This window comes from Polaromonas sp. (genome assembly GCF_012927455.1).
GTDB lineage: Bacteria > Pseudomonadota > Gammaproteobacteria > Burkholderiales > Burkholderiaceae_C > Polaromonas.
Window position 1 is genome coordinate 56,498 of sequence record NZ_JABBPE010000021.1, and the last position, 57,671, is coordinate 114,168.

A 57,671-nucleotide genomic window follows, 5' to 3' on the forward strand; every position below is an offset into this window, starting at 1 on the left:
AGAAGACAATATAAAAGCAGATCAGCTAGTGCGTTTGTAGGACTGATTCGCCTCGCGCGCAAGACCTTGCCGGCCTGCGGGCGCGTCTGCTTTGCTACGCTCTGCTCTGTGACTGGCCTGACTAACAGGCTGCAGCGCGAAATTTTTTGCTACCATTTTTTACCAAATTCTTTGGTTCGATTTGTCCTCCAGCTCTTCACCCATGCCTACCGACTCCCCTCGCGACTCTTTTTCCCGCCGCTATTTTCTGCAAGCAGCGCTGGCCACCGCCAGCGCCACCGCGCTGCCGACGGGGGCACAAGGCCTGCAGGGGCCGGCCTATGAGGTCACCAGCTGGGCCGGCCCGGTGGCGGGCTTTGCGCTGGCAGACAGCACTGGCAAAACCTGGCGCCTGGCTGATCTCAGCGGGCGGGCCGTGTTGCTTAATTTTTGGGCCAGCTGGTGCGAACCCTGCCGTGCCGAAATGCCGACGCTGCAGCAGGTGGCCGACCTGTACGGCCCCGACAAGCTGCTGGTGCTGGCGATCAATTTCAAGGAGCCGGTGGCGCGCGCGCTGCGCTTTGCCCAAAGCACCGGCTTGAGCCTGCCGATACTGCTCGATGCCGATGGGCAGGTGGCGCGCCGCTGGGGTGTGAAGGTCTTTCCCACCACGCTGCTGCTCGACCGCCGTGGCCGTCCGCAGCAGCGCGTGCAGGGCGAAGTCGACTGGACCGGTAGCGCGGCCGAAAAGCTGATTGCCGGCCTGCTCAAATCTTGAGCTGCCAGCGTCTGCCCCGGCCAGCGCCGCTCTCAACGAAATTTTCAACTTGCAGGGATAATTACAGAGCCACTTGCTTGCTACTTGCCACTTTTTCCTAGAAGCCGCATCTCATTTGCTGGTACACCCTTGCAATAACTTCTGGGCGCATTTTTACCTGCGCCCATGCACGTTAGCCTTTCCTCACCGGAGATCTCTTGATGACCACCGTACGCCGTAGTTTTCTGAAAAACAGCGCTGCCACCGCCCTGGCTGCTGCTTTGCCTTCGCTCAATTTCGCCCAGGCGCCCGCACCCGCACCCGCGCGCAGCAACTTTGCACCGCAAAGCGGCGGCTGGCGCACTTTTGACGTGACGACCCGCGTCGACATCGTCAAACCCGACGGCGTCACCAAGGTGTGGTTGCCGATTCCCTCGGTCAACAGCGACTACCAGCATTCGCTGGACAACAGTTTCTTCAGCAACGGCAGCAGCAGGCTGATGCAAGACGGTCAGTACGGCGCCAAGATGCTATATGCCGAATTTAGCGCCGGCGAGGCCAAGCCTTTTGTCGAGCTGACCAGCCGTGTGCAGACGCAGGGCCGCGCGGTCGACTGGTCGCAAAAAACCGCAGAGCCGGAAGCGGCCGACACGCTGCGCTATTTCACCCGGCCCACCCGCTGGATTCCGACCGACGGCATCGTGCGCAAGACCGCGCTGGACGCCACGCGCGGCGCCAAAACCGACGTTGAAAAAACCCAGAAGCTTTACGACTGGATCGTCGCCAACACTTACCGCGACCCCAAGGTGCGCGGCTGCGGCGAAGGCGACATCAAGACCATGCTGGAGACCGGCAATCTGGGCGGCAAATGCGCCGACCTGAACGCGATATTTGTCGGCCTGTGCCGCGCTGTCGGCGTGCCGGCACGCGATGTCTATGGCGTGCGCCTGGTGCCCTCGGCCTTTGGCTACAAGGAACTGTCGGGCAACCCGGCCAGCCTCAAGGGCGCGCAGCACTGCCGCTCCGAGGCCTACCTCAAGGGCTACGGCTGGGTCGCGATGGACCCGGCCGACGTGGCCAAGGTGATGCGTCTGGAGACCGCCGATTGGATCAAGAACGTGATCGATCCGGTGGTGGCACCCGTCAACAAGGCGCTGTTTGGCGGCTGGGAAGGCAACTGGATGGCCTACAACACCGCGCACGATGTGGCCCTGCCGCAATCGAGCGGCGAGCGGCTGGGCTTTTTCATGTACCCGATGGCCGAGAACGCCGGCGGCCGCTTTGACCCCTACGCGCCTGATGATTTCAAGTACCAGATCACGGCGAAAGAGATCCTGGCCTGAGTCGAACCGCGAAAGCATGGTGGCTGCCGCGCCGATGCCGCCGTGATTGAGGCGCCGCACTGAACGAATCGCCCCTTCCGGAAAACCGCGTTGCCGCCTTGGACGCGGCGCGCGGGTTCGCGTTGCTCGGTGTCGCGGTGGTGAACGCACACGCGTTCAACATCGGATTTGCCGGTGGCAACTACGCCTGGGACCGGGCTTTAACCGCGCCTGATCGCGTAGCTGAATTGCTATCCAACCTGGTCTTTGCGCACCGCTCCTTTCCGATGCTCGCGTTTTTGCTGGGAGTCGGGCTTGTCCTGCAAACCCGCACGCTGGCAAGACCCGAGGTGAGCAGTGCCCTTTTTGGGCGGTATATGGCGCTGCTTCTGGTGGGTGTCGCCCATGGCCTGCTGCTGTGGCCTGGTGACATTCTGGCCGCCTACGCCATCATCGTGCTGACACTGGCCCGCTACGCGGTCGCGTGGTCGGGCACCGCAGTCAAGCTTGTGCTGGGTGTGCTTTTCACGGCCACGTTCGCGACAACGACTTATTGGGCGTTTGGCGACCAGAGCCCCCTGCGGTGCGGGCCGGACGCCATGTCTATGGAGGCCTCTTTCGCGCAAGGCAACTGGCTGACGGCGCGCGGGCAAGGTGCGGCCGAGTTTCTGATCAACGGGCTTCTTGGTCACGCGCTGAATCCGGTGTTCTGGGCCCTCGTCTTGCTGGGAGTGTGGTGCGCACGAAGCGCCGCGTTCTGGCAGCATCTTCGCCAGCCGTCGTTTTTTCATCCGGTGGTGCTCGCCAGTGCGGCGGTGCTGGCCTGGTCGACGGCCGCGGAATGGACATTCGGGCGTGCGGGTGCCTGGTCATCACTAGGGTGCCAGGGCGGCGTCGTGTCTCAATTCTTGCTGGCAGAAACCACCACGCCTTTTGTGTGCATTCCCGTCCTGCTGACGCTATTTGCGTGGCTTGCCCAACGTTACCCCCGAGCGCCAGCGTTGATGCGGCTGATGGCGGTCGGCCGTGCGCCGCTCACGATGTTTCTGGGCCAGTCGATTGTTTTTTCGGTTTTGTTCAGTCAGACTTTTCTGGGCTTGCATGGTCACCTGGGGCGCGCGGGCGTGTTGCTGATTGCCTTGCTCACCTTCATGCTGCTGGCAGCGTGGATCGACTATCGCTACCTTGGGCGCGGCCGGGTGCCTCCCGGCGAGCGCCTGTGGCGCGCCATGGCGCGGCGGTTTTCCCGCAGCCGGTGAAGGCTACGGCCACTCGCCGAGGCGCAGCGCACTGTCAAATCGTCGTTGCTGCCCCGTGATCGGGTCCGTGAACGTGATCGACCTGGCCAGCAACTGAAGCGGGTGTTCGAAGTCGTCGGCTGGTGTGACGCTCACCGGCGGGTACATGTGGTCATTCAAAATCGGCAGGCCCAGCGCATTCATGTGCACGCGCAGTTGGTGTTTTTTGCCGGTGACCGGGCTCAGCGCGTAACGTGCCAGCTGGCCGCGGACTTCCAGAATATCGATGTGGGTTTCGCTGTTGGGCGCGCCTGGCACTTCATGCTGCCGAAAAAACGGCTCGCCTTCTTCAATTCGTGTTTGTCGGACGATGGGAAACACCAGATCGCTGCGCCACGGCGCAATCGCCTCGTAGTGTTTACGAATGCTGTGCTGCCTGAACAGAACCTGGTAGGCGTTGCGGTCCGAGGGCCGCACCGAGAACAGCACCAGCCCGGCGGTTTCGCGGTCGATGCGGTGAAGCGGCGTCAGGCTGTCCAGTCCCAGCTGGTTTTTCAAGCGCACCAGCAGGGTTTCCTGCAGGTAGTGGCCGGAGGGCGTGACGGGCAAAAAATGCGGTTTGTCGGCCACGACCAGGTGCTCGTCCTGAAACAGCACGGCGGCTTCAAACGGAATGCGTGTCTCGTCAGCCAGCGCGCGGTAGTAATACAGGCGCATGTGGCCGCGGTAAGTGCGCTGCGGTGTGACAGCGGCGCCAAACTCATCGACCACCAGCCCGGCCGCCATCCGCTCCAGCCAGGTTCGCCGCGAGATGGCGGGGAAGCGCTCGACCAGAAAATCAGTGAAGGTTGGCCAGTTGCCTGCCGGCAGGCCGACGCAGCTCGGGCTCACGCCGTGGCGGGTGGGCAGGCCGCCATAGATCATCGAGCCCCCACGCTGGTCGCTTCGCGTACTGTGCTTCCCCCCGAGGGGGCTGTCCGGCCTTGGGGCGGCCCCGCGATCGGACTGAACTTGCTCACACCCGCCTGAACACCAGGTCCCAGACACCGTGCCCGAGCTTGATGCCGCGGTTTTCAAACTTGGTCAAAGGCCGGTAATCAGGCTTGGGCGCATAAGCACCAGCCGTGTTTTTCAGCAAGGGCTCGGCGCTCAGCACTTCAAGAATCTGCTCGGCATAAGGCTGCCAGTCGGTGGCGCAGTGCAGGTAAGCGCCGGGTTTGAGGCGGGCTGCCAGCTTGGCGATCAGCGGCGGCTGGATGAGCCGGCGTTTGTTGTGTTTTTTCTTGTGCCACGGGTCAGGAAAGAAAATATGCACGCCGTTCAGGCTGGCAGGCGCCAGCATGTGGTCGATCACTTCCACGGCATCGTGCTGCAGGATGCGGATGTTGCTTAGGGCCTGCTCGTCAATGCGCTTGAGCAGCGCGCCGACGCCGGGCGTATGCACCTCGCAGCACAGGAAATTCGTTTCCGCCATCAGTGCCGCAATGCTCGCCGTGGCTTCCCCCATGCCAAAGCCGATCTCCAGAACGGTGGGCGCCGTGCGAGCGTACACGGCGGCCAAGTCGATGGGCGCTGCGGCGTAAGGCAGCAAAAACCTGGGGCCGACATCGGCAAAGGCCTTGGCCTGGCCCAGCGTGGTGCGGCCAGTGCGCCTGACAAAGCTGCGGATGGTGCGCGGATGGCTGACTTCAGCGGGGGCGCCATCGACGGCGGGTGAGGCGGATGGCGTGGGCGGCTGAGGCGGTTTGGAGGTGGGGGTTTCAATCACCTGCCAATTTTAGTGCGGCCAAGCCCGCCGAAATTGAGGCTGCCCCTACCAAGATGGAGATCGACCGCTTTGTATCAGGCGCGGGCGATTGATGTCGAGCCTTGACCTTTCTCACTGGAAAGCGTTTTATCCGCAAGAGAAAAAACCTCGCCTAAATCGTATTGAGAATCATTCTCGTTTATGATGAACTGCTTTCCTTCCCTTGAAACGGTCAAACATGAACGCGATATTCAAACCTTCCAAGCCGGCAGACCACGCATGCCGAGACCTTTGCACCGAGCTCTCGCTTCTTGACGCGGGGCAACGCGGGCTGCAAAGAACCTTGCAGGCCTTGTTCAGGGAAAATTTATTGCCCAGGGCGCATTTGATCGTCGAGGAGGGAATTGCCTGGCTGCCGCTTTGGTCGCAACAAGGCTTGCTGCGTTTTGAAGGCTTGCAGATCGGGGGCATCGGGGACTGCCAGTTATCCGGGTCCATTGCGTATTACAAGACTGGCGAGCGCCCGCTGCCGGTGGCCACGGCCTCGGTGCTGCTGGCTTGCATTGCCGACTCGCTACCCGGGCAGATGCCAGCAGACGACCTGCAACGGCTCATCGGGGAGCTGGACAACAGCCTGGAAAACGACGCGCTGTGCCTGAGCTACCGGCAGAGTTGGGCGCGGCGATTGACGACAGAACTTGGCACGGATGGGCACTGCTTCATCGCGGCGGTGAGAAATTCTGCGCTGAAGAACCCGGCACTGTTGCTGGAGCAATGGGGTACTTTGGGTCACCCATGGCATCCGACGCACAAAGCCAAGCTGGGGCTGACTGCTGACGAAGTCGTCGCCTTCTCGCCGGAATTCCAGCCGGCGCTTGAGGTGCCGCTGGCAGCGATCCGGTCGGACAAGGCGCATGCCGCGTTTTCCGAAGAAGGTGCTGACTATCGCCTATGGTTTGCGCTGACGTTTCCCCTGATGTGGTCCAAGTGGGAAGACCGCCTGAACCAACTGCGGCAAGATCCTCATGCATGGTTGCCGCTGCCGCTGCATCCGTACCAGGCGCAGCAATTGATTCCGCATAAATTCGCAGCAGAAATCGCGGCGGGCGACTTGCTGCTGCTGCCCGGCGTCAGCTTTACCGCGGCGCCCACCATGTCGTTCCGGACCGTGGTACCCGAAGGTTCGGCGGAATTGCCGCATGTGAAATTGCCGGTTTCGCTGCGTTTGACCAGTGTGCAACGCACTGTGTCCCCCAAGTCCGCCGTCATGGGGCCGCGTCTGACGCGGCTGCTCACGACCATCGTCGCGCATGAAAGCGGTTTTGGCGAAACACTGGATATCGTTGGCGAAGACGTCGGGCTGCACTATATCGACCCGGACCGCGATGACGACCGCGCACGGCACTTGTCGGTCCTGTTTCGCGCCAATCCGATGCGCAAATGCACCGAGGCGCTGTTCCCGGTGCCGGTCGGCTCGCTGTTCGCAGACTCGCCTTTTGGCGGACGTCCAATCGTCACAGATTTGGTGGGCCTGTCGTTCGGCGATCACCCCAACGGGGCCCTGGCCTTTTTTGAGCGCTACGCGGCCACGGTGGTGACGGCAACGCTGAGCGCCTACCTGCTGTACGGCATCGCTTTCGAGGCGCATCAGCAAAACAGCTTCATCATGGTCAATCAACGCTACGAACCGGCGCAGCTGCTGGTGCGTGACTTTGGCGACTTGCGGGTACATGCGCCGACATTGCAGCGCGCCGGCCTGGAACTGGTGGCGTATCGCCCCGGATTTACCGTGTTTGAGTCCGCCGAGCCGGTGCGCGACAAGCTGCTGCATGCGGTCATGCTCTGCCACCTGGCGGAACTCGCGCTGCTGCTGTCACGCACTTATAACCATCCGGAGGCCAGCTTCTGGGATATTTTGCGGCGCCAGATCGAGAATGTGTTTGACCGCCTGCGTGCGCGTACCGAGCCGCGACGCTGGGACGCCGAACGCCGTGCGCTGCTGCAAGGCGATTGGCCGGCGAAGTCGTTTCTGCGCATGCGGCTGACCGATTGCTCGGACGACGTGCATGGCCACATGCCCAACCCGCTGAAAATCGCTGCGCTCTGATGGCTAGTTCTGCAACCGGCAGCCGCACCGTGCTGCGCTGGCTGTTTCTTATCCAGCTGGTATCGATGGGCGCCATGGAAATGAGCGCGCCCTTCTGGCCGCTCCATCTGCGGGCGCTTGGAGGGCTGTCGCCGCAGGCGCTGGCCTGGGCGAGCGCCATGGCCTACGCCGGACCGCTGGCCATGGCGATGTGCTTTACCCCCTGGTGGGGCCGTCTGGGGGATCGCACGGGTCATAAGCCGATGCTGTTGCGGGCCTTGCTCGCACTGGCCGTCACCCAGCTATGGATCGGTATGGCCGACGATATCGTGACTCTGCTGGCTGTCCGTCTGGTGCAGGGCGCGCTGGCCGGATTCATCGCCGCGGCGCAGGCCTATGGCGCAGGCCTGGTGGTGGGCGACAAGCGCGGCAGCCTGATGGCCAGGCTACAGGTGGCGACTGCGGTCGGATCGATGGCCGGCCCGCTGGCAGGAGGGTGGCTCTTTGACACGCTCGGATTTCGATTCGTGAATATCGTCGCCGCTGCGGTTTGCCTGGCCTGCGCCATCACTGCCTGGTTGGCGCTGCCAGCCACAGCGCCGCTTTCTCGGGCACACAGCTCAAGCACCGAGCCGAAAAAGCCGTTTGCGCTTGGCGCGGTGTATGGGCTACTGCTCGGAATCGCTTTGGTGCAGACCGGAAAGATGATGCCGCAAGCGTTTTTTGGACTGTTTGTCGAACAGGTTCTTCACACGCCCGGCTGGGTCACCGGCCTGTGCTATGGCGCAACCGCCTTTGGCCTGTGCATCGCCGCGCCATTCTGGGGAAGACGATTTGATGGCCAGCCGTCCGCGACCGTGTTGAGCCAGGTGCAATGGGTGTGCTGGGCGTGCGCGGCAATCGCCCTAGTGCAGGCAACCAGCCACAACCTCTACCTCTTCATCCTGGCCCGAGTGCTGTGGGGTGTTTGCCTGGCCGCGCTGTTGCCGGTGTTTTATGGACTGCTGTCGCGCCAGGCGGATGGGCAGCAGCAAGGCCGCGTGCTGGGCGCAGGAAACAGCGCTGCGAAAGCCGGCGCACTGCTCGGTGCCGGCGGCGGGGGATTGATTCTGGCCTGGATTCCGATCCAGTACGCCTTCTGGCCCGTCGCCCTGGTCTATGCCATCGCCGCCATCGGCCTGCGTTTTATTCGAACAGAAGAAAGTGCGGCGACTAGAGCGCAGCGCGGCGCGTCCGCAATAAACCCAGGTTAGCACCTCTCTTAGCAATCAAAGGAAAAAATGAAACCCAAGCTTCGAAAATTCCCCCTCATCGTTGCAGCCGCTTGTGCTGTTTTAGGACAAGCCGCCCATGCTGAAACCGTTTTACCGGCCGTTGTCGTGACAGAAAAGCTTGAGTCAGGCGGCAGCTACGAGGCGGCGCAATCTTCAGCAGCGACAAAAATAGCCGTGCCACTGCGCGATGTGCCGCAGGCGGTGAATGTGGTGCCCAAAGCGGTAATGCGCGATCAAAACGCCTTGTCGGTGCAGGACGCCTTGCAAAATGTGCCGGGATTGGGGTTCAGCGTCGGCGATGGCCAGCGCGACCAGGTGACGATTCGTGGCTTTTCGGCCATCAATGATCAATTTGTCGACGGTGTGCGTGACGACGCTTTGTACTTCCGTGACCTGTCGAACATTGAAAGAATCGAAGTGCTCAAGGGGCCGTCCTCAGTGCTGTATGGGCGCGGCTCGGCCGGCGGCCTGATTAACCGCGTGACAAAGAAGCCTCGAGCAGAACCGGCGCTGGAAATCGGCGCGACGCTGGGATCAGCAGGACAAAAGCGCGGCGAATTCGATCTCGGCACCGCCAGTTCCGACAAGGAGACATTGTTTCGCCTGACCGGCGCGCTGGAAGATTCGACAAGCTTTCGCAACCAGTATTTCCTGGAACGGCAGGTGATTGCGCCGTCCGTCACTTTCAAGCTGCGCCCGCAAACCACCCTGACGCTGCAGGCCGACTATTTAAAAGACAAGCGCCTGGCCGACCAGGGTGTGCCGAGTTTTCGCGGCCGCCCGGTCGATGTTCCGATTGAAACGTATTTCGGCGCGGCCAATGGGCGGGACCGCGCGTTCGTCCAATCCGAAGTCGCCAGCGGCACCATCACGCTGGACCACGCATTCAACGCCGGGTTAAAACTGCACTCGGTGCTGCGCGGCTACGACTATTCACTGGATCGCAATTACACGACGATCGGTAAAGTGACGACCACCGCAAATCCGACAGTGACCATCGCGCAGACGCGCCGCCTGCGCGATGAGCAGGGCTACTACTTCCAAAACGAACTATCGCAAAAGGCGCAATGGGGCGATACGCAGCACCAATTGCTTTACGGCCTGGAGTTGGGGCGGCAGAACAAGAGCGAGCAGCTAGCGTCGCGCAACAACGTCGCGACTTACAACTTGTTCAATCCCGTCCTCGCCAACTTGGCACCGCTTCCCGCGACTATCGTTCCAAGCGCCGACAACCAGAACCGTGTGAATATTGCTGCGCTGTACTTGCAGGACCTTGTGACGCTGAGTCCGCAATGGAAAGTGCTGGGCGGCTTGCGTTATGACAAGCTCGAACAAACGCGGGACGACCGCACCGCGCGCAACGTCGACATGCAGCGCACCGACAACACGCTGTCGCCGCGAATTGGCGCGGTCTACCAGCCGACAGAACAGGTTTCTGTCTATGCGGGTTACAGCCGGTCGTTCCAGCCGCTCTCCGATTCATTCGTGTTTCGTGCCAACAGCGACCAGTTAAAACCAACGCAGACCGAGAACAAGGAAGTCGGCGTCAAGCTCGATATCGGCGCCAAGGCGAGCTTGAGCGCGGCGGTGTTCGACATGTCTCAAACGAACATCCAGGTGGCCGATCCGGCCAATCCGAATTTTTCCATCCCGGTGGGTAAGCAGCGCACGCGCGGACTCGAACTGGCGTTCGCTGGCGAGGTCGCGCCGCAGTGGGAAATCATCAGCGGCTATTCCTATATGAAGGGCAGCATCACCGAATCGACCGAGCTTACTTCGGCTGGCACGCCGTTCCAGGGCAATACGGCCGCGCTGACGCCGCGGCACAGCCTGAATCTTTGGCTCAAGCGCAAGTTCAACGAGCGGTATTACGTCGCGGCAGGTGGGCGAGCGGAATCTTCGCGGTACGCATCTCCCGACAACCTGACCGTATTGCCGGGTTACGGCGTGATCAATCTGGGTGCCGGCTATGAGGAAAAAAAGTTCGACGTCGCCGTCACGCTGAAAAACCTCTTGAACCGGAAATATTTCGCTGCCGCGCACAGCGGTGCCAACGACTACAACATGCCGGGCGAGCCGCGTTCGCTGCTTGTCAGCGCGCGGTACCGGTTTTAAGCACGGATGCATTTTCCGGGCACCCGCCACCAAAAACCATTTTCAAATCGCATGCTTGGCGGTCGAACACGGTCGCTGCTGCGACAGCTCCATTTGTGGACCGGACTCTGCTTTGGCACGCTGTTCGTGCTTTCCGGGCTGACCGGAAGCGCCATTGTGTGGCTGCCCGAAATCGACAGCATGCTCAACCCGGGCCTGTTTCGGGTTGCCCCGGCGCCTGGGGTCAACCCGGATGCCTCTGCATCGATAACGCCGGCAAGGGTGCAGCAAGTTTTTGAGCGCCTGGCTGTTGATCCGCGCTACGGACAACCGACACAGATAACGCTTGCGGCGCGGGCTGATGAAACGGTCATTGCCTGGTATCGCAACGGGCCGTCAAAACAGGCTTCGCCGCTTCTGCTGCAAACCTCTCGCCAAGTAATGCTCAACCCTGGGACGCTGCAGATTGCCGGTGAGCGGAACTGGGGCGACATCGGGATGTCGCGGCGCCTCCTGATGCCGACGCTGTTTCATTTGCATCGCTACTTGCTGGCAGGCGAAATTGGCAAGACGGTGATCGGCATTTCCGGGCTGATGCTGCTGATCACTTCAAGCGCCGGTGCCCTGTTGTGGTGGCCCAAACCCCAGAGCAAGGCGCTGCGCCAGGCGATCACGATTTCCCATGGCGGATCGTGGCCGCGCTTTTTCCATAGCTCTCACCGGGTGGCCGGTTTTTTTGCCGCGCCGGTGCTGGTCATGCTTGGATTTTCCGGCTGGTATTTCAATCTGCCGAAGTGGGTGACGCCCATCGTCAGCAGCGTGGCGACCGTGTCGGCGTCGGCCAAGCTGATCAACCAGATGCCTGTCAGTGGCGCACCGCTTTCGCCTGGACAGGCCATGCAGGCCGCTCAAGCGCTTTACCCGAATGCGCGGATCTCACGCATCGCACTGCCGGCCACGCCTTCCATGCCGTATGAAATCAGGCTGCGGCAACCCGGTGAAATACGCCAGGGCGACGGCGCAACGCGCATCACGATTGACGCGTACACGGGAAGCATCTTGCAGGTGCGAGACCCCTTGCGAGCGCCCGGCGGCGACATCTTTCTCAATTGGCTGTTCCCGCTTCACAGCGGTGAGGCGTTTGGAAACGCCGGCAAGATTTTTATCAGCGTCTTTGGCTTTTTACCGCTGTTTTTTTTGCTGACAGGGTTGGCCGTCTGGATGAAACGAAAGAAAAGGCCCGCCCGTGTAAATGAAAATAATTGTCATCGCAGCTGAAAGCGGTGTGCGTCCACGAGTCGTTGCCGATGCAGCAATTTGTCAGGTCTGGTACCGGTTGGCCCAAAGCGGCACGGCTTGCTGCAGCCACTCGGCCGGTGTGCGGGCGCTGATCTGGCCCGGCAGCTCCAGCGTCTGGCCGGCCTGCTCAAGCAATGCCAGCGGGTCGCGCGTGTCAAGTGCCCGCGCGCCGTTTTGCTTGGACAGCTTTTCGCCGTCGGCGCCCAGTACCAGCGGCGTGTGCAGGTAGCGCGGCGTTGGCAAGCCAAGCGCGCGCTGCAGCAAAATTTGCCGCGCCGTGTTGTCGGCCAGGTCTTCGCCGCGCACGATGTCGGTGATGCCCTGGGCCGCATCGTCGACCACCATGGCGAGCTGGTAGGCCCAGAGGCCGTCGGCGCGCTTGAGCACAAAGTCGCCTACGTCCCGGCTGACGTTCTGCGTTTGCCGGCCCAGTCGGCGGTCTTGCCAGAGTAGTTCGTTAGCTATAAATTTAATAGCTGCTTGCGCCCGTCCTGATTGGGCTAGAGCACTATTTGATTGGTATTTATCGGTCTGCAGGCGCCACGCGCGCGCCGGCTTACCGTTCAGGCCGCCGCGACAGCTGCCGGGATACACCAGTTCGCCATGGCGTTGCTGCGGCTGACCGCGCTGTGCCAGCGCGCGTGCGATGTCTTGCCGGCTGCAGCCGCAGGGGTAGGCCAGCCCTTGCGCAATCAATTGATCCAGCGCGTTTTGATAAAGAGCGCCGCGCCGCGACTGGTAGAGCGGCGGTTCGTCGGGTAAGAGGCTACAGGCCGCGAGCTGCGCAAGAATGGTTTCGTCGGCGCCCGCCACGCAGCGTGGCATATCGACGTCTTCAATCCGGACCAGCCAGCGGCCACCGTGCGCGCGCGCATCCAGCCAGCTGGCCAGTGCCGCAACCAGTGAGCCCGCATGCAATGGGCCGGTTGGGGAGGGCGCGAACCTGCCTTTATAACCAGACAGATAACAAGCCATAAGCAGGAAGGAACGGTGCTGGGGCTAACACGGCCGCAGCGCCGGGCCGCCCCCAAGCAAGGCCAGCCCCCGAGGGGCTGGAGCCTGCGGCTCCAATCGTGCTTGAGCACGATTGGACAGGCGACAGAGGCGAAGCGTCTCGCGAGCCGCGGCCTGCAAGGCCTCGCGCAATACACGCAGTGAAAAGCGTGGGGGCTAACAAATTTCCAGGGCCATTTCCAGACCCGACACAAAGCCGTCTTCAACCCGATGCCCGAGGCACCAGTCGCCACAAACGCCCAGGCGTGATTTGGCGTCCCATGCATGGGATTTGCCCAGCGGCTCAATGGTCTGGCTATGGCGCCAGCGGTGCACCACGGCGTGTGGCGGTTCAGCGCGTATGCCGGTGACCTCGGCGAAGGCTTTGAGCAGCTTGCCCTTGACGCGCTCGGCGTCGTCTTCAAGGTGGCGCTGTGACCACTCGGAGCTGGCCTGCACGGTCCAGCGCTCCAGCGGGCTGCGCCCGGGCTTGGACGATTCACGGGCCAGCCAGGCAATGCGGTGGTGCGTGCTGCGCGCCGCATTCCACTGCGGCCCCAGGTGCGCCAGCGTGGGCTGAATCGCCTGGGGAAAGGCCAGCATCAAAGTCCAGCAAGGCGCGACGCTGACGCCGGCCAGCGCCGTCTGCAACGGTTTGCCCTGCTGTGAACTGAGCAGCAAGCCCTGCGCCTGAGCAGCCGGAATGGCCAGAACGACCGCGTCAAAACCCGAGTGAACCCGGCCCGGGCCAGGGCCTTCGATTTGCAGCTGCCAGCGCTGCGGATGCAGCTTGTCGGCTTCGATCTGGACGACTTCGGTTTCCAGCAGCAACCGGCCGGCGTCGGCGAGCGGCCGGGCCCAGTGTTCCACCAGCGCATTCATGCCGGGCGAAGCCACCCAGTGCGCTTCCTTGGGCGGCGGCGATGCGGCGACGACGCGGCCGTGCTCGTCAAGAATGCGCACTGTATTGGCGCTCCACGGGCGCACCAGGGCGGGCGTCAGCGCCAGCGCTTTTGCAAAGCGCGTATCGCGCACGGTGAAGTACTGCGTGCCGTGGTCAAAGCTGCCAAAGTCGCTTTCTCGGGTGGCCATGCGACCGCCTACCCCGTGGCTTTTCTCGAACACCGTGACACGGTGGCCGGCCTGCACCAGCGTGCGCGCGCAGGCGATGCCGGCAATGCCGGCACCGACCACTGCAAAGTGGCGCTGCGCCGATGTTTTTTCAGAAGAAGCAGTGGGGGATTTTTTTGTCATGTCTTGGTACTTTTCCGGTTTGATGAAAGCGTGCTGTTTCTAGGTTGAAAGGTCTTCATCACGGTTTCGTTATGGCTGTTGAGGCATCGACGAAACCATACGCGCACTCTACACGCAGCAGCGGCGTGCCGGCCCCGCAAGCCGCTTTTAAATCGACTGCGCACGCTCGAGCAGCGCTTTTCGGGTCAGCGGATTGTCCAGTTGCTGCAGCCACCACGTCAGGGCGCGGCCCTCGGTGTTGCCCGGGCTGGCACGGCGCCAGGCATAGCTCATGGGGATTGGCCGGCCTGGCCGCTGCATCTGCTTTGCCACCAGGCGGCCGCTGTCAATGTGCGGCCGCGCAAGGTATTCTGGCAAAAAGCCGCCGCCCAGCCCGCGCAGTTGCGCGTCGAGTTTTTCCTGCATGCCCGGCACCGTCAGGACGTCCTGGCCGCCCAGCAGGCCGACTGTCATGCCGCGGCCGCGCTGCACCGAGTCGGCGACCGCCACGGCGCGGTAGGCCATGATCAGCGCGTCCGGCACCGGCTCGTCGGCTTGCGCCAGCGGATGGTGCGGTGCCACGGCGTAGATGAAATGAACGGTGCCCAGCAGTTTGCTGTGCACCGATTTGTCAAGCGCCGGCTGCGCGGCGACGCCGATGGCCAGATCGGCCTGGCCGGAGGTGAGGGCCTCCAGCGTGCCCGACAAGGACTCTTCGCGAATGCGCAGGCGGGTCGGCGGGTCGAGCGCAAAAAAGGCCTCGCACAGCTCAAGCACCGTGGTGCGCGAAATCACGCTGTCGACGGCCAGCGTGAGCTGTGGCTCCCAGCCTGTGGCCACGCGCTTGACACGGTTGGCAATGGCATCAAGCTCGACCAGCAGGCGGTCGCCTTCGCGCAGCAACTCCTTGCCGGCCTCGGTCAACCGGGCCTGGCGCGACGAGCGGTCAAACAGCAGCACGTCAAGGGCGTCTTCGAGTCGGCGGATTCGATAGGTCAGGGCGCTGGGCACCAGGCCGAGCTCGCGCGCGGCCGCTGCCATGCTGCCGGCGCGGTGCACCGCGCCAATCAGCCCAATGCTCTCGGGCGTCAGCGCATCGCGGACGCTATGGTTTTGCGTTGGCATAAATATCGTTCAAATAATTTGAATGATGCCATCAAATAAACGCAATCCTCACGGCCGGATCGAAAGTTACATTGAGGCCTTCCAACCCGGCTTGAAAGGACCTCCGAATGCTGACCAAACGATCTTCCACTGAACGCGGCTATGCTGACCACGGCTGGCTTAAATCCTTTCATACCTTTTCCTTCGCCGGCTATTACGACCCGGCGCACATGGGCTTTGGCAACCTGCGCGTCATCAATGAAGACAGCATTGCCGCAGGCAAGGGTTTTGGCACACACAGCCATCAGGACATGGAAATCATCAGCTATGTGCTGAGCGGCGAGCTGGCACACAAAGACAGCATGGGCAATGTCAAAGGCATTCCGCCCGGCGATGTGCAGCGCATGAGTGCCGGCACTGGTGTGCAGCACAGCGAGTTCAATCACGCCGAGGGCCAGACCACGCATTTTCTGCAGATCTGGATTGAACCCAACGTCGTTGGCGTTGCCCCGAGCTACCAGCAAAAAACTTTCGCTGACGCTGAAAAGCGTGGCACGCTGCGTCTGCTGGCGTCGCCGGACGGCGCGCAGGGCTCGGTCGTGATTCATGCCGATGCAAAAATGTATGCGGGCCTGTTTGACGGGACGGAAAGCGCCACGCTGGCGCTTGATGCACGGCGCAATAGTTACGTGCACCTGGTTGGCGGCCAGCTTGAAGTCAACGGGCAGCTTCTGCACGCCGGGGATGCGCTTGCGCTGCAGTCTGAAAGCCAGTTGCTGCTGGCCAAGGGCGAAGCGGCCGAGGTGCTGGTATTTGATCTGGCGCCTTGAGTCGGCGCCGTGTTTCCTATAGCGAATGCAAACACCATGCAATAGTGCATAGTGCGTGCTGACTCTTTCTTAACTCTCTATTTTTTTCTCAACTTTTTACAAGGACTCACCGATGTTCACATCCCTTCAAAATCCCCTGTCGCTGATTGGCCGTGTGCTGCTGGCATTGCTGTTTATTCCGGCCGGTTTCGGCAAAATAGGCGGCTTTGCCGGCACGGTCGGCTACATCGCATCGAAGGGCGTGCCGCTTCCTGAACTGGCTGCAGCGGCGGCCATTGGTGTCGAGGTGGGCCTTGGCCTGCTGCTGCTGGTGGGCCTGCAGGCGCGCTGGGCGGCGCTCGGAATGGCTTTTTTCACCGTGGTGATCACCTTCATCTTCCATAATTTCTGGGCTGTGGATCCCGCTATGGCGATGCAGCAGCAGCAAGCCTTCTTCAAAAACATTGCGGTCGTGGGTGGCCTGCTGACCGTCGCTGCCTGGGGCCCAGGCGCCTGGAGTTTTGACGGCAAGCGCGGCGCGTGATGCGGCGTCATCAGGAAGCCTGAAAAAATGACTAGCGTTGCGGTGATTTACCACTCCGGCTACGGGCATACCCAGCGCATGGCGCAATCGGTGGCGGAGGGAGCCGGTGCCGACCTCATCGCCATCGATGCCGATGGCAACCTGCCCGAAGGCGGCTGGGACATGCTGGATGCCGCCGACGCAATCATCATGGGATCGCCCACCTACATGGGCTCGGTCAGCTGGCAATTCAAAAAGTTTGCCGACGCATCTTCCAGGCCGTGGTTCAAACAGGCCTGGAAAGACAAACTCTTTGCCGGCTTCACCAACAGCGCCGCCCTCAATGGCGACAAACTGTCAACGCTGAATTATTTTTTCACCCTGGCCATGCAGCATGGCGGGTTGTGGGTAAGTCAGGGGGTGATGCCCAGCAACAGCAAGGCTGCGCAGCGCAACGATGTGAATTATCTGGGTTCGTACAGCGGCGCCATGGCGCAGTCACCCTCGGATGCCGGCGCCAATGACATGTCGCCGGGGGACCTGGAAACGGCGCGTAATTTCGGCAAGCGGGTGGCCGATATGGCGAGCCGGTTTCAGCGCTAAAAGGCATTAAGGCATTAGCATTGGCGCGTTTCAAGGGCAAGCCTCATGACTATTCAACTCAAGCTGAAGGGACATGAAAAAAACCTGGGCGCTGGCTTTCTGGTCACTCGCCTGCTGCCTTCGGCACAACTCCAATCTATAGGGCCGTTTGTATTTTTCGATCATTTCGGCCCTCTTATGATCCAACCCGGTGCCAGCCATGATGTGCGGCCGCACCCGCACATCGGGCTAGCGACGGTAACCTACTTGTTTGACGGCGCTGTTCTGCACCGCGACAGCCTCGGTTCGGTCCAGCGGATTGAACCCGGTGCCATCAACTGGATGACGGCCGGGCGCGGCATTGTGCATTCCGAGCGCGCGCCTGATGACCTGAAGGAAAAGGCTTATCTTCAACATGGTTTGCAGCTATGGGCCGCCCTGCCCGCAGCGCACGAAGAGACGGCGCCCGAGTTTACGCACACGCCTGCAGCCAGCATTCCCGTGATGTCGCAGGGCGGCTTTGAAGTGCGGGTGCTGATTGGCGAGGCCTTTGGAAAGGCATCGCCGGTCAAGACATTTTCAAAAACCGTTTACCTGGACATCACACTTGCGGCCGGTTCGCACATGGAGTTACCGCCCCTCGCCGATGAACTGGCCCTTTACCTGGTGGACGGTCAGCTGCAAGTTGATGGGGAAGTGCTTGCAGCGCGCACCCTGGCTGTTCTGATGCCCGGCGCGCCGATACTGATCAGCGCCAGCACAGCCGCGCGATTGATGGTTATAGGCGGCGACAAACTCGGTGGGCCGCATTTTATCTGGTGGAATTTTGTGTCCAGCCGCAGGGAACGCATGCTTCAAGCGGGCGATGACTGGGCAGCCCGGAAGATGGACCAAGTCGCGGGTGACGCCGAATTCATTCCTCTGCCGGAACGCAGGCCACAGCCTGCAGAAGCGCACGCGCCTGATCTTTGACCTGCGCTAAACGATCTTTAAATATCACGCGCCAGCCGCACTCCACTGAATTGCCACTGCGCATCGGGTGGAAAGAAGTTGCGGTAGCTGGCGCGCATGTGGCTGCGCGGCGTGGCGCAGGAACCGCCGCGCAGCACGAACTGGTTACACATGAACTTGCCGTTGTATTCGCCGACCAGCCCTTCCCACGGTTTGTAGCCAGGGTAGGGGTTGTAGTTGGACTGGGTCCATTCCCACAGGTCGCCCAGCATTTGCGCCGGCACGCCATGGTCGGCTTCTTGCTGCGGCAGCGGGTGGAAGGCGGCATTTTCGACGAAGTTTCCTGACTGCGACGCAGCCGCCGGCAAGGCGCGGGCAGCCAGCTCCCATTCAAACTCGGTGGGCAAGCGCGCACCGGCCCAGCGCGCAAAAGCGTCGGCCTCAAAATAGCTCAGATGGCACGCCGGCGTGTTCGGGTCCAGGTCCACCAGCCCATGCAGCGTGAAGTTTCGGTACTCGCCGGACTGCTCCTTCCAGTAAAGCGGCAAGGGCGTCTGTCCGGGCTGGCCGCTCTGGTGGTGGCGCACGACCCAGTCCCAGCCCATGGACAACCATAGTTCGGGCCGCTGGTAGCCGCCGTCGGCCATGAAGGCCAGTATCTCGCCGTTGGTCACCAGCCGGCTGGCCACCTCGAACGGGGCGACGTACACGGCGTGGCGCGGCGTCTCGTTGTCAAACGCAAAATCGCCATCCTGCGCGGCGTCGAAGCCATGGCCCACCAACCCGCCGCCGTAGCCGTGCCAGCGCACCGGCTGCGGATGAATGCCGGCCAGCGGCCAGCGCCTGGCGTAAGCGGGGTGCTGCGGATTGAAGGACAAGGCATGCTTGATGTCGGTCAGAAGGAGTTCTTGGTGTTGTTGCTCATGCTGCAGGCCCAGTGCTATCAGCTGCGTCAGCTCGGCAAGGCGCGCTTTTTTCGTTGCTGCAATCACCTTGAGCACGCGCTCATCGACCTGTGTGCGATAAGACAAAACCTCATCGAGCGAGGGCCGGCTGATCAGGCCGCGTTGCGGGCGCGGATATTTGTCGCCCACGCCGTTGTAATAACTGTTGAACAGCACGCGAAAACCGGCGTTGAACGGCTTGAACCCCGGTTCAAACTTTTCGAGCACGAAGGTTTCGAAAAACCAGGTCAGGTGCGCCAAATGCCACTTGGCCGGGCTGGCGTCGGGCATGGACTGCAGCTGGCAATCTTCGGCGCTCAGGGGCTCAATCAGTGCCTCGGTCTGCTTGCGAAGCTGTTGAAAACGCTGAGCCAGCGGCGACAGCGATGCGTCAGCATGAAAGGCGATTTTTTGTGCTGTCATTTAGGGTGTAAAGCAAGTACTTGAAATGTATTAACTTTAGCTTCCCATGCCTGAGGGGTCTCAGCTGTCAGACAAGACGCCGTCAGTCACTGCGCCGCTTTTGCTTTATCGCGTGATCGACCTGGGGAATTGACCGAAGCATCGACGGCCCGGCGCTCGTTAAACACAAAGCATTTGTTATGAAAGTGGGCGTAGCCATTCTGTTCAAGGTATTTCGGAATGCCGCCACCGAGTTGGTAAACATTCGTTACGCCTGCTTCCCGCATGAAGAGGGCGGCTATGGGCCGGCAAATCCGGCAATAAACTGTCTTCGCTGACAAGTCCGACAGGCTGCTGGCGCCGCCTAAAATGGGGCGCATGTTTGTCCATTTAAGAATTCACACCGAGTTTTCAGTCGTTGACGGTACCAACCGCATTGATGAAATCGTGCACGCGGCGGCTGCCGACCAGCAGCCGGCGCTGGCCATCACCGACCTGGGCAACCTGTTCGGCACCATCAAGTTTTACAAGGAATGCCGCGGCGCTGGGGTCAAGCCTTTGATTGGCGCCGATGTCTGGGTCGAAGTGCCGGGCAAGGATGCCGGTGCGCCGGCGGCCCGCTTGCTGCTGCTGGTGCAAAACAACCGGGGCTACCTCAATTTGTGCGAACTGCTGACGCGCGCCTGGACCAAAAACATGGTGCGCGAACAGGCCATCATCAAGCTGCAGTGGCTGGAGGAGCTCAACGATGGCTTGCTGGCCTTGTCGGGGGCGCAAGGGGGCGCCGTCGGTCAGGCCCTGGTGCAGGGCGACGCCGCGCGCGCGCTGGAGTGCGCGCTGCATCTGGCAGGCATTTTCCCGCATCGCTTTTACCTTGAACTGCAGCGTGCCCAGCGCCCGGACGACGAGCGCCACGTGGCTGCCGCCGTGCAGTTGGCGGCGCGCCTGCGCTTGCCGGTGGTGGCCACGCATCCGGTGCAGTTCTTGACCTATGAGGACTACGAGGCGCACGAGGCGCGCGTGTGCATTGCCGAAGGCGAAATTCTGGGCAATGCAAGGCGTGTGCGCAAGTTCACGCGCGAGCAGTATTTCAAGTCGGCGCAGCAGATGGCGCAGCTGTTTGCCGATCTGCCATCGGCGCTGGCCAACACGCTGGAAATTGCCAAGCGCTGCAGCCTGACGCTGGTGCTGGGCAAGCCCATGCTGCCCGATTACCCGACGCCCGAGGTCGATGGCGTGCGCATGCCGATAGACGCCTACTTCCGCCAGTTGTCATTTGAAGGGCTGGAGTCGCGGCTGGCGCATCTGTACCCCAACGCGGCGCTGCGTGAGCAGAAGCGGCCTGGCTACGTGGAGCGGCTGGAGTTTGAGATCAACACGATTTTGAACATGGGTTTTCCGGGCTACTTCCTGATCGTGGGCGACTTCATCAACTGGGCCAAAAACAATGGCTGCCCGGTGGGGCCGGGTCGCGGCTCAGGTGCGGGCTCGCTGGTGGCGTATTCGCTGAAAATTACCGATCTGGATCCGCTGCAGTACAACTTGCTGTTTGAGCGCTTTTTGAACCCGGAACGGGTGTCCATGCCCGACTTCGACATTGACTTTTGTCAGACCAACCGCGACCGCGTGATTGACTACGTGAAAGACAAGTACGGCAAGGAAGCCGTCAGCCAGATCGTGACCTTTGGCACCATGGCAGCGCGCGCGGCGATTCGTGATGTCGGACGCGTGCTTGATTTTCCCTATGGGTTTTGCGACGGCATTTCCAAGCTGATTCCGAACAAGCCCGGCCAGGCCGTCACGCTGCAACTGGTGCCGCCTGATCGCAAGCCAAATGACAAGATGGTTTATGCGCTGGAAGCCGAGCCGATTCTGGCCGAGCGTGAAAGCAAGGAAGAAGACGTGCACACGCTGCTGGAGCTGGCGCGAAAGCTTGAAGGCCTGACGCGCAACGTCGGCATGCATGCCGGCGGTGTGCTGATTGCGCCCGGCAAGCTGACTGATTTTTGTCCACTTTACCTGCAACCCGGCAGTGGTTCGGCAGTCAGCCAGTTTGACAAGAACGACGTGGAGGCAATTGGCCTGGTCAAGTTCGACTTTTTGGGCCTGGCCACACTGACCATTCTGGAAATAGCCCGGGAGTTCATCATCCAGCGCCATCCCGCGCAAAAAGACTTCAGCTTCGAGAATCTGCCGCTGGACGACAAGCGGGTGTATGCCTTGTTTGCCCGGGGCGAGACCGAAGCGGTGTTTCAGTTTGAAAGTATCGGCATGCAGCGCATGCTTAAAGACGCCAAACCCGATCGGCTGGAAGACCTGATCGCGATGAATGCGCTGTACCGCCCCGGCCCGATGGACCTGATTCCGACCTACATCGCGCGCAAGCAGGGCAAGGAAGTGCCCGAATACCCAGACCCGCGTGTCCAACCGATGCTGGAGGAGACCTACGGCATCATGGTCTACCAGGAGCAGGTGATGCAGACGGCGCAGATCCTGGGCGGTTACTCGCTGGGCGGCGCCGACATGCTGCGCCGCGCCATGGGTAAAAAAGACGAGAAAGAAATGGCCCAGCATCGGGAGATCTTTCGCAAGGGCGCCGGCATCAATGGCCTGAGCCAGGAAAAAGCCGACGAGGTTTTTGACCTGATGGAAAAGTTTGCGGGTTACGGTTTCAACAAGTCGCACTCTGCCGCTTATGCGCTGCTGGCCTACCACACCGCCTGGCTCAAGGTGCACTACCCAGCCGAGTTTTTTGCGGCCAACATGACGGTGGAGATGGGCGACACCGACAAGCTGAAAATCCTGTTTGGTGACGCGCAGAAAATGGGGCTGAGCTTTGAAGTGCCCGATATCAACCGCGGCAACTACCGCTTCGAGCCAATCGGCAACGCCAGCGTGCGCTATGGTCTGGGCGCCATCAAGGGCACCGGCCAGCAAGCCATCGCGGCCATCGTGGCGGCGCGCCAGGACGGCGGCCCCTTCACCTCGCTGTACGACTTTTGCGTGCGGGTGGACCGCAGCCGGCTTAACAAGCGCACCGTCGATGCACTGATCAAAGGCGGCGCCTTTGACAACCTGCACCTGAACCGCGCTGAACTGCTGGCCTCGGTGGACCGCGCCTTCGAGTTTGCCGTCGCCACCGAAGCCAATGCCAACCAGGGCGGGCTGTTCGACATGTCGGACTCGCACGCGGCCAGCACGCAGGAACCGGCGCTGGTCGCCGCCGTGCCGTTTGGCGTGAAGGCGCGCCTGGTGCTGGAAAAAACAGCCATCGGTTTTTACCTGTCGGGCCACCTGTTTGACGAGGTCGAGGCCGAAGTGCGGCAGTTCGCCAGGCGCAAACTTGCCGACCTGATTGATTCACGCGAGCAGCAGTTGCTGGCGGCCATCGTCACCGACCTGCGCGTCATCAATGGCAACCGCGGCAAGCTGATCCTCTTCAAGCTCGACGACAAGACCGATGTGCTGGAAGCCTCGGTCGATGAAGCCACGTTCAACACCCACCGCAATTTGCTGAAAGACGACGAGCTGGTGATTGTGCAAGGCACGCTGCAGGGCGCGTCGGAGCGCTTTGGGCGGCGCTTCAAGGTCACGCAGGTGTGGGATCTGGAGACCGCGCGCTGCAAGTTTGGCAGATACCTGCGGGTGGCCGTCAATGGATCGGTGCCCGACATTTCGCGCATGGTGAAAGACTTTCCGCCGCGCCGCGAAATGTCCGAGCAGGGCGAGTTGGTACGCGGCTTGCCAGTGCGCCTGAGTTTGCAGCGGAAGACTGGGAAAGCCGGGCCAGGCGGTCAAGCCAATGAAGACGGCGCCAGCGCCGAGTTGCACCTCGGTGACGCCGCCAGGTTCTTCCCGACCGATGCAGCGCTGGCCAGCTGGATGGCACAGGCCGACAAAGGGCTTGCCAGCATCGTTTATGAATGAAATATGGCTCTAGCCCAATAGCCACGTGCGCAAGCAGCTATATTAATGATAGCAATCGGCAAGCCGGGCCGACCGGCTTAGTCCCTGGGCCGGATTTCCAGAATCATCGGTGTCGGCACCCGGCCATCGACGTCACGCGGCAAGGTGCCGGTGCGGATGACGGCCTTGATCGCCGCTTCGTCCCAGGCCTTGTCGCCGCTTGACTTGACCAGGCGCTGGCTGACGATGCTGCCGTCTAGCGTGGTGCGCACTTCAATTTCGGCCTTCGGGTTGCCGCTGATGTCGTCGGTGAATATCACGTTGGGCTTGACCGCCGCCCTGACCTTGCCAGCGTAGCCGGCCGAGGGGCCGCTGGATTTTTGCGCGCTGCCCTTGGCCTCGGCACCGCCCGTGGCGCCGGCCAGCCCCGCAATGCGGTCTATGTTTTGCTGGCGCTGCTTTTCTGCTGCGGCCTGCGCCAGCTTTTGCTGCGCCTGCTCTTTGGCGTCCTGCTTTTTCGCCTCAGCCTTTTTGGCGTCTTCTAACACTTTGCGCTGGGCCAGTTCCTCTTTGGCTTGCTGCGCCTTGTCTTTTTCCTTCTCTTTTTCTTTTTCCTTTTTCGCTTGCAGCTCGGCCTTTTGTTTGTCTTGCAGCCTTTGTTCCCGTTCCTGCGCCTGTTCTTCCTCGGCCTCCTTTTGCTGTTTCAGCAGTTTTCGCTTCTTTTCCTGTTCCAGCGCAATGTCCACGTCCGGCGCGGGAGGCGCTACCTTGACTTCGCGTGGCGCGGGGGCGGGCGGTGGGGGCGGTGGTGGTGGCGGCGCAGGCGCGGTCTCAACCAGTCGGGGCGCAGCCTCTTGCGGCAGGCTGGACCACAACTCGGCTTCAAACGAAGATGCGCGGTCGGTGCGTTTCCAGTTGACGCCCCAGGTCAATGCCGCGATGAGCAGCACATGGACCAGCATGGCCAGCGCGAAAGCGCGCGGCGAAGCTGGGTCGCGGGGCGGGCCAAATTCAAGTCGGTCTGAGACGCTGGGCATGGTGTTTTCGGGGCGTCAAGCGGTTCGCTGGGTCATTTGCCGGTTTGCACCGACAGGCCGACGCGTGACACGCCGGCTTTTTGCAGCGTGTCCATGACCTTGACCACGGTTTCATACTTGATGGACTTGTCGGCGCTGATAACGACCGGCACCGCCTCTGCGCTGGCGGCTTTTACGGCCGGTTCCATCTTCACAATGTCGGCTGCCACGTTGCGCACGTTGCTGGCGACCGAGTTGGTCTTGATCTTGATTTGCACCGTCTCATCCTTGCTGATCAAAATCTGCACCGGATTTTGCGGCTGGGTCGGCGCCTTGCCGACCTTGGGCAGGGCGATCATGCTGGGCGTGATGAGCGGCGCCGTCACCATGAAGATGATCAGCAGCACCAGCATGACGTCGATGAACGGCACCATGTTGATTTCACTGATGGTGCGGCGGCCCCGGCCGCGGGAACTGAGTGCTGGCATGTAGTGGCTTCCTTAGCAAGATGGCCGCAGCACAGGCCGCGTTGTGAAAAGCATGGAGGCTTTCTCTACCCACCAGCAGGGGCCGCGGAACCGGCTTTGCCGGGCCGCAGGCGCCGGGCTGCGAGACGCAGCCCTTCTGCGTGCCGTCCAAGCCTGCACTGCAGGCTCGGAGCCGCGGCACACAGCCCCCTCGGGGGGCAGCGCATTACACGAAGTGAAAAGCGTGGGGGCCCACATCTCAATGGCCCGACGGCGACTGCGCGCCCAAGTTGCGCTGCAGGATGTTGGAGAACTCTTCGATAAAAGTTTCCAGCCGGTTCGCGATGCGGTCGATATCGTGCGAGAAGCGGTTGTATGCCACCACAGCAGGAATGGCCGCAAACAGGCCAATAGCCGTGGCCACCAGCGCCTCGGCAATACCGGGCGCCACCGTTGCCAGCGTCACCTGTTCGAGTGCCGCCAGCCCGGTGAAGGCGTGCATGATGCCCCAGACCGTGCCGAACAGGCCCACATAGGGGGACACCGAGCCGACGGTGGCCAGAAAGGACAGGTTGACCTCAATCGCATCGGCTTCGCGCTGGTAACTCGCCCGCATGGCGCGACGGGCGCCGTCCAGCAGCGTGCCGGCATCGGAAATATGGCGTTCGCGCAGTTTTTGATATTCGCGCATGCCGCTGGCAAAAATCCGCTCCATCGAGCCAGAGTGCTTGGCGTTTTGCGCCGCGCCGGCAAACAGGTCGTTCAGGCTGGTGCCTGACCAGAACTCGCGGTCAAATTCGTCGTTGAGCAGCTGGGCCTTTTTGAGCGACACGATCTTCCTGAAAATGGCGGCCCAGCTGGCGATGGAAACACCGACCAGCAGCACGACAACCAGCTGGACGACCCAGCTCGCGTTAAGAATCAGGCTGACGATGGAGAGGTCTTGGTTCATGAGGAATTTTTTAAACAGTCAGGAAGGAAAGCGGGCATACAGAGATGCGGGCATGCGTGTGGGTTTGAGATTGGCGGCATCGACCCAGCCTATTCGTATCGAGCCTTCGCAAAGCAGCCTGTCGGCCTGCCCAGGATTTGGCGTTTGGGTTGTTTGCTCTGTTTTTAATAGCGCCTGCTGCTTGATTATCAAGGACGCCCGGCCGGTCTCGATCAGGCTGGCGGTAACAATCAGTTCATCGTCAAGACGCGCCGGGCGCAGGTAGCGGATGCTGGTTTGCGTCACTACAAACAGGCCACCGGTCTCGTCCTTCAGGCGTTGCTGCGCGATGCCCAGTGATCTGAGCCATTCGGTGCGTGAACGTTCAAAAAATTTCAGGTAGTTGGCGTAAAAAACAATGCCGCCGGCGTCGGTGTCTTCCCAGTAAACCCGAATCGGCCACTGGAAGATTGCCCCCACGCTTGCCACTTCGTGTGCTGCGCTGCCCCCCGAGGGGGCCACTGCGCCTGCGGCCCGGCAAAGCCGGTTCCGCGGCCCCTGCTGGTCTGGAGCGGGCAGTGTGACCCCCGGTTCCTTCCCTGTGCCGGCTTGGTTCATCTGTCGGCTAGCCAAGGACAGACTCCAGTCGCGCCACGGCTTCGCGCAAATGCGCCATCGAGCTGGCCGTTGAAAAACGCACAAACTGCTCGGGCGCGGCGTGGCCGAAATCACGGCCTGGCGTGACGGCCAGGTGGGCGCGCTGCATCAGTTCAAAAGCAAAGTCCCAGCTGCCGCTGACGCCCAGGCGCGCTGCGGCGTCAGTGCAGTCGGCATAGGCGTAAAACGCGCCGTCGGGCATTACCGGCACGCGCAGGCCCAGGCGATTGAGTTCGGGGATGAAGTAGTCGCGCCTGGCCTTGAACTCGGCGCGTCGGCGTTCATACTCCTGCAGGCTGTCGGGCTCAAAGCAGGCCAGCGCGGCGTGTTGGGCCACGGTGCTGGCGCAGATAAACAGGTTTTGCGCAATCCGCTCAATCACCGGCGTCAGCGCTTCGGGCACGACCAGCCAGCCGAGTCGCCAGCCCGTCATGTTGAAGTACTTGCTGAAGCTGTTGACGCTGATGACGCTCTGGCCCAGCTCGCCCGGCATAGCCAGCGCCGAATGCCCGAAATGTTCCTCGTAACTCAGGCCCAGGTAAATTTCATCGATCAGCGTGATGCCGCCTCGGCTATGCACAAATTCATGAATGCGCTGCAACTCTTCAGGCGCAATCGAGGTGCCCGTGGGGTTGGAGGGTGAAGCCAGCAGCACGCCGCGCGTCTGGGCAGTCCAGGCTGCCTTCACTTTCTGGCGGGTCAGCTGAAAACGCTCGTCGGCGGTGGTCGGGATCAGCACGGCGCGCCCTTCGGCAGCGCTGACGAAATGCCGGTTGCACGGATAGCTCGGGTCAGGCATCAGCATCTCGTCCCCCGCCTCTATCAGGGCCAGGCAGGCCAGCTGCAAAGCCGCAGACGCGCCCGCCGTGATGATGATGCGGCCGGGGGCCACCTGCGCGCCAAAGCGCGTGGCGTACCAGTCGCTGATGCGTTCGCGCAAAGCCGGCAGGCCGGTCGCGTCGGTGTACTGCGTCTTGCCTTGCGCGATGGCACGGGTTGCTGCCTGCTGGACCAGCGGCGGCGCCGTGAAGTCGGGCTCGCCAATGTTCAGAAAGATCATGGGCTGGCTGGTATGGGCCACTTCGCGCGCCAGCGCCGCAGCCGCCTTGGCAACCTCCATGACATAGAACGGCTCAATCCGCTGAGCCCGCTGGGCAATTTTCAAGTCAAGCCTTTCCTGCTTCTGGAAGTATTGGGTGTGGCGCCTGCTCAGTCTTGTTCGACTTGTCGGCGGCAACTTCTGCACGGCGCAGCGAAGGCGCCATTTTGTGCAGCACGCCGTTGACGTACTTGTGACCGTCGGTGCCGCCAAAGGCCTTGGCCAGCTCAATGCACTCGTTGATCACGACGCGGTAGGGAACGTCCAGGCAGTGGGTGAATTCGTAAACACCTATCCACAGCACGGCGTGCTCCACCGGTGAAATTTCGGTCATCTTGCGGTCGAGCAAGGGGGTAATGGCGGCGTCAAGTGCTGTTGCGTCTTCAATGCAGCCGCGCAGCAGGGCATCGTAATGGGCCGAATCTGCCTTGTGAAAGCCGACCAGATCGCGAGTGAAGGCATCAATGGAATCGGTCTCGTTTCGGCCCACCAAGTGCTGGTATAGCGCTTGCAGTGCGAATTCACGCGCGCGCGTCCGGGCAGACTTGTCAGCCGCTTTTTTAACGCCGGTGTCGGTCAAGCCGCTGCGGGTTTGCGGCGGTCGGTTAGTTTTGGTGATGGGTTCAGCCATGAGGCGCCGTTCAGGTAGGGGTGAGGAGCCAGCGGCTCAGGAGAGTTGGTTCATCAGGTTGGCCATCTCGACGGCCACGCGCGCGGCATCGCGTCCTTTTTCGTGCTGACGCGCCTGCGCCTGCGCGAGGGTTTCGGTGGTCAGGATCGCGTTGGCTATCGGCAGCTGGTAGTCCAGCGCCAGGCGAGTCACGGCCGCACCGCTTTCATTGGCTACCAGCTCGAAGTGGTAGGTTTCGCCGCGGATGATGCAGCCCAGCGCCACCAGGGCATCGTAGTTTTCGCTCTCGGCCAGCGCTTGCAGCGCGCAAGGCACTTCCAGCGCGCCCGGCACCCGTACGTGCGTGATGTTTTCTTCTTCCACGCCCAGCGCCACAAGCTCTTGCCTGCAGGCTGCGGCCAGGGCGTCGGTCACGCTCTCGTTGTAGCGCGCCTGCACCATGCCAATGGAAAGCTTCTTGCCGTCCAGCTTGTCAGCCGAACCTTTTTCTGCACCGAACACGATAAATTCCCCTTGCTTTGCTTCAAATTAATTGGATAGCCTGATTGAGGGCCGGATGGAAAGCCCTAGTCTTTGCTGATGTAGCCGACGATTTCGAGGCCATAGCCCGTCATGCTGGGCATGCGGCGCGGATTGCCCATGAGATTCATCTTTTGCACGCCGCATTCACGCAAGATTTGTGCGCCTACACCGTAGGTCCGCAAGTCCATGCGGCCGCGCTCAGGCGCCTGGCTGGCGCGGGCCGTGCCCTCAAATTGCGCCAGCAGCTGTGCCGCGCTTTCGCCACAGTTCAGCAGCACCACCACGCCCCGGCCTTCTGCAGCCATATGCTTGAGGCTTTGGTCCAGACTCCACGAATGCATGGGGCGGCCGGTTTCCAGCAGGTCCAGCACCGACAGTGGCTCGTGTACGCGCACGGCCACGGTATCTTCAACGGCCCATTGGCCTTTGACCAGTGCGAGGTGCAGCTCCTGGCTGATTTTGTCCCGGAAGGCCTGGGCCGTGAATTCGCCAAAGGCGGTCTGAAGGGTGCGGCTGCCGACCTTCTCAAGCAGCGACTCGGTGCGGCTGCGGTGCTCAATCAGGTCGGCAATGGTGCCAATTTTCAGGCCGTGCTCAGCCGCAAACACTTGCAAGTCAGGCAGACGGGCCATGGTGCCGTCATCGTTCATGATTTCGCAAATTACCGCTGCTGGCGAGCAACCTGCCATGGCCGCCAGGTCGCAACCCGCTTCGGTATGGCCGGCCCGCATCAACACGCCACCATCGACCGCCTGCAGCGGGAAAATGTGGCCGGGCTGCACCAAGTCGCTGACCTTGGCATTCTTGGCCACGGCAGCCTGCACCGTGCGGGAACGGTCGGCGGCAGAAATGCCGGTTGTCACGCCTTCAGCAGCCTCAATAGAAACCGTAAAAGCGGTTGAATACTGGGCGCCATTGCGCGCGGCCATGGGCGGCAAGCGCAGCAACTGGCAGCGTTCGCGCGTTAGCGTCAGGCAAATCAGGCCACGGCCAAAGCGTGCCATGAAATTGACGGCTTCAGGCGTGACATGGTCGGCGGCCAGCACCAGGTCGCCTTCGTTTTCGCGGTCCTCTTCGTCCACCAGAATGACCATGCGGCCGGCGCGTATGTCGGCAACGATGTCTTCAACCGGGGAAATTACTGTGTTCATGAGCTAGCCTGTTTGGGTGTACTTGTGTTTTGCAGCATGCGTTCGACATAGCGCGCGATCAGGTCAATTTCCAGATTGACCTGAGCGCCTTGGGCCAGTTGGCCAAGCGCCGTGCTTTGAACGGTGTGGGGAATCAGGTTGATGCTGATCTCGCAGCCCGCCGCATTGACAGTGTCGCCCGCCAGATCAGTGACCCGGTTCACCGTCAGGCTCACGCCGTTGACGGTGATGGAGCCTTTATAGGCCAGGTATTTGCCCAACTCTTGCGGCGCGCCAATGCGAAGCTCCCAGCTTTCACCCACCTGGGCGAAATGCGTGACGCTGCCGATGCCGTCTACATGGCCCGACACCATGTGGCCGCCGAGCCGGTCATGGGCACGCAAGGCCTTTTCGAGGTTGATGATGCCGGGCTCAGCCAGGCCGCAGGTTTTGGCTAGAGATTCGACGGAAATATCGATGGAAAACCGGTTGTTGGCAGCGTCCAGCTTGGTCGCTGTCATGCAGGCACCGTTCAGCGCAATGCTGTCGCCTAAAGCCACATCGTTGAGGTAACCCGCAGGCGTTTCGATGGTGAGGCGCTTGCCATGGTCTGAAGAGCTGCCCTGGCTATGGATGGCGACGATGCGCCCCAAGCCGGTAATGATTCCGGTAAACATGACGCTATTTTCGCAGGGAAAACTGGCAGAACCAAGGAGCGGCTTACGAAAGGCCCGAAAAAGGCCGCCAGAACGCCGTGCGAAGGCGGGGCAAGAAGAGCGCTAAAACTGGTCCCGCCCAGCGACGCGGGCAACAATCCGCAAGTCAGCGCCCACCCTGTCTGTGGACTGAAATTGCAGTTCAATCGCGTCTGAAAGCGCCTGCAGTGGCCCGAATGATGCCATGCCATTGCCGGGGCCAAGCAGCTTGGGCGCCAGGTAAAGCAAAAATTCATCGACCAGCCCGGCACGGATCAGCGAGCCATTGAGCTTGCTGCCGGCCTCGATATGCAGTTCATTGATTTCGCGGCGCGCCAGGTCATTCATCATCGCTGCCAAATCCACTTTGCCGTTGGCGTCAGGCAAACAGCTCACGGTGGCGCCCTTGGCCACCAGAGCGGCTTCCCTGGCCGCATCGCGCGTGGCACAGTAAATCCACACCGGCCCCGCCGCCTTGAAGATGTTGGCGCCAGTCGGTGTCTGGAGCAGGCTGTCCACAATGATGCGGTAGGGTTGCCGGGGTGTTTCGACCAGGCGGACGTCCAGCCGGGGATCGTCTTGCAGCAAGGTTCCAATCCCCGTTAGCACCGCACAGGCCCGCGCGCGCCAGGCATGGCCATCGGTTCTGGCTTGCGGCGAGGTGATCCATTGGCTTTGGCCATTGGCCAGCGCGGTGGTGCCGTCCAGCGAGGCCGCGATTTTCATTCGCACCCAGGGCGTTTTGCGGATCATGCGGCTGAAAAAGCCGATGTTGAGTTCGCGCGATTCGGCCGCGCCGGGTCCGACCTCGACTTCGATGCCGGCAGCGCGCAGCTTGGCAAAACCCTGACCCGAAACCAAGGGGTTGGGATCGGCAATCGATGCCACGACCTTTTTTATCCCTGCAGCAATGAGTGCGTCACAGCAGGGTCCGGTGCGGCCGTGGTGGGAGCAGGGTTCTAGGGTGACGTAGGCGGTGCAGTCCAAAACCGAGTTGCCACGGGTGGCAGCGTCACGCAGCGCCATAACTTCAGAATGTAGACCACCTGCATTCTGCGTGAATCCGCAGCCGGCCACCTGACCTTGATGATTGGTGATGACACAGCCAACCCGAGGGTTGGGGTTTGAAACAAGCAGCGCACGGGCAGCGAGCCCAAGCGCCTGTGCCATCAATGGGTTGGGTGATCCCATGCAAGTTTGTATACGCGTTGCTATCTGTTCCAGCATTCGGTCACCAGCGCGCCCGTAGTAAGCGAAGCCGCGCCGCGAGCACCTGTTTGGGTCAAGGTGTAATCGCCGCACTTGTCACCCACTTGCCCGACAGCCGGCGTGGCGGTGAGGGTAAAGGCGGCACCCGTTGCCGAGGCCATGGCAATCGTGTAGCGGCCAGACTGGATGGTCGTAAGCGATGCAGGAAAGGCCGCGGTCAGTGGATACGTGCCACTTGCGGTCGCGGCACGTTCCATCCATTGCGATGCCTGCAGCAAGGCTGCGCGCGCCTCGGCGCGGTGACCCCTGCGTATGTATTCCTGATAACTTGGCACGGCTATGGCTGAAAGGATGGCCACAATGGCCACCACAATCATGACCTCGATCAGCGTAAAGCCTTGGTGCTTGCGATGCATGGGATTGCTCCTGATGAAAAAGCCAATTATTGCAACTGGCGCCAGCTTGGGCGCATTGGCAGTTCGGGCATTTTCGCAAATTTGTCTTCCTTGCCGTCTGAACCTTTGCGGGTTTCTGTTTTTGTATTGGTGGTACGGCCTTCCTTGATGGAGGCTTCCATGCGCGAGACGCCCTTGTCCTTGTCAACCGCTGCGCTGTAAGCGCCATCGCCATTGACGTCAAGAATCTGAACGCCGGGTTTTTTCCCGTCCATGATGTTCAGGAAGGTGCGATATTTGCGTGGCAGCGTGACCGGAGGGTTACAGCTTTCTTCAGCGACGCTTCCGCCAGAGCCAGGTACCTCGCTAAGCACCTCAAGGTTGTTGCTGCCATCGTAAAAACTCATCGGGTCCAAGATGCGTTCGCCGGTCTCGGGAAGGTTAAGGTACCAGCCCTTTTTTGCACCGACACGGCCGGTACCGGTGCCTTCATAGTCCACAATTTCTTGGCTCACGTTCCAGAACTTGCGACCCGTACTGACACCGCTGCCATCGAAGGAAGTCGTGGTAACCACGGTTTGCTGCTTCAAGTTACTTACGCCTGTTCCTACGGCTGCGGGAGTGACCAGGGACGTGTCGATGACTACCTTTCCGCTGCTCAGTTTGTAGCGCGTGTTGTCAAGCACAGAGTAGATGCTCTGCTTCGAGGCGGTATCGGTGCGATCGCCTTCGGTCAAGTTCCTACCGGTGCCGAAGGCCACCATCAGGCCGCCAACACCCCGGTCATTCGGTTTGACGATGGGTGGCGCGGTGATTGGCTGAGCGCTGCTGGAGCTACCGCTGGTATGTACGGCTGTGAAAAGCGGGGAACCACTGAATGCCATACTCCACTCGCTTTCAAGCGCAGAGGAAACATCGAACTTCCACATATTGCCTTGCAGGTCCCCGGCATAGACGACGTCGGGTTTGCCATCGCCGTTGATATCCACTAGACGCGGAGCCGACAGGCCATTTCCCGTGGCTATTGCGTCTGTGCTGGTGGGCGTACCCGTCTTGACGGGGGCTGCAGCAATCTTCTTCAGTTCCTTGTTGCCGTCCAGGTACTGAATCAGCAGCACGGGCCGCTCGTTGGTGCTGTTGTAACCGTTGCCCATCACCACCGCCCAGCGGCCATTGTTCATCCGTGTGATTTGCGTGACTTTCTGCAAATTGGTGTCGTCCACGACGGGAGCCGCCATGATGTGGCCGATATCAGCATCGCCGGTTGCATCGTCCTTGGGCACGGTGTTGTCCATGACCACGAGCGACGCTGCATTGGATTTTGCGAAGTTGGTGGCAGTGCCCGTGCCATCGGTGGCAGTGGTGCCGGGCTTGGTGACATCAAGTACAAAATAGCCTTTGCCGCCGGCCCCCAGCGACCCTATCAGCAAGGTATGCCAGTCGGGCGAAGTCGTGCCCCAGTTGACATCTCCACTAAAGGGTGAGCCATCTACATAATAAGCGTGTGTATAAGAGGGGCCGGAGAGAGCGGGCAGGTTATTGATCACGCCCTTTGGCACATAAGCTATTTTTTCGCTGCCATCCTTGGCTGAAAATCCATGCAGCATGCCATCGTTGCCACCCACATACAACATCGGCAGGCGGGCTTTGTGGCTGCTGGCGAATGTGCGGTAATTGTCAAAGCTGTAATTGCTGGCGGGCGTGCCCACATACCATACGGCTGAATTCACAATATCCCCCTGACGTGAATCACGTATGCGAAACGGCAAGAGTGTTGTGTTGCCTTCCTTGGTACGGTCGCCGCGGAGAAAATTCACGCGGTCCTGGCCTTTCGTATCCGTGTTTAAAAGAGTTTTCTGCGCCGCGCTTAACAAGGCCGTCCCTGTACTCCACTCAAAAGAAACGCCTGCACTGGTGGCATCATTGGTGGTCAGGATCAGTCGGTTAGTGATGTCGGTTGCAGCTAGGGCATCGAGTTTATCGGCGGTGGTGATGTAATTATTGGGGGCAGCTACGCCGGTTTTTATTCCCCAATCTGTGCTGGCACTGGTAGTACCCGTGCGTTGCGCCAGTTTGTCCGATTTTACATAACCGGACCATTTAGACGCAGCATAACCTGACGAGTATTGCTCGGTACCCGTTCGGGTGACGGATGAGGATGCACTGGTAAAACTCGTTATCGGGGTGCTGGTGTCAGCAATAATAGTGCCGATAATGTCCTTGAAGGCAGTAACCAGTGCCGCTGCATCGGGCGCAGGAACGAATTTACCACGGCCATTAATCGCCGTGTGCCACAGCTCCACCCGGCGCTCATTATCTCTTACACTATATCCGGCAGCAGCATCGCAGGCGTTGTTGCCGCTGCCTTTGCTGTTGTTGCCGCACAGCGGGCTGGGCCAGGTTGTGGTGCCCTGAATAAGCTTCGAAAAGTCACCGCCATAGGGATCTGCTTTATCAAACACAGGCGAGCCAGTCCATGCTGATGCGCCCGCACCAAAACCAATGGTGTAGTTGACCATGTGCTGCCAGGTGGCTGGATCATTTTTTGGATTCCAGAACTCTGGAATGGTTGTGGCGCTGGATCCCGTGCCGAATGTCTCATCGCCTGACTTTTTGATAGTGGGTTTTAAATCATTGGCAATGCTGGGTTGGAGATCAGTAGCCCAATAATAAAAGGTCAAATCAGAAAGTGTATTCAGGCCATCCGTGTCACCAAACCCCCATTGGTCGTAATAGATTTTTGTTTGACTAGAGTTTGCGGTGTAGGGGGTCAAGCCATCGCCCAGGGTAAAGCTGCTGCCATCGATATTGCCACTAGTGCTGCCGCTCCCTATGCCCAGGGCTCTGTAGGCCAACGTTTTTCTGTCGCCGTCAATATGTTTCGAGGTATCTGTCGGTTCTGAACTGTTCCAGCCGCCATCAGTCATAAAAATATGAAATGATTTTCTACAACTTATCACGGGGTTCAACGTAGTTCCAGGGAGGCTGGCCCAAGGGCTATTAATGGCTAGATCTGTTCTCTTTAAATAGTCGCCTGCATTTCGCACCATTTGATGGGATGGCGTACCATTACCCTGGACTAGTGTGTCTACCCAAGTGAAGAAATTCGTGCGATGTGCACCGGAAAGTGGTTTCATCCCATTTTTATTGCCGCAGGCTGTGCTATCGCTGGGGATACCGCTGCAGCGATTCATGGATTGCCAAGCCAGCCGAATTTGATCATCGGGAACATTGCTGGCAACAAACGTCTGTTTCAGTGCGTCTTTGAGAGTTGCAATACCGGTGGCACCCATACTTCCTGAATCATCAACTGAAACAATCACGTTTGGCGCGGGTTCTCTGCTCGCCGAACCGGCCGGATATTGCGCCAGGGGCCACTGGGCCGCAAGGGCCGCGTTGGGTGCGCCAATAGCGCCAATTAAAATACTTACCAAGGTACGAGTTACAACAAGATTTTTACGCATCACAACTCCATTAATTTTTCATTTTTTGACGAGCGAAGGTCGATTGCAAAACCACTTGCGTACTTGGTTTAAGGCCGCGTGCAATGGCGGTAATGCGGAAAACAACCGGAGGCTTCAGATTCAGGTCAAGCTTGGGTTTGCCTGCCAGCAGCCCTCCCGGATTGGTGTCGTAAGGCATGATTTCTACCCAGTACCAGGCGCCTTGGCCGGCAGTGACATTGTTTAGAATAGGGTTGCTATTAGGTCCGGTTTGGGCGCCGGTGTATTGGCCATAGCGCGCCGCCACACCGTTGGCAATCATGGCGGTCAGTGTGGTGCTGTCATTCCAGAAATCCTGATTGCCCGTGCGTTTTTGGCAAATGCCCTGCAAGCATCTGGTGGCCTGGTCTTCCAATGTAGAAAGCAGGCTTCCGAGGTCTTTTTCCTCATCAATAAACCAGACCGTGGTGCCGGTTCTGCAGATGTTGGGTTGGGCAACCACTGGCGGGTTGGCCAGCGCGTTGGCCATTACCGGCACACAGTCGCTGCCGTCGGGGCGTTCGCCGCGGATATCCAGTTCAGCATCCTGTATAACAGCCTGTGCCGCTTCAAAAGCGCGCTGGTAGTCGGCGTCGTTGCCGACAATCAGTTCATTGAATAGTGATGTGCGCGATGCCCACAACGCGAGCAACATCGAAAGCATCACAATCACAATAATGATGTACAGAGAGATACCCTGTTGATAGCGACGCGGTGAAACCATGCATTACTCCTATTCTTCTTGTTATTTATGCGGCTGAGCCCTGGCTGCGCAGCTGGTAGGTATTGCGAAAAACCATGCGCAATCTATTGCCTCTGTCCTTTTCTGCGTCTCCCGATTTCCATCCGCAGTCACGATAGGTAGTACCCGTTGAATTAATGGTTTCATCGCCTACGAGTTCGAGGCAGACTTCGACGCCAAACACAGTAGGCCACTGGTTGCCTGATGCAGCGGCTTCTACTTCGGTTGCAGTTGAATATTTAATAGTGGGTGCACCGGAACCGCCGCCGCCCTGCACAAGATAGCGCACCCGAAAATCAGCTACCTTCGAAATAATAGGCTGTACAGTATTGTTGCTGCCTGCACATTTCAACTCGCCAGTCGCGGCGCCTGCGGTTTTAACCAAAATAAAACCGCTTTGAATAACGACGGCTGATGGCTGTTGACCTAGACAGTCCTTGAATAGCGATTTTGAGGTGGCGGAAGGGAACGTTGGTTCTGGGTAGTTTTGATAGCCCAACTTAAGCTGGTATTCATTGGCTCCGGGTGCATCTTTACCCAAAATAGTGGCGGTCGCGCGGGCAAACTCAGTTTCAAATGCCACAAGATCAGCCGCATCAACAACTTCAGTGGCGTCCTTGCTGAAGGCGAGATTTAATTTGATGGAACCGGCCTGGCGGACCTGCTGACCGATGACGCGAAACGCGTAGGCAGCTTGCTGCTGCATCTGGGTGGCCTCTGTCACGGTTCCTGAAACGCTGCGGCTCACCATTAGCGCGCTAAGGGCCACGGTGACGGTGAGAAGCCCGATGGTGATGCCGACCATCAACTCGATCAGCGTGACGCCGCGCTGAAGATGAGATGGTTTGGCGACGAACATCGGCGAGCCTGGCGCCATTTTGGGGGGCTTGGTTGGGTAGGGCATGAGCGGGATTCCTGTTGCCTTGGTCATGGGCAGAACACCTGCGGGTTCAATGCGCCGCCCAGGGTGTAGGGCGTGCAGCGTGAGGTGGGTTGAATGTATTGCAGATGACAAATGCGATCGTCCGGGCAGCTGACCGCGGCGGTGCCCGTGCTGGCAGGGGCAAACGCGGCGGTGTAGGCGCCATCGTCGGTGCCGTCAGCGAGTTTGTGCTCGCGTTCGCTGAGTCGCCAGCTGATCATCACACCAAGCTGGCGGCGATTGGCGGCGACAGTCTCGTCGGCCACCACAAACAAGCTGGCATCGCCAAGCGGCATGGTGGCGGTGACGTTCTTCTTCCAAACGTCAATGTCGTGCCTGGCAAGATCTGCGGCTGTGCAGCCGGCTGCACAGGTGGGAATCACGCCAGTGACGGCGCCCCAGGCCGAGGCGTAGCTGCCCAAGTTACCTAGTCCATCGGGGCTGACCTTGATTCGCTCACTTAAGTCTTCAATCAACCGAACAGCTTGTGCGCGGCGCACGCTGGTCTGTGTGTCGGCCAGGGTGCGCAATTGCACACCCAGAATACCTAGAACGCCCAGCGCCATCACAACAATGGCGACCATCGATTCAAGCAGGCTGATGCCACGCTGGCGGTGAACGGATGGGGAGATGCTCAGCATGTGGCCTCGCCTTTCTTCGCGTCAATGCGACCGCCTGAGCTGACGCACAGGGTTGTAGTGCTTGGGGAGGAAACACCCGGGCCGACCGGCGCAAACGTAAAGCCCTGTGCGCCTAGGCCGTTGATCTGGCCCCAACGGTCGACCTTGAAGTTGGCCGAATCGCTGCTATTCATCACATTTATTGCGGAAACCACTGGGAAGGTCTGCAGTATCAGCTCTGTGTTTTGCCGGGTGCCGCTGTCATTGCTGTCGACAAATACCATCCAACCGCAACTCCATTCCTGGGTGGTGCTCGCTTGGGGGCATTCCGCGGTCAGGATGTTTTTGAGCACCGTGATGTTGCCGCCGCGCTTGATGGCCTCAGAGCGGGCATAGTAGATCGTGGACGTCATGTTCTCCACCGCCTGCCGCACGCGCCACCGCTCAATAAGGGGTGTAAAACTCGGGCCCGCCAGTGCCGCCAGAATCCCTATGATTCCAACGACAACAAGTATTTCTATTGCAGTAAAGCCGCGTTGCGTCAGTGCTCGGCGTAGGCGTGTGGATAGCTTTAATGCATGAGGAGGGAACAGTGCTTGCATGACAGCAATGTAATGAATTGATCGTTACTGTGTCATTGTGTCTGGATGAGTGGTATGGGCGTGCTGATAAGCGGTAGTCAGCATGGGCTGCAGTCATATCTCCGCGCGCCTAGGCGATGAATATCAGGTAAACATTTTGAGGGGGGCACGATTGCCCTATTTTGCTCAGACTATCAGGGCCCTACCGCCGCACCTCATCCACCAGCGTCTTGAACTCGTCGATATCCTCAAAACTCCGGTAAACGCTGGCAAAGCGGATGTAGGCGATCTTGTCGAGCTTTTTCAACTCCTGCATCACCAGTTCCCCCAGGCGGCTCGAGGCTACTTCGCGCAGGCCTAAGTTGAGCAGTTTCTCTTCGATCTGCTCGACCGCCGCGTCGACCTGTTCGGTGCTGATCGGGCGTTTGCGCAGCGCCAAGGTCATGGAATCGAGAATTTTGCCGTGCTGGTAGGCGGTGCGCCGGCCGTCTTTTTTGACGATGGTCGGAAAGTTGACGTCGGGCCGTTCGTAGGTGGTGAAGCGCTTTTCACAGGCGCCGCACTGGCGGCGGCGGCGTATGAAGTCGGCGTCTTCGGAAATGCGGGTTTCCACCACCTGGGTTTCAAGGTGACCGCAAAAAGGGCATTTCATAAGGAATATTTCCTATATTTAGAGGTTAGTTTAGCCTCTAGCCCTTATTACACGGGCGCAAGCAGCTATTAAAAGTATAGCGTCTGCGCACTCGGCCCGGCTTAGCGGTAAACCGGAAAGCGGCTGGTCAGGGCGTTGACCTTGGCGCGAACCGCCTCAATGTTGGCGGCGTCGCGTGGCTTGTCGAGTACGTCGGCAATCAGGTTCGCCGTTATGCGCGCTTCTTCGTCCTTGAAACCGCGCGTCGTCATGGCGGGGGTGCCAATGCGCACGCCGCTGGTCACCATGGGCTTTTCCGGGTCGTTGGGAATGGCGTTTTTGTTGATCGTCATGTGCGCGCTGCCCAGCACCGCTTCGGCTTCCTTGCCGGTGATGCCTTTGGAGCGCAAGTCGACCAGCATCAGATGGCTTTCGGTGCGGCCGCTGACAATGCGCAGGCCGCGCTGCGCCAGGGTTTCAGCAACGATTTGCGCGTTTTTCAGCACCTGCTGCTGGTACAGCCTGAACTCGGGCGACAGCGCTTCCTTGAATGCCACGGCCTTGGCGGCAATCACATGCATCAGCGGGCCACCTTGCAGACCGGGAAAGATGGCGCTGTTGATGGCTTTTTCATGCTGGGCCTTCATCAAAATGATGCCGCCGCGCGGTCCGCGCAGGCTTTTGTGCGTGGTCGATGTCACGATGTCGGCATGCGGCACCGGGTTGGGGTAAACACCCGCCGCCACCAGACCAGCGTAATGGGCAATGTCGACCATGAAAATCGCGCCTACGTCTTTGGCCACTTTGGCAAAGCGCTCAAAGTCGATGCGCAGGCTGTAGGCCGAGGCGCCAGCAATGATCAGCTTGGGTTGGCTTTCGTGCGCCTTGCGCTCCATGGCGTCGTAGTCGATCTCTTCCTGGGCGTTCAGGCCATAAGACACGACCTTGAACCATTTACCGCTCATATTGAGGGCCATGCCATGCGTCAGGTGGCCGCCTTCGGCCAGGCTCATGCCCATGATGGTGTCGCCGGGCTTGAGAAAGGCCAGAAACACCGCCTCGTTGGCCGAGGCGCCGCAATGCGGCTGCACGTTGGCCGCTTCCGCGCCAAAAATCTGTTTGACGCGGTCAATCGCCAGTTGCTCGGCTACGTCCACATGTTCGCAGCCACCGTAATAGCGGCGTCCCGGATAGCCTTCGGCGTACTTATTGGTGAGCTGTGAGCCCTGCGCGGCCATGACGGCGGGCGAAGCGTAGTTTTCGCTGGCAATCAGCTCGATGTGCTGCTCTTGCCTGGCGTTTTCAGCCTGGATGGCGGCAAAAATTTCGGGATCGGTCTGTTCGACCAGGATGTTGCGGTTATACACGGCAGTCCTTCAAGACTTGAATCCCTGTTCTCTGGCCCACTTTTTTGGCTGGAGAAAGCAAGGGGCTGCCCAGGCGAACGGCTGAACGCGTGTGCCAAAACAGGCTCAAGCGGTGCGCTTCCCAGTGGTGTCCCACGTCAGCATTCAGGGTCAAAAAAACCTTGAAGCCTATCGCCAGTTGCGCACTCGGCTAGTGTAACTTAGGGCATTCATCAGGGTGTTCGGCAGGCTAAAGCGTTGCAGTCTGAGTCAGGCCAATAAAAAGCCGGGACTGTGCCCGGCCATGAAAATCATTGATGGCAATTCCCAAAAGGACTGCAAAGGGATCAGAGTCCGTCCAGCGACGCCACTTTTTCGCCCGCTTTATCGGCCGACTCCAGCAACTTAGGCTCGGCCGGCAAGGATGCCGGCATCGGGCGCGAAGTTGCGGGGGAGGCGAAGAAGCGCGAGGCCGGTGGCGGGCGCTTGCCGCCCACCACGGCGAGCAGCCGGGCGTGCTCAGCCATCACCTTGCCGGCATAACCACTGTCACTGGCCAGATTGGCCGCGCCGACGTAGAACTTCAGGCCGCCTTCAATCGAGCCGGCGCGGGCGATGCATTCCTGCAGCACCTTGACGCCGACGCGCAGGTTGGTGACCGGGTCAAAAGCCGCCAGCTTGCCGCCGAAATTTTCGTATTTGTCGTGATGCACCGTGGTCATGACCTGCATCAGGCCCTGCGCGCCTACCGAGCTTTGGGCAAACGGGTTAAAGCCGGACTCGATCGCCATGATGGCCAGGATCAGCGTCGGGTCAAGCTTGGCTTTTTGGCCAATCTCAAAGGCCGTTGCCACCAGGGCGCTCAGGGGTTCAGGCGCCACCGAGTATTTTTTGCTCAGCCAGAAAGCCACGGCCGCTTGCTGGCTGGGCAGGTCCTTCGGGTTGGCTGCCGTCGCGCGCTCAACCGCCGTGAGCTCGGCGTACGCAGGCTCCTCGATCACGCCTATGGCCTCTTCCTGGCGCTCTTGCAGCAAGGTCATGAGCCGGAATTCACCGGCTTCGCGCAGGTCCGGGCGGGCGATCAGCGTGATTACCGCAAACACCACCGCCATGCCGAGCAGGGCCAAGCTGTTGTGCGTGATCTCCATAAAGCCCTGGGCAATGTCATCAGCCACGGTTGCAACAGCGTTGCGGACATTTTTCAGGTGGGCGGATACCCTGGAGCGGTGGCCCAAGCGAGGGCCGAGATTTTCTAGCGCTGTCATAGCACTCCTTTCGATGCATGCCGGGGTGGTTAGGCCTGGCAGGCGTTGATTGGGTCGCCATCAAACCAAGGCAGAGCGCCTTGTGCGTGTTGACCCCTGGTGGGACGCTGCCTTGTGAGGCAGTGCGGATTCGGGTTGTCCCCTAGATTTCTGGGAACTGGCGGATTCTAGGGGCCGTCTTAATAGCCTGTCAATAATAACAAATATGTTTTATATATTTTATATAGAATATAAAACCCCACTTTTTCATCCTTAACGACTTCTATCAAATGCTTTGCAGCTCATTTTTTGACTCCCTGCTAGACGTAAATTACGCCTACTTTGTCAAAGAAGCGAACTAAAGTTCAATTTGTTTCCAATTTTTCGAAATAGTGCCAAAAAAGCCTTGGCGCTGCGCTTCTGAATGCCGTGCACTGCCGCTGATAGCTTTCCGAAGCCAAAAGCAATCAGCGGCAGCAAGTCGATTGAAAATTTCCGCTTGTCGCTGCGGACCTAAGGGTTTACTCTGCAGATGTCTGAACAATTCAGACGCAAACCGGGTAACCAACCCCGGAAAAACTGGAAGCAATCATTTGCTTTCATCGCAGTGTGAGACGATTACTCTCTCCTTTGCGAAACCCGACGGCATGGGCATAAACGCCCGCCGCCAACCCCGGACAGTCAAGCTGACCGGGGTTTTTTGTTTTGGGGCTGACCGTTTTTTTCAATTCAATCGTTGACCTTTCAGCCCCTGGACCAAAAACTTGCGGCCTATGACAAGCAACGTTCAAAAAATTACGCGCTGGGATTTCTTCAAGTCTGTTCCCGGCAAGGCCAGCGCTGCACTGCTCTCAACGCCATGGCAGCGCCGCGCTGCCATGGCGGTGGGCGGCTTGCTGCTGCTGTGGGCGCTGGCCTATGCGGCGCTGCCTTCGCTGCTGAAATGGCAACTGCAAAAAATTGCCACCGACAAGTTGGGCCGTCAGGTTACGCTGGGGGCGGTGAACTTCAAGCCCTGGTCGCTGGAACTGACTCTCGATGACCTGGCGGTCGCGAAAGCGCAGCCCACCAGCGCTGCGCCAGGCCAGGCTAACCAGGCCAATGCGACCGACTCAGCCCAGTCGTCCCCACAACTCCATATCAAGCGCATCTATATAGATGCAGAGATGCAGTCGCTGCTGCGGCTGGCGCCGGTAGCGGACGCCATCGTGGTCGAAGAACCGGTGCTGTCGCTGACGCACCAGGGCGAGGGGCGTTACGACATTGACGACATGCTGGAGCGGCTCAAGCCTGCCACTAACCAGCCCGCGGGCAAGCCCGCGCAGTTTGCCCTTTACAACCTCGTGCTCAGCGGCGGCCGGCTTGACTATATCGACCAGCCGGTAGGCAAGACGCACGAGCTGCGCGAGCTCAATTTCTCCGTGCCTTTTCTTAGCAACCTCGCCTCCAAGCGCGACATCAAGACGGCACCGCATCTGGCCTTCAAGCTCAATGGCAGCCGCTTTGACACTGCCGCCGAGGGCACGCCTTTTGCCCAGACGCGCAAGACCGACGCCCAGATCACGCTGCGTGGCGTGGACCTAAGCCCCTATTTGGCATATTGGCCGGCCAGCCTTCCTTTCCAGCTGCAAAGCGGCGTGCTGAACGCCGACGTCAAGGTCGCGTTTGAGCAGACGCCCAACACCGTGGTCCGGCTGTCAGGAAGCGTCACGGCCGAGCAAGTGCGCCTGCGCGACACCTCGGCCGCCGGCCGCGAGATGCTCGCCTTCGAGCGGCTGCACGTCAGCCTGGAGGATGTGCGCCCGCTCGAGCAATTCGTCAAACTCTCGGCGGTTGAGCTAAGCGCGCCCACGCTGCAGATCACGCGCGACCGGGCAGGGCGGCTTAACCTGCTGCCGCCGGTTGCCAATGGTGTTGGTGGTGCTACAAAAAACATAGCTGCTAGCGCCCGTCCTGAAAGGGCTAGAGGCCTAAATGATGCCGAAAAACAGGCGCAGACCAGCCAAGCAGTGCCGTCGCCTGCCAGCAGCGCGCCGGCCCAGTCCGCGCCAACGCCAACGCCAACGCCAGCCAGCACGCCGTGGAAAGTGCAGGTGGCCAAGGTCACCGTGCGCGATGGGCGTGTCCACTGGCTTGATGAAACGCTGGCAACGCCGGCGCAGATACGGCTAAGCGGCGTGACCTTTGACGCCTTGGCGATTGCCATGCCCTTTGCCGCCACGGCGCCGCTGCAGTTCAGTGGCTCGCTGGGGCTGGACCCGGCGGCCCAAAACGCGCAGACGCAGGCCAAAGCAGTTGAGAGGGCCGTCAACAAGACGCGGACAAAAGCTGCTGACCCAGCGCTGGCCCGGGCGCCTGCGCCAGCGCGCGCGGCCACGCCGGCCCGCGTCAACTTCAGTGGCTCCGCCACCGACCAGGCTGCGCAATTGACGGCCAGCGTCGCGGCCTGGCCACTCGACATGGCGGCCAAATATGTCGGCCAGTTTTTGCTGCCGGCGCTTGGTGGCCAGCTTGATGCCCGGCTCGGCGTGAGCTGGCAGGCCGCCAGTGGCGACAGGCCGCAGGCCCTCCAAGTCAGCGCCCCGCAGATCGCGCTGAGCGACGTGCTGCTGGCCGAAGGCGAGACATCTCTGGTGTCGGTGCAACGCGTGGCGCTGGCCGACGTGGCCATCGACGTGCCCGGCCAAAGCTTCAAGGCCGCCAACATGCAGCTGGTCCAGCCCCGGCTGCTGGTCGAGCGCGGTGCCGACAAACGCTGGATGTACCAGCGCTGGATGGTCAGCCAGGGCGCGCCGCCGCCGGCCACGGCCAAAACGGATAACCCGGCCAGCGCTAAAGCCGAAGTGAAAGCCGACGCAAAAGCCGACGCACAAGTCGACGTCAGAGCCGACATTAAAGCCAACGCCAAAACCAGCGCGCCCTCTTGGGCCGTCGCCATCAACGACGTGCAGCTCGACGGCGGTGCGCTGTCGTTTTCAGACAAGGCCGGCGCCAAACCGGTGGCTTTCGACATCACGGAGTTGAAAGCCCAGCTCGGCGGGCTGGTGCTGGACGACCGCCTCGCCAGCCAGGCGCTGGCTGACAAGCCCATGCCCTTGAGCGTTTCGCTGCGTCTGGCCAGTGGCCGCGTGCAGGCGGGCACGCTGGACTTCAAGGGCAGCCTGGCCTTGAGTCCGCTGCAGGCGCAAGGCCAGCTGCAGGCGAGCCGGCTGCCGGTGCAGGCGTTTGAGCCCTACTTTGCCAGCACGCTCAATATAGAAGTGCTGCGCGCCGACACCAGCTTCAAGGGCCGGCTGGCTTATCGCCAGACCCCTTCCGGTCCGCAGGCGCAACTGGCGGGCGACCTGACGCTGGAGCAGTTCAAGGCCAACACGCTGGCGCCCAAAGAAGACCTGCTGGCCTGGAAGGCGCTGAATTTGCGCGGCCTGAACGTGGCGCTGGACCCCGCCAAGGCCACGCGGGTGGATGTGAAAGAAACGGTGCTGACCGATTTCTTCGCGCGCGTCATCGTCACGCCCGAGGGCCGCATCAACCTGCAGGACCTGCTCAAGCCCAGCGCCACGGCAAGCGCCGCGCCACCCGAAGTTTTACCGGAAAATGCTATAAAAACAATAGCTGCTAGCGCCCGTCCTTCCTTGGCTACAGCACCAAAAGGCACTCAATCAGCGGCTTTTGCGGTGCTCCCTGCAGCGGGCGCCAGCGCAGCGCTAGAGAGCCGCGCGGCCATCGTCAACTTCGGCCCGATGAGCCTGATCAACGGAAAGGTGCTGTTCTCAGATCGGCTGGTCAAACCCAATTATTCCGCCGACCTGACCGAGCTGACCGGCAAGCTCAGCGCGTTTTCGTCCGTGGCACCCAGCACCCCGGCAAACGGTTCAGCAAGCGCCAGCACCCCCGACATGGCCGATCTGGAACTGAGCGGCAAGGCCGAAGGCACGGCCTCGCTGGAAATTCTGGGCAAGCTCAACCCGTTGGCCAAGCCGCTGGCGCTGGACATCAAGGGCAAGGTGCGTGACCTGGACCTGCCTCCGCTCTCGCCCTATTCGGTCAAGTACGCCGGCTATGGCATCAAGCAGGGCAAGCTCAGTGTCGATGTGAATTACGTGGTCCAGCCCGACGGGCGCCTGACCGCCACCAACAAGGTCATCCTCAAGCAGCTCAGCTTTGGCGACAAGGTTGAGGGCTCGCAGGCCAGCTTGCCGGTCAAGCTGGCGGTGGCTTTGCTGGCCGACCGCAACGGCGTCATTGACATGGACCTGCCGATCAGCGGCTCGCTCAATGATCCGCAGTTCAGCCTCGGCCCCGTCATCATCAAGGTCATCGTCAACGTCATCGTCAAGGCCGTCACGGCACCGTTCAGCCTGCTGGCCAATGCGCTTGGTGGCGGCGCGGGCAGTGCGGGCGATGGGGGCGGCGAAGAACCGGGCTTCGTGAGCTTTACCGCCGGCAGCGCGGTGCTGGCGCCTGAGGCGCGCGCCCGCCTCGACAAGGTGGCGCAGGCCTTGCTCGACCGGCCCGCGCTCAAGCTGACGGTGGCCGGCACCAGCAGCCTGGAAGCCGAGCGTGACGGCGTCAAGCGCGAGCGCCTGGGCGAGCTGGTGCTTGCCGAAAAACGCCGCCAGCAGGCCAGGCAAGGTTTGAAAGAAGAAGTAAAAGATGACATGAAAGAAAGCGATAGCGCCATATCCACGCCAGCCGATAGCGCTGGCGACAAAGCCAGCGACTATCCGGCCCTGCTCAAGCAGGTCTATCAACGCGCCGACATGCCCAAGCCGCGCAATCTGATTGGACTGGCCAGGGGCCTGCCGGATGCCGAGATGGAAAAGCTGCTGCTGGCCGACATTCCTGTAAGCGAAGACGTCATGCGCGCGCTGGCGCAGCAGCGCGGCGTGGCGGTGAAAGACTTCCTCACAGCCAAGCGCCTGCCGCCCGAGCAACTGGTGCTGGGCGCCTCCAAAGTGCTGCCGCCTGACGCCAAATGGACACCGCGCGCGGAACTTAATTTGGCAATGCCGTAAAAACAGCGAAAATACCCGATTGCCAAATTTTTAAATGCGCAAGGTGCCCGGTCTGTGTGCTGCCCTGGCTATTTTTTATCGAACTGATTGCCGTAATTTTTATGTTCCGTTTTCCCATGTCCAAATCTTCTAAAGCCGAAACCACCCCAGCCCCTGCATCTGCTGCAAAAACCAGTTCGGCCAAGAGCGCGGAAGCGCATCCGCTGGACCGCTTGACGGGTGGCGCCTTTTCGGCGTCCACCTCGGGCGAGCGCGCCGCGCGCATTCGCCAGTGGCTGGCAACCGACCCGACTGCGGAGCAGATGGCCGAGGTCTACAAAGACCTGGCCAACCGCGACAAGGGGGCGGCCAAGCCGCTCAAGGAAAAGCTTGATGAAGTCAAGCGCAGCAAGGGCCAGGAACTGGTGGCAGCCGAGTGGGGCGCCAAGGCGCAAACCCTGCTGGCGCTGCCCAAACTCAATCTGGCCGACGCCCTGGCATGGCAGCGCGACGCCGCCAAAGCCGGCGCGCCGCTGTCCAAAGAGCCCTTGGCGGGCCTGAAGGTGCAGCTGGCCGAGCGTGTCAAAACCATTGAAGACCTGCAGCACCGCACCCAGGTGCAACGCGAAGCGGCCGTGCTGATTTCGCAGCGCATCGAGGTGCTGTCGATCAAGCCCTGGCGCGATGCCGAGGCCGTGCTCGACACCCTGCGCACCGATGTGGCGCATTGGCAAGCCCAGGCTGACGAACTCGCGCAAGACGCCAACTGGGCCAGCGTGGACGCCAAATTTCCGCCGCTGCTCGACGCCTCGCGCGGCCAGCTGCTGGCCGTCTGGGACGCATTTCAGGCCGCCATCGGCGTCGCTGTCAAGGCCGCCGCCGATGTGGCCGCACCACTGCCCGCCGTGCCTGTGTGGGCCGACGAGTTGCGCTCGGCCCGCGGCACCGCCTTGCCCAAAGGTGAACACAGCGGCACCGACGGCAGCGCGCCCGCGCGTGCGCCCAAGGTCAAAATCGACCCCACCGTCTTGAAAGATCTGCGCGAAAAATCGTCAGCGCTGGTGCAGCAGGCGCTGGCCAGGCTCGAACATGAAGTCACCGAAGGCCACGGCAAGGCCACGCCCAAGGTAGCGGCCGAGTTGCGCCAGGCGCTGAAAGAAAACATCCGCAACATCGACAGCAAGCTCGAAGCCGCTGCCCACGCCGCCCTGACCGCCGCCGGCGAACTTGAAGGCTGGCAGCGCTGGCGTGCCGACCAGATCCGCGAGGAACTGGTCGTCAAGGCCGAAGCGCTGGTGGCCAAGCCCATGGGTGGGCGCAAGCAGCAAGACACCCTGCGCATCATGCGCGAGCAGTGGAAAACCAGCGACCAGGGCGGCACGCCCAACCACGCGCTGTGGAAACGTTTTGACGACGCCTGCAATGAAGCCCACAAAGTGGTGGAGGCCTGGCTGGAAACCGTCAAGGAGCAGACCGAAACCGTCAAGGCGCAGCGCCGCGTGCTGATTGACGAAGTGCTGGCCTGGAGCAATGACATCAAAGCCAACAACAACAGCGACTGGAAGCAGCACATCCGCGCCCTCAACGGCTTTGTCGACAAGTGGCGTGAAGCCGGTCATTTGGGCGAAAAAGCCTTTGCCGAAATCCAGTCCGACTGGAAAGCCGCCATGGACGCCGCTGATGCACCGCTGACGACCGCGCGCAACGACAGTCTGGCGCGCCGCAAGGCCATGATTGAAGAAGCCAGGGTGCTGGGCGCCGAGCCGCAACTGCACATTGACGCCGTCAAGTCGCTGCAGCAGCGCTGGCAGCATGAGGCGCAAGGCGTGCCGATAGAGCGCAAACAGGAGCAAAAACTCTGGGACGCCTTCCGCAAGCCGATTGACGACGCCTTCCAGCGCAAGACCGTCGAGCGCGAAAAAGCCGCCGAGGCGCTTGGTGCGCACGATCGCTACGTGCTGGAAGCCGCCAAGGCGCTGGAAGTGGCCAATGCCAGTGGCGATGCGCAGCAGATTCACGCCGCCGCCAAGGCGCTCGAAGCCATCGTGCGCGGGCAGTTGCCGGTGGCAGCCAGCGCGCCAGTCGCTGAAACCAAAGACGCCCCGGCAAGCGCCGAAGCCGCCCCGACTGCAGAGGTAAATCAGGCTGAAGACCATGAACAGCCTGCGCGGGCAGCTACAGAAACCATAGCAGAAACACCTACAGTGGCGGCAGTGGATGCGGCGGCGGACACGGTCGAAGCCTCCGAGCCGGTTGCAGCCGAAGCGCCAGAAGCAAAAGAAACAGCAGAAACCGCCGAGCCGGACCAGGCCGCTGAAGCGGCGGCCGAAGTTGCGCCAGCGCCCGCACGCAAACCCGCTGCCAAGCCCGTCGTCGCCATGCGCGGTGATGACCGTCCCGGCATGCGCAAGGCCGAGCCCGCAGCGGCCGGCCGTGGCGGCAAGTTTGGCGACCGCAAGGATTCGCGTCCGGGCAGCAAGCCGGGCGGCCCGCGCGCCAGCACTGACAACAAGTTCGAGCCCTACCGCGCCGAGCGCGAAGACCGCCCGCGCTTTAGCGAGCGTCCGGCCTTCGAAGAGCGCGGCCCACGGCTGGGCGACGCCGCCTTCCGCGCCCAGCGCGAAGCCTTTGAAAGCGCCAACCATGCCCTGAAAAAGCTCAACATGCAGGCGCATGGCGAGGTGCTAACCCATCTTCTCAGCGCGTGGGAAAAACGCGACCCGGCCCAGCTGCCTGGCGCGCAAGAACTCGGCAAGCAGGTCACCCCCGCCGTGCGCAGCAGCTGGGTGCAGGCGCTCAGCACACCGTCGGGCAAAGACGCCTCGGAAGCCCTGCTGCGCCTGGAAATGGCCGCCGAGGTGCCGACACCGGCCGAGCAGATCAGCGCCCGCCGCATGCTGCAGCTGCAGCTGCTGACCAAACGCAACGCCCCCGCGCCAGCAGAAACCTGGGGCGAAGACGCCGCCAGGGTGCTGGCCGCCGAGTTCGACGCCGGCAATGCCAGGCGCGTGCAGAACGTGTTGAAGGTGCTGCTGAAACGTTAAAGCCGGCAGCCTGCCCAACGGCGGGTATTCAACGCAACCATAAAAAAGCCAACGGCCACCGCAGTGCCCGTTGGCTTTTCCAATCGTCGAAAAAGCTGGTGCAAAAGAAAGATTGGCGCCGCACGGCCTTCGGGCCGCCTGCGCACCACGTCGGCTTTCATGCCGCAGGCAATAGCCATCAGTTCGGCGTTGGCCTGCGGGTCGACGTGGTTGATCGCCAGGGCCTTGCGGATGTCGTCAAGCACTGCCACAAACTCTTTTTCAGAGAACCACATGCCCTTGTGGGCCGCCCGTGCCCATGCCGATAAGTTCGACCTGAGTTCCTGTCGAACAAGGGCGTAGAGGGTCACATTGAGGCGGACCTGCATGAGATGTTTCGCCGTGTGCTTTTCAACGTGTCCGTGGCCAACCGCGACGACCACCCGCGCAATCATGGCTTTATCCGGAGCCCTGGTGGCTGGCGGCCGGCCCCGGCGTACGACATGAATCCGTCTACGAAAAAGGATGAACACGTACTCAGGCTCAACGACAGCAGTGCCGTACCTGACCTGGCCACCGTCATGCAAACAGCGCAGTTTTACCGCGTGAGCGCGGTTGACGCGAAAGCCGACCTTGAGCGCTTGCAGAAAGTGCTGTCGACTTGGAAAGCCGAGGGGAAAGCCTTGGGGCTCTCAGCTGAAGACCGGCTCGAACTGCAAGATTGCGCATCAAGCGCAGGTCACTGTCCAAACAGAAAGTAACTCGAGCGAGGAGCAAGGCTAGGTCGGCGAGAAGAGCTTTGTGCGTTGGCTTAGTTAACCACTTGGCTGGGCTCGAAGTCGGGGCGTGGTCCGAGCTTCCACGGCCAGTTGTCCTACTCGTGCGGGAGTGAATTTAAGAAACGATGCAGTTCTATCAAAAGGAACACCACGCCATGACTGATCCCCGCAACATTGCCCATGACAAAAAGGTGCAGCAAGAAAAGAAACACCGCAGTGAAGAGATTTCGCCTGGTTCGATCAAGACCACGCAGCCAGGGAAAAAGACTCACATGGAACACCATGCTTCCGACATTGCCAAAGTCCCCGATGAGGCGGATGCAGTGCCAAGCGCCGAAAAGCCGCTGGATTGACCATGACTTAGGTCGCCCTCTGAACGCCAGCGTGGTGCACCGACGGCTGATCAGGATAGCCCAACGCGTGATGGCGGCAGCGGAAACCGTGGAGCGCTCTGGCGTCTATGGCCCTCGCGCGGCTGCTTTGCGAATAGCACCCGTTTCCCCCAATGATTTTTCCAAAGCCTCCTCGACCGTAGCAATCCTTTCTTGACAGATTTCGTGGGCTGCAACAGATTTGGTGACGATGGTCAGCGTCAGCAGGTCATTGATATTTGGCTCCCGCCGATCTGGCGGCGTTTGCGCATCTTGCTGCAGCAAGCTATGGGCTTTTTGAAAGTTTTTGTCTCCATTTAATTCCCTTAACTTTTTTACCGGTCGTGACAGCGACCCAGCCATCCCGCAACTGGATTTTGATTTCAGCGTTGCCAGATACATGGGCCGCGCGGGTGAGGGATTCGCCGCCCTGGGTTCGCACTATGGCAAAGCCTCTACTCAGATCTTCTTCAGCCCCTGCTCCGCGATTTCCGGTATCAAACCCTCAGCGCAGGTACAGCAGGCACAAGCCCAGATGGCCAGTAAGCGAGGCCAGGAAGCGCAGAGGCTGCTGCAACCCAATCGTTCACAAATTGTTTGGCGTGCCTCGGATCTCGAATCGGTGTTGGCCCAAGACCATCGAGCCCGGCTGGTATGGGGCGCCGGCGCGCGCGTCATGAAGATGGGCGACGGCGGCTTCCGTCCGGCCTTCAATGTGCAGGTTCGCCACCACGTGCAAAGAGCAGGTTATCGCAGGCATGGACGTGGCCGACGCGGGCAGCGACATGGCCCAACTCTTACCCATGGTCGAGCAAGTCGAGCAGCGTCTGGGCCAGAGCCCTGCTGCGTGGCTGGTTGATGGGGGCTTCCACGCGCACGAGCAGATCGACGCGGTGGTTGGCCGGGCTGAGTTCGCGCTTTCCCTGGGCCTTGACCAGGTCCTGAGCCTCTTTGGCCAGGGAATAGCTGATGGAGCGCTGGTAAGGAAAGACTTGCGTAACGATCACACCGCGCGCGCTGTCGCCCGAAGTTTTGACGAAACCGCCCGAAGCATTGTTGGACAAGATAACTATCTGCGCCGCCAATCCAGCGGCGCACAACGCTTTCACGCCATCAACCACGGCCTGTCCTGATGCAGCATCATGGCGCCGCTGGACGGGCCGATGAGCGGTACGCCGTATTTGTCAAGCAGTGAAATGATTGCTTCCGTGTGGGGCGCGCCACACGTCAGAAATATCGCGGCCACGTTCTGCTCCTTTATGAGCTTGTGCGCGTTTTTCGCTGCAAGCTTCGGATCGAATTTGTCGTCGAACGAGATCAGTTCTATCTTTTGGCCACCGACTCCGCCCTTGGCAGTGATGGCATCCAGTCAGAGTTTTGCGCCATCCGTGGTTTCCTTCACGCCAGCGCCCACTGCGCCAGTAAAACCCGCAGTTTGTCCGATAAGAATTTGCATCTGGCTGTGTGGCTCAACGCGGCCATGAAGGTAACTGCTTAGAACCAGCTCGTTTTTTTTGATGGAATTCCTTGGGGGGTTGAGGATTGCCGCCGCAGTCGATCACAAAAGCAGTGTTGCAAGAAGGAAACCACCCCCATTCATTCCGCTGTAGTTGCCGCGCGGCGCTTTAACCCCACGCAGGGCTTGTGCTGACCCACTGCCTAAAATGTTTGACCTCACCAGGAAAGACCTCATTAATGCCTCAGGGAACCATCCGCATTCGCGGCGCGCGCCAGCACAACCTCAAAAACCTTGATCTCGACATCCGCACCGGTGAAATGACGGTGGTGACCGGGCCCAGCGGCTCGGGCAAATCCTCGCTGGTGTTCGACACGCTGTTTGCCGAGGGCCAGCGCCGTTACGTGGAGACCTTTTCGGCCTACGCCCGGCAGTTTCTGGACCGAATGGACAAGCCCGCCGTTGACAAGGTCGAAGGCGTGCCGCCGGCCATAGCCATCGACCAGACCAATCCGGTGCGCAACTCGCGTTCCACCGTCGGTACCATGACGGAGCTCAATGACCACCTGAAACTGCTTTATGCACGCGCGGCGCAGCTGTTTGACAAGCAGACCGCCCAAGCCGTGCGACACGACAGCCCCGAGTCGATTTACGCCGAACTGATGGCGCTTTCTGCAAACACAGGCGAAATGAGCCAGGAAATTGATGACGTGCGCCGCGCCGGGCCGCCCCAAGCAAGCACAGCCCCCTCGGGGGGCAGCGCAGTACGCGAAGCGACAAGCGTGGGGGCTCGTTTAATCATGACCTTTCCGGTCGAACTTCCCGGCAACACCAGTGCCGGGCAACTCGAACAATGGCTGTCCGCCAGCGGCTTCACGCGCGTGCATGCCGAGCGCGAAATCAGCACGCCGGCCGGTACGCACAAGCTGATCGATGTGGTCGCCGACCGTTTTCGCCTGCACAGCACGGAGAAAATCCGGGTGATCGAGGCGATTGAAACCGCACTTAAGCGCGGGGGCCGCCTCAATGTCTACGTGCAGCAGGGTGGCGCGGACCACAGCCAGTTAGAGGAAATGTGGCGCTTTTCCACCGGCCTGCACTGCCCCGACAGTGATCTGCGCTACACCGATCCGACGCCTTCGCTGTTTTCCTTCAACTCCGCCATGGGCGCCTGCGAAACCTGCAAGGGTTTTGGCCGCGTGATTGGCGTGGACTACGGACTGGTGATTCCCAACGACAAGCTCACATTGCGTGCCGGCGCCATCAAGGTTATGCAGACGCCGGCCTGGAAAGAGGCGCAGGACGATCTGATGCGCCACGCCGAGTCGGCCGGCATTCCGCGTGACACGCCCTGGTACAAGCTCACGCCCGAGCAGCAGGGCTGGGTCATTAATGGTTCGCCCAGCTGGAACGGCAAGTGGAACCAGCACTGGTTTGGCATCAAGCGCTTTTTTGCCTACCTGGAAAGCAAGGCCTACAAGATGCACATTCGTGTGCTGCTGTCCAAGTACCGCAGCTACACCACCTGTGAAACCTGCGGCGGTGCGCGCCTCAAGCTCGAACCGCTGCTGTGGCGCCTTGGCTCCAAAGAGGCCGCCGATGCGGTGCTGCCGCCAGCGGCCCGCTTCATGCCGGTCGGCGTGCACTGGAGCCGCGCGCAGCTCGAAGCGCTGCCAGGTTTGTGCCTGCATGATTTGATGCACTTGCCGATAGACCGCCTGCAAAAATTCTTCAGTGAACTGTCGCTCGATGTAATGGGAGACGCTGCCGAGAAGCAGGCGCTCAAGATGCTGTTCGAAGAAATTCGCACGCGCGTGAAATACCTCTGCGATGTCGGTATTGGCTACCTCACGCTCGACCGACAAAGCCGCACGCTGTCGGGCGGAGAGGTGCAGCGCATCAACCTGACGACAGCGCTGGGCACTTCGCTGGTCAACACGCTGTTCGTGCTCGACGAGCCGTCCATTGGCCTGCATCCGCGTGACATGAACCGCATTACGCAGGCGATGCACCGGCTGCGCGATGCCGGCAACACCCTGGTGGTGGTCGAGCACGACCCGGCCGTGATGCTGGCGGCCGACCGCATGATTGACATGGGCCCCGGTCCCGGCATCAAGGGCGGGCAGATTGTGTTTGACGGCACGCCCGAAGACCTCAAGCATGCCGATACGCTGACCGGCGCCTACCTGGGCGCGCGCAAGCAGGTCGGCATGGGTTTCAAGCGCCCGGTCAGCGACAACACGCCGCGCCTGATTCTTGAAGGCGCGCGCGACCACAACCTGAAAAACCTGACGATCGAGTTTCCGCTGCAGCGCCTGGTCTGCGTGACCGGCGTCAGTGGCTCGGGCAAGTCCACGCTGATGCAGGACATCCTGGCGCCGGCGCTGCTGCGCCAGTTTGGCAAGGCCACTGAAACACCGGGCCTGCACGACCGGCTAATGGGCGCCGACCACCTGACCGATGTGGTGTTTGTCGACCAGTCCCCGATTGGCAAAACCGCTCGCTCCAATCCGGCCAGCTATGTCGGCGCCTGGGACGCCGTGCGCGAACTGTTTGCGCAGGCACCGCTGGCCAAACAGCGCAGCTACACCGCCACGAAGTTCAGTTTCAACAACGGCGACGGCCGCTGCCCGACCTGCGGCGGTTCGGGCTTTGAGCATGTCGAGATGCAATTCCTGAGCGACGTTTATTTGCGTTGCCCCGACTGCGACGGCAAGCGTTACCGGCCTGAAATTCTGGAGGTGACGATTGAGCGCAAGGCCATCGGCCAGCTCAAACCGGTGCTGCTAAGTGTGTCTGATGTGCTGGAGCTCACCGTCAGTGAAGCCATGGCTCTTTTTGCGCAAGACCGCGAGGTGGTGCGCGCGCTGCAACCTATCGTCGAAGTGGGGCTGGAGTATGTGAAGCTGGGCCAGCCGGTGCCCACGCTGTCGGGCGGCGAGGCGCAGCGGCTCAAGCTGGCGGGTTTTCTGGCCGGGGCCAGCAAGAGCGCCAGTAAAACCAGTGCCAGCAAACAGGCGCTGGCGCTCAGGCAGCCGGGGCGCGGCACGCTCTTTTTGTTTGACGAGCCGACCACCGGCCTGCACTTTGACGACATCGCCAAGCTGATGCGGGCGCTGCGCCGGCTGCTTGAAGCCGGGCACTCACTGATCATCATCGAGCACAACCTCGACGTGATCCGTTCGGCCGACTGGCTGATTGACCTGGGCCCCGAGGGCGGCGAAGCCGGCGGTCTGCTGGTGGCGCAAGGCTCGCCCGAAGATGTGCGCCAGCACCCGACTTCGCACACCGCCAAGGCGCTACGCGAGTACGAAGAGGCCATGGGCCAGATCCACCAGGTGCAAGAAGCCCGGCCCAAGGCGTGGAAGACCAGGCCGGCGTTTTCCAACATGATCCAGATCGTCAATGCCAAGGAAAACAACCTGAAAAGCCTGTCGGTCGAAATTCCGCGCGGCAAGTTCAATGTAGTGACCGGCGTGTCGGGTTCGGGCAAATCCACGCTGGCCTTTGACATCCTGTTCAACGAAGGCCAACGGCGTTATCTGGAGTCGCTCAATGCCTACGCGCGAAGTATCGTGCAGCCGGCCGGCCGGCCTGAAGTCGATGCGGTCTACGGCATTCCGCCCACCGTGGCGATCGAGCAGCGGCTGTCGCGCGGCGGGCGTAAGTCCACCGTTGGCACCACTACCGAGGTTTGGCATTTCCTGCGCCTGCTTTACGTCAAGCTCGGTGTGCAGCATTGCACCAAAGATGGCGCTGCGGTGATGCCGCAAAGCCCCGAGAGCATCGCCGCGCAGCTGATGAAAACCTACCGCGGCCAGCACATTGGCCTGCTGGCGCCGCTGGTGATCAACCGCAAGGGTGTCTACACCGAGCTGGCCGACTGGGCGCGGCCGCGCGGCTACACGCATTTGCGCATCGACGGCGAGTTTTTGCCAACCACCGGTTTCCCGCGCATTGACCGCTTCAAAGAGCACACGGTCGAGTTGCCGATTGCCGACATTCACGTCTCACCCACCAACGAAGCGGCCTTGCGTGCCGCGCTGGCCACCGCGCTGGAGCATGGCAAGGGCGTGCTGCATGTGCTGGCCCCGCTTGATGGCCTGCAGGGCGCGATGCTGGCCGGTACAGGCACCAGGCACATCGGCAAGCTCGAAGCGTTCTCGACCAAGCGCGCCTGCCCGGTCTGCGCCACCTCGTATGCCGAACTTGATCCGCGCATGTTCAGCTACAACAGCAAGCACGGCTGGTGCAGCGACTGCGTGGGCACCGGCGTCAAGCTCACCAAGGAGCAGCGCAAGGTGTTTGACGATTCCGTGCTGGACGATGACAACAAAGGCCGTGAGCAAAGCTTTGCCGAAGCCGATGTGGACGAAGCACTGGACGCCGTCTGCTCGACCTGCCACGGCGCGCGCCTCAATGCCAAGGCCAGAGCGGTAAAGTTTGCCGACGTGGGCATTGCTGACATTGCCGCCTTGTCGGTGACCGACGTACGCCGCTGGGTGGATACTTTGGCGTTGGTCGGGCGCGAGGCCGGCATTGCGCGCGACCTGATTCCCGAGATCAAGAGCCGGCTTGAATTCCTTGAAGACGTGGGCCTGGGTTATCTGACGCTGGACCGCGGCGCGCCCACGCTTTCGGGCGGCGAGGCGCAGCGTATTCGGCTGGCGGCGCAACTCGGCTCCAACCTGCAGGGCGTCTGCTATGTGCTCGACGAGCCAACGATTGGCCTGCACCCGCGCGACAACCAGATTCTGCTTGGCGCGCTCGGCAAGCTCAGCGAGCGCGGCAATACGCTGGTAGTCGTCGAGCATGACGAAGACACGATTCGCCGCGCCGACAACATCATCGACATCGGCCCCGGCGCCGGCAAACGCGGCGGACGGCTGGTGGCGCAGGGCACGGCGGCGCAACTGTCTGCGGTGCCCGAGTCGCTGACGGGCCGTTACCTGGCGCGTCCGCTGCTCCATCCACTGAACACCCGCAGGCAAACCTTGGCGAGTAGCGCTGCCGCTGAATCGGGCTCTGGCCCCGATGCAGCGGCCCAAGCGAGCGCAAACGCCGCAAAACCCGCTGGCAAACAAAAGAAGGCTGCGCTGAAAGCCGCCGCGCTAAAGGCTGCCGCCGCAAGCGCCAGTGCCAGCCACAACGCAGCGCCTGCTGCGGCCAGTCCCTTCACGTCGTGGCTCACGGTGGTGGACGCTACCCTGCACAATCTCCAGGATGTCTGCGTCAGCGTGCCGCTGTACCGGCTGGTGGCCGTCACCGGCGTGTCGGGCTCAGGCAAATCGACGCTGGCCCGCGACGTTTTGCTCAGCAACGTGCACGCCGGCGTCATGCTGCGCTCCACCAGAGCCGGACGTGACGCCGACGACGCCGGCAAACACCCGGCCTGGACCGGCTGCGCGCGCATCGAAGGCTACGCCGCCGTGGACCGCGTGCTCGAAGTCGACCAGACGCCGATCGGCAAGACACCGCGCAG

At 60.9% G+C, this 57,671-nt stretch carries 45 protein-coding genes, 2 pseudogenes and 1 riboswitch (1 of these 48 cut by a window edge); of the genes and pseudogenes, 18 read left to right on the forward strand and 29 right to left on the reverse strand.

Annotated features, from left to right (window positions below; translation table 11 throughout):
- Positions 1–202: 202 nt before the first annotated feature.
- The 3 genes from HHJ18_RS19810 (at position 203) to HHJ18_RS19820 (ending at position 3,317) form a co-directional block, all read left to right on the forward strand.
- The gene (locus tag HHJ18_RS19810) at positions 203–757 is read left to right on the forward strand and encodes a TlpA disulfide reductase family protein (protein WP_296918080.1); all 555 of its coding nucleotides are present in this window, start codon (positions 203–205) and stop codon (positions 755–757) included.
- A gap of 200 nt (positions 758–957) precedes the next feature.
- The gene (locus HHJ18_RS19815; RefSeq protein ID WP_296918082.1) at positions 958–2,079 is read left to right on the forward strand and encodes a transglutaminase family protein; all 1,122 of its coding nucleotides are present in this window, start codon (positions 958–960) and stop codon (positions 2,077–2,079) included.
- A 140-nt stretch (positions 2,080–2,219) separates the two neighbouring features.
- Positions 2,220–3,317 (forward strand): DUF418 domain-containing protein, encoded by a 1,098-nt coding sequence (locus HHJ18_RS19820; RefSeq protein ID WP_296918084.1) that lies wholly within the window; start codon positions 2,220–2,222, stop codon positions 3,315–3,317.
- Between the two features lie 3 nt (positions 3,318–3,320).
- Here the strand turns inward: HHJ18_RS19820 and HHJ18_RS19825 are convergent, their stop codons facing one another.
- Positions 3,321–4,220 carry an RluA family pseudouridine synthase gene (locus tag HHJ18_RS19825; RefSeq protein WP_296918086.1) on the reverse strand — a complete coding sequence of 300 codons (900 nt, stop codon included), beginning with the start codon at positions 4,218–4,220 and terminating at the stop codon, positions 3,321–3,323.
- Between the two features lie 91 nt (positions 4,221–4,311).
- Complete coding sequence (gene trmB / locus HHJ18_RS19830; protein ID WP_296918088.1) at positions 4,312–5,064, reverse strand: tRNA (guanosine(46)-N7)-methyltransferase TrmB; 753 nt, start codon at positions 5,062–5,064, stop codon at positions 4,312–4,314.
- A gap of 217 nt (positions 5,065–5,281) precedes the next feature.
- Here trmB and HHJ18_RS19835 point away from each other — a divergent pair, with 217 nt between their 5' ends.
- From HHJ18_RS19835 to HHJ18_RS19850, 4 genes are all read left to right on the forward strand, one after another.
- Entirely contained in the window at positions 5,282–7,150 is a 1,869-nt protein-coding gene (locus HHJ18_RS19835) for an IucA/IucC family protein (protein ID WP_296918091.1), read from the forward strand.
- Entirely contained in the window at positions 7,150–8,382 is a 1,233-nt protein-coding gene (locus HHJ18_RS19840) for an MFS transporter (protein ID WP_296918093.1), read from the forward strand. Before HHJ18_RS19835 ends, HHJ18_RS19840 begins: the two co-directional genes overlap by 1 nt.
- 27 nt (positions 8,383–8,409) lie before the next feature.
- On the forward strand, positions 8,410–10,518 hold the full coding sequence (locus HHJ18_RS19845) for a TonB-dependent siderophore receptor (RefSeq protein ID WP_296918095.1): 2,109 nt from the start codon (positions 8,410–8,412) through the stop codon (positions 10,516–10,518).
- Between the two features lie 93 nt (positions 10,519–10,611).
- Positions 10,612–11,775 (forward strand): PepSY-associated TM helix domain-containing protein, encoded by a 1,164-nt coding sequence (locus HHJ18_RS19850; protein WP_366558869.1) that lies wholly within the window; start codon positions 10,612–10,614, stop codon positions 11,773–11,775.
- Positions 11,776–11,817: 42 nt separating this feature from the next.
- Here HHJ18_RS19850 and gluQRS read toward each other — a convergent pair whose 3' ends face one another.
- The 3 genes from gluQRS to HHJ18_RS19865 all read right to left on the reverse strand — a co-directional run bounded on the left by gluQRS (position 11,818) and on the right by HHJ18_RS19865 (position 15,147).
- Positions 11,818–12,771 (reverse strand): tRNA glutamyl-Q(34) synthetase GluQRS, encoded by a 954-nt coding sequence (gene gluQRS, locus HHJ18_RS19855; protein WP_296918099.1) that lies wholly within the window; start codon positions 12,769–12,771, stop codon positions 11,818–11,820.
- 195 nt (positions 12,772–12,966) lie between these two features.
- Complete coding sequence (locus HHJ18_RS19860; RefSeq protein ID WP_296918101.1) at positions 12,967–14,043, reverse strand: FAD-dependent oxidoreductase; 1,077 nt, start codon at positions 14,041–14,043, stop codon at positions 12,967–12,969.
- 147 nt (positions 14,044–14,190) lie between these two features.
- Positions 14,191–15,147: a LysR family transcriptional regulator gene (locus tag HHJ18_RS19865; RefSeq protein WP_296918103.1), complete on the reverse strand. Its 957-nt coding sequence runs from the start codon at positions 15,145–15,147 to the stop codon at positions 14,191–14,193.
- Positions 15,148–15,254: 107 nt separating this feature from the next.
- Here HHJ18_RS19865 and HHJ18_RS19870 point away from each other — a divergent pair, with 107 nt between their 5' ends.
- From HHJ18_RS19870 to HHJ18_RS19885, 4 genes are all read left to right on the forward strand, one after another.
- Positions 15,255–15,956, forward strand: a complete 702-nt coding sequence (locus HHJ18_RS19870) for a pirin family protein (protein ID WP_296918105.1) — start codon at positions 15,255–15,257, stop codon at positions 15,954–15,956.
- A gap of 112 nt (positions 15,957–16,068) precedes the next feature.
- Positions 16,069–16,479 carry a DoxX family protein gene (locus HHJ18_RS19875; RefSeq protein WP_296918106.1) on the forward strand — a complete coding sequence of 137 codons (411 nt, stop codon included), beginning with the start codon at positions 16,069–16,071 and terminating at the stop codon, positions 16,477–16,479.
- A gap of 27 nt (positions 16,480–16,506) precedes the next feature.
- On the forward strand, positions 16,507–17,061 hold the full coding sequence (locus HHJ18_RS19880) for a flavodoxin family protein (RefSeq protein ID WP_296918108.1): 555 nt from the start codon (positions 16,507–16,509) through the stop codon (positions 17,059–17,061).
- A 45-nt stretch (positions 17,062–17,106) separates the two neighbouring features.
- Positions 17,107–18,012: a pirin family protein gene (locus HHJ18_RS19885; protein WP_296918110.1), complete on the forward strand. Its 906-nt coding sequence runs from the start codon at positions 17,107–17,109 to the stop codon at positions 18,010–18,012.
- A 17-nt stretch (positions 18,013–18,029) separates the two neighbouring features.
- On the opposite strand, the gene egtB is transcribed toward HHJ18_RS19885, so the two are convergent.
- Positions 18,030–19,358, reverse strand: a complete 1,329-nt coding sequence (gene egtB, locus HHJ18_RS19890) for an ergothioneine biosynthesis protein EgtB (protein ID WP_296918112.1) — start codon at positions 19,356–19,358, stop codon at positions 18,030–18,032.
- An 86-nt stretch (positions 19,359–19,444) separates the two neighbouring features.
- Positions 19,445–19,624 (reverse strand): hypothetical protein, encoded by a 180-nt coding sequence (locus tag HHJ18_RS19895; protein WP_296918114.1) that lies wholly within the window; start codon positions 19,622–19,624, stop codon positions 19,445–19,447.
- A 91-nt stretch (positions 19,625–19,715) separates the two neighbouring features.
- On the opposite strand from HHJ18_RS19895, the gene dnaE reads away from it, so the two are divergent.
- Entirely contained in the window at positions 19,716–23,264 is a 3,549-nt protein-coding gene (gene dnaE, locus HHJ18_RS19900) for a DNA polymerase III subunit alpha (protein ID WP_296918116.1), read from the forward strand.
- A 77-nt stretch (positions 23,265–23,341) separates the two neighbouring features.
- Here the strand turns inward: dnaE and tolA are convergent, their stop codons facing one another.
- From tolA to HHJ18_RS19995, 19 genes are all read right to left on the reverse strand, one after another.
- Positions 23,342–24,280, reverse strand: a complete 939-nt coding sequence (gene tolA, locus HHJ18_RS19905; protein ID WP_296918118.1) for a cell envelope integrity protein TolA — start codon at positions 24,278–24,280, stop codon at positions 23,342–23,344.
- A 32-nt stretch (positions 24,281–24,312) separates the two neighbouring features.
- A complete protein-coding gene (locus HHJ18_RS19910) occupies positions 24,313–24,747 on the reverse strand; it encodes a biopolymer transporter ExbD (protein ID WP_296918120.1) in 435 nt (144 codons plus the stop codon).
- A 238-nt stretch (positions 24,748–24,985) separates the two neighbouring features.
- Positions 24,986–25,678 carry a protein TolQ gene (gene tolQ, locus HHJ18_RS19915; RefSeq protein ID WP_296918122.1) on the reverse strand — a complete coding sequence of 231 codons (693 nt, stop codon included), beginning with the start codon at positions 25,676–25,678 and terminating at the stop codon, positions 24,986–24,988.
- Between the two features lie 18 nt (positions 25,679–25,696).
- The gene (ybgC, locus tag HHJ18_RS19920; protein WP_296918299.1) at positions 25,697–26,128 is read right to left on the reverse strand and encodes a tol-pal system-associated acyl-CoA thioesterase; all 432 of its coding nucleotides are present in this window, start codon (positions 26,126–26,128) and stop codon (positions 25,697–25,699) included.
- A gap of 154 nt (positions 26,129–26,282) precedes the next feature.
- The gene (locus HHJ18_RS19925; RefSeq protein ID WP_296918123.1) at positions 26,283–27,479 is read right to left on the reverse strand and encodes a pyridoxal phosphate-dependent aminotransferase; all 1,197 of its coding nucleotides are present in this window, start codon (positions 27,477–27,479) and stop codon (positions 26,283–26,285) included.
- A gap of 1 nt (position 27,480) precedes the next feature.
- Positions 27,481–28,044: a transcription antitermination factor NusB gene (nusB, locus tag HHJ18_RS19930; RefSeq protein WP_296918125.1), complete on the reverse strand. Its 564-nt coding sequence runs from the start codon at positions 28,042–28,044 to the stop codon at positions 27,481–27,483.
- Between the two features lie 36 nt (positions 28,045–28,080).
- Positions 28,081–28,545 carry a 6,7-dimethyl-8-ribityllumazine synthase gene (gene ribH / locus HHJ18_RS19935; protein WP_296918128.1) on the reverse strand — a complete coding sequence of 155 codons (465 nt, stop codon included), beginning with the start codon at positions 28,543–28,545 and terminating at the stop codon, positions 28,081–28,083.
- 65 nt (positions 28,546–28,610) lie between these two features.
- Positions 28,611–29,717: a bifunctional 3,4-dihydroxy-2-butanone-4-phosphate synthase/GTP cyclohydrolase II gene (gene ribBA / locus HHJ18_RS19940; RefSeq protein ID WP_296918130.1), complete on the reverse strand. Its 1,107-nt coding sequence runs from the start codon at positions 29,715–29,717 to the stop codon at positions 28,611–28,613.
- Positions 29,714–30,373 carry a riboflavin synthase gene (locus HHJ18_RS19945; protein ID WP_296918132.1) on the reverse strand — a complete coding sequence of 220 codons (660 nt, stop codon included), beginning with the start codon at positions 30,371–30,373 and terminating at the stop codon, positions 29,714–29,716. The genes ribBA and HHJ18_RS19945 overlap by 4 nt, the downstream gene beginning before the upstream one ends.
- 102 nt (positions 30,374–30,475) lie before the next feature.
- Complete coding sequence (ribD, locus tag HHJ18_RS19950) at positions 30,476–31,582, reverse strand: bifunctional diaminohydroxyphosphoribosylaminopyrimidine deaminase/5-amino-6-(5-phosphoribosylamino)uracil reductase RibD (RefSeq protein ID WP_296918134.1); 1,107 nt, start codon at positions 31,580–31,582, stop codon at positions 30,476–30,478.
- Between the two features lie 20 nt (positions 31,583–31,602).
- On the reverse strand, positions 31,603–32,016 hold the full coding sequence (locus HHJ18_RS19955) for a type IV pilin protein (RefSeq protein WP_296918136.1): 414 nt from the start codon (positions 32,014–32,016) through the stop codon (positions 31,603–31,605).
- A gap of 26 nt (positions 32,017–32,042) precedes the next feature.
- Positions 32,043–35,459, reverse strand: a complete 3,417-nt coding sequence (locus HHJ18_RS19960; protein WP_296918138.1) for a PilC/PilY family type IV pilus protein — start codon at positions 35,457–35,459, stop codon at positions 32,043–32,045.
- A gap of 10 nt (positions 35,460–35,469) precedes the next feature.
- Positions 35,470–36,201 (reverse strand): pilus assembly protein, encoded by a 732-nt coding sequence (locus HHJ18_RS19965; RefSeq protein WP_296918140.1) that lies wholly within the window; start codon positions 36,199–36,201, stop codon positions 35,470–35,472.
- Between the two features lie 25 nt (positions 36,202–36,226).
- Positions 36,227–37,123, reverse strand: a complete 897-nt coding sequence (locus HHJ18_RS19970; protein WP_296918142.1) for a PilW family protein — start codon at positions 37,121–37,123, stop codon at positions 36,227–36,229.
- A gap of 23 nt (positions 37,124–37,146) precedes the next feature.
- Positions 37,147–37,782: a type IV pilus modification protein PilV gene (gene pilV / locus HHJ18_RS19975; RefSeq protein WP_296918143.1), complete on the reverse strand. Its 636-nt coding sequence runs from the start codon at positions 37,780–37,782 to the stop codon at positions 37,147–37,149.
- Positions 37,776–38,363 carry a GspH/FimT family pseudopilin gene (locus tag HHJ18_RS19980; RefSeq protein WP_296918145.1) on the reverse strand — a complete coding sequence of 196 codons (588 nt, stop codon included), beginning with the start codon at positions 38,361–38,363 and terminating at the stop codon, positions 37,776–37,778. Before HHJ18_RS19980 ends, pilV begins: the two co-directional genes overlap by 7 nt.
- Positions 38,364–38,544: 181 nt before the next feature.
- Positions 38,545–38,994, reverse strand: coding sequence for a transcriptional regulator NrdR (nrdR, locus tag HHJ18_RS19985; protein WP_296918147.1), 450 nt, complete (start codon positions 38,992–38,994; stop codon positions 38,545–38,547).
- A 101-nt stretch (positions 38,995–39,095) separates the two neighbouring features.
- Positions 39,096–40,340 carry a serine hydroxymethyltransferase gene (gene glyA, locus HHJ18_RS19990; RefSeq protein ID WP_296918149.1) on the reverse strand — a complete coding sequence of 415 codons (1,245 nt, stop codon included), beginning with the start codon at positions 40,338–40,340 and terminating at the stop codon, positions 39,096–39,098.
- 60 nt (positions 40,341–40,400) lie between these two features.
- A riboswitch (ZMP/ZTP riboswitch) is annotated at positions 40,401–40,532 on the reverse strand.
- 134 nt (positions 40,533–40,666) lie between these two features.
- A complete protein-coding gene (locus tag HHJ18_RS19995) occupies positions 40,667–41,584 on the reverse strand; it encodes a lytic transglycosylase domain-containing protein (RefSeq protein WP_296918151.1) in 918 nt (305 codons plus the stop codon).
- Positions 41,585–42,336: 752 nt separating this feature from the next.
- Here HHJ18_RS19995 and HHJ18_RS20000 point away from each other — a divergent pair.
- Positions 42,337–46,581 (forward strand): DUF748 domain-containing protein, encoded by a 4,245-nt coding sequence (locus HHJ18_RS20000; RefSeq protein WP_296918153.1) that lies wholly within the window; start codon positions 42,337–42,339, stop codon positions 46,579–46,581.
- 116 nt (positions 46,582–46,697) lie between these two features.
- Complete coding sequence (locus tag HHJ18_RS20005; RefSeq protein WP_296918155.1) at positions 46,698–49,604, forward strand: DUF349 domain-containing protein; 2,907 nt, start codon at positions 46,698–46,700, stop codon at positions 49,602–49,604.
- Here HHJ18_RS20005 and HHJ18_RS20010 read toward each other — a convergent pair.
- Positions 49,601–49,972 carry a hypothetical protein gene (locus HHJ18_RS20010; protein ID WP_296918157.1) on the reverse strand — a complete coding sequence of 124 codons (372 nt, stop codon included), beginning with the start codon at positions 49,970–49,972 and terminating at the stop codon, positions 49,601–49,603. The two genes, HHJ18_RS20005 and HHJ18_RS20010, sit on opposite strands and share 4 nt — an antisense overlap.
- A gap of 3 nt (positions 49,973–49,975) precedes the next feature.
- On the opposite strand from HHJ18_RS20010, the gene HHJ18_RS20015 reads away from it, so the two are divergent.
- On the forward strand, positions 49,976–50,344 hold the full coding sequence (locus tag HHJ18_RS20015) for a HipA domain-containing protein (RefSeq protein ID WP_296918158.1): 369 nt from the start codon (positions 49,976–49,978) through the stop codon (positions 50,342–50,344).
- 173 nt (positions 50,345–50,517) lie between these two features.
- Positions 50,518–50,715, forward strand: a complete 198-nt coding sequence (locus HHJ18_RS20020; RefSeq protein ID WP_296918160.1) for a hypothetical protein — start codon at positions 50,518–50,520, stop codon at positions 50,713–50,715.
- A gap of 105 nt (positions 50,716–50,820) precedes the next feature.
- On the opposite strand, the gene xseB is transcribed toward HHJ18_RS20020, so the two are convergent.
- Complete coding sequence (xseB, locus tag HHJ18_RS20025) at positions 50,821–51,135, reverse strand: exodeoxyribonuclease VII small subunit (RefSeq protein WP_296918162.1); 315 nt, start codon at positions 51,133–51,135, stop codon at positions 50,821–50,823.
- A 265-nt stretch (positions 51,136–51,400) separates the two neighbouring features.
- On the opposite strand from xseB, the pseudogene HHJ18_RS20030 reads away from it, so the two are divergent.
- Positions 51,401–51,629 (forward strand): annotated as a pseudogene (locus HHJ18_RS20030) (IS5/IS1182 family transposase); the annotation flags it as partial.
- A gap of 3 nt (positions 51,630–51,632) precedes the next feature.
- Here the strand turns inward: HHJ18_RS20030 and HHJ18_RS20035 are convergent.
- Positions 51,633–52,189: pseudogene (locus HHJ18_RS20035) on the reverse strand (ABC transporter substrate-binding protein); the annotation flags it as partial.
- A gap of 239 nt (positions 52,190–52,428) precedes the next feature.
- Here HHJ18_RS20035 and HHJ18_RS20040 point away from each other — a divergent pair.
- A protein-coding gene (locus HHJ18_RS20040) for an excinuclease ABC subunit UvrA (RefSeq protein ID WP_296918164.1) crosses the window boundary here: on the forward strand, positions 52,429–57,671 show its 5' portion. 757 nt of this gene lie beyond the right edge of the window; 5,243 of the gene's 6,000 nt are visible here — the first part of the coding sequence; the start codon lies at positions 52,429–52,431; its stop codon lies off the right edge, out of view.

Excerpts from the sequence above, each read along its gene's own strand:
- HHJ18_RS19840 (WP_296918093.1), top strand. The coding sequence starts at position 7,150 with ATGGCTAGTTCTGCAACCGGCAGCCGCACCGTGCTGCGCTGGCTGTTT.
- HHJ18_RS20005 (WP_296918155.1), top strand. The coding sequence starts at position 46,698 with ATGTCCAAATCTTCTAAAGCCGAAACCACCCCAGCCCCTGCATCTGCT.
- HHJ18_RS19860 (WP_296918101.1), bottom strand. The coding sequence starts at position 14,043 with ATGACAAAAAAATCCCCCACTGCTTCTTCTGAAAAAACATCGGCGCAG.
- HHJ18_RS19815 (WP_296918082.1), top strand. The coding sequence starts at position 958 with ATGACCACCGTACGCCGTAGTTTTCTGAAAAACAGCGCTGCCACCGCC.
- gluQRS (WP_296918099.1), bottom strand. The coding sequence starts at position 12,771 with ATGGCTTGTTATCTGTCTGGTTATAAAGGCAGGTTCGCGCCCTCCCCA.
- HHJ18_RS19870 (WP_296918105.1), top strand. The coding sequence starts at position 15,255 with ATGCTGACCAAACGATCTTCCACTGAACGCGGCTATGCTGACCACGGC.
- pilV (WP_296918143.1), bottom strand. The coding sequence starts at position 37,782 with ATGCTGAGCATCTCCCCATCCGTTCACCGCCAGCGTGGCATCAGCCTG.
- HHJ18_RS19965 (WP_296918140.1), bottom strand. The coding sequence starts at position 36,201 with ATGGTTTCACCGCGTCGCTATCAACAGGGTATCTCTCTGTACATCATT.
- HHJ18_RS19845 (WP_296918095.1), top strand. The coding sequence starts at position 8,410 with ATGAAACCCAAGCTTCGAAAATTCCCCCTCATCGTTGCAGCCGCTTGT.
- HHJ18_RS20020 (WP_296918160.1), top strand. The coding sequence starts at position 50,518 with ATGACTGATCCCCGCAACATTGCCCATGACAAAAAGGTGCAGCAAGAA.
- HHJ18_RS19955 (WP_296918136.1), bottom strand. The coding sequence starts at position 32,016 with ATGCATCGCAAGCACCAAGGCTTTACGCTGATCGAGGTCATGATTGTG.
- HHJ18_RS20010 (WP_296918157.1), bottom strand. The coding sequence starts at position 49,972 with ATGCAGGTCCGCCTCAATGTGACCCTCTACGCCCTTGTTCGACAGGAA.
- HHJ18_RS20015 (WP_296918158.1), top strand. The coding sequence starts at position 49,976 with ATGTTTCGCCGTGTGCTTTTCAACGTGTCCGTGGCCAACCGCGACGAC.
- HHJ18_RS19825 (WP_296918086.1), bottom strand. The coding sequence starts at position 4,220 with ATGATCTATGGCGGCCTGCCCACCCGCCACGGCGTGAGCCCGAGCTGC.
- HHJ18_RS19995 (WP_296918151.1), bottom strand. The coding sequence starts at position 41,584 with ATGACAGCGCTAGAAAATCTCGGCCCTCGCTTGGGCCACCGCTCCAGG.
- ribD (WP_296918134.1), bottom strand. The coding sequence starts at position 31,582 with ATGGGATCACCCAACCCATTGATGGCACAGGCGCTTGGGCTCGCTGCC.
- tolQ (WP_296918122.1), bottom strand. The coding sequence starts at position 25,678 with ATGAACCAAGACCTCTCCATCGTCAGCCTGATTCTTAACGCGAGCTGG.
- HHJ18_RS19970 (WP_296918142.1), bottom strand. The coding sequence starts at position 37,123 with ATGCCCTACCCAACCAAGCCCCCCAAAATGGCGCCAGGCTCGCCGATG.
- ribBA (WP_296918130.1), bottom strand. The coding sequence starts at position 29,717 with ATGAACACAGTAATTTCCCCGGTTGAAGACATCGTTGCCGACATACGC.
- HHJ18_RS19810 (WP_296918080.1), top strand. The coding sequence starts at position 203 with ATGCCTACCGACTCCCCTCGCGACTCTTTTTCCCGCCGCTATTTTCTG.
- HHJ18_RS19865 (WP_296918103.1), bottom strand. The coding sequence starts at position 15,147 with ATGCCAACGCAAAACCATAGCGTCCGCGATGCGCTGACGCCCGAGAGC.
- HHJ18_RS20000 (WP_296918153.1), top strand. The coding sequence starts at position 42,337 with ATGACAAGCAACGTTCAAAAAATTACGCGCTGGGATTTCTTCAAGTCT.
- HHJ18_RS19910 (WP_296918120.1), bottom strand. The coding sequence starts at position 24,747 with ATGCCAGCACTCAGTTCCCGCGGCCGGGGCCGCCGCACCATCAGTGAA.
- nusB (WP_296918125.1), bottom strand. The coding sequence starts at position 28,044 with ATGGCTGAACCCATCACCAAAACTAACCGACCGCCGCAAACCCGCAGC.
- HHJ18_RS19895 (WP_296918114.1), bottom strand. The coding sequence starts at position 19,624 with ATGCGGGAAGCAGGCGTAACGAATGTTTACCAACTCGGTGGCGGCATT.
- HHJ18_RS19875 (WP_296918106.1), top strand. The coding sequence starts at position 16,069 with ATGTTCACATCCCTTCAAAATCCCCTGTCGCTGATTGGCCGTGTGCTG.
- HHJ18_RS19960 (WP_296918138.1), bottom strand. The coding sequence starts at position 35,459 with ATGCGTAAAAATCTTGTTGTAACTCGTACCTTGGTAAGTATTTTAATT.
- HHJ18_RS19880 (WP_296918108.1), top strand. The coding sequence starts at position 16,507 with ATGACTAGCGTTGCGGTGATTTACCACTCCGGCTACGGGCATACCCAG.
- HHJ18_RS19835 (WP_296918091.1), top strand. The coding sequence starts at position 5,282 with ATGAACGCGATATTCAAACCTTCCAAGCCGGCAGACCACGCATGCCGA.
- HHJ18_RS19945 (WP_296918132.1), bottom strand. The coding sequence starts at position 30,373 with ATGTTTACCGGAATCATTACCGGCTTGGGGCGCATCGTCGCCATCCAT.
- tolA (WP_296918118.1), bottom strand. The coding sequence starts at position 24,280 with ATGCCCAGCGTCTCAGACCGACTTGAATTTGGCCCGCCCCGCGACCCA.
- egtB (WP_296918112.1), bottom strand. The coding sequence starts at position 19,358 with ATGACAGCACAAAAAATCGCCTTTCATGCTGACGCATCGCTGTCGCCG.
- HHJ18_RS19980 (WP_296918145.1), bottom strand. The coding sequence starts at position 38,363 with ATGCAAGCACTGTTCCCTCCTCATGCATTAAAGCTATCCACACGCCTA.
- nrdR (WP_296918147.1), bottom strand. The coding sequence starts at position 38,994 with ATGAAATGCCCTTTTTGCGGTCACCTTGAAACCCAGGTGGTGGAAACC.
- xseB (WP_296918162.1), bottom strand. The coding sequence starts at position 51,135 with ATGTATCTGGCAACGCTGAAATCAAAATCCAGTTGCGGGATGGCTGGG.
- dnaE (WP_296918116.1), top strand. The coding sequence starts at position 19,716 with ATGTTTGTCCATTTAAGAATTCACACCGAGTTTTCAGTCGTTGACGGT.
- HHJ18_RS19885 (WP_296918110.1), top strand. The coding sequence starts at position 17,107 with ATGACTATTCAACTCAAGCTGAAGGGACATGAAAAAAACCTGGGCGCT.